49 protein-coding genes, 3 tRNA genes and 2 pseudogenes (1 of these 54 running past the window's edge) are annotated in these 56,495 nt (G+C 70.1%); 23 read left to right on the top strand and 31 right to left on the bottom strand.

The features are described 5' to 3' along the window. Together BMZ82_RS33280 and BMZ82_RS33285 are read left to right on the top strand one after the other, a co-directional pair. Positions 1 to 197: hypothetical protein (locus tag BMZ82_RS33280; protein WP_143098956.1), on the top strand; the 197-nt coding region annotated here is incomplete at its 5' end. 120 nt (positions 198 to 317) lie between these two features. Next, positions 318 to 1,946: a S53 family peptidase gene (locus tag BMZ82_RS33285; RefSeq protein WP_093781133.1), complete on the top strand. Its 1,629-nt coding sequence runs from the start codon at positions 318 to 320 to the stop codon at positions 1,944 to 1,946. Between the two features lie 247 nt (positions 1,947 to 2,193). Here the strand turns inward: BMZ82_RS33285 and BMZ82_RS33290 are convergent, their stop codons facing one another. Both BMZ82_RS33290 and BMZ82_RS33295 read right to left on the bottom strand, forming a co-directional pair. Further along, on the bottom strand, positions 2,194 to 3,789 hold the full coding sequence (locus BMZ82_RS33290; RefSeq protein WP_093781134.1) for a solute symporter family protein: 1,596 nt from the start codon (positions 3,787 to 3,789) through the stop codon (positions 2,194 to 2,196). Further along, positions 3,786 to 4,187, bottom strand: coding sequence for a DUF485 domain-containing protein (locus BMZ82_RS33295; protein ID WP_093781135.1), 402 nt, complete (start codon positions 4,185 to 4,187; stop codon positions 3,786 to 3,788). Before BMZ82_RS33295 ends, BMZ82_RS33290 begins: the two co-directional genes overlap by 4 nt. A gap of 745 nt (positions 4,188 to 4,932) precedes the next feature. On the opposite strand from BMZ82_RS33295, the gene BMZ82_RS33300 reads away from it, so the two are divergent. The 4 genes and pseudogenes from BMZ82_RS33300 to BMZ82_RS42255 all read left to right on the top strand — a co-directional run. Further along, positions 4,933 to 7,548 carry a sensor histidine kinase gene (locus BMZ82_RS33300; protein ID WP_143098957.1) on the top strand — a complete coding sequence of 872 codons (2,616 nt, stop codon included), beginning with the start codon at positions 4,933 to 4,935 and terminating at the stop codon, positions 7,546 to 7,548. Beyond that, positions 7,545 to 7,979 carry a roadblock/LC7 domain-containing protein gene (locus BMZ82_RS33305; RefSeq protein WP_093781137.1) on the top strand — a complete coding sequence of 145 codons (435 nt, stop codon included), beginning with the start codon at positions 7,545 to 7,547 and terminating at the stop codon, positions 7,977 to 7,979. The genes BMZ82_RS33300 and BMZ82_RS33305 overlap by 4 nt, the downstream gene beginning before the upstream one ends. Positions 7,980 to 7,995: 16 nt before the next feature. Continuing rightward, the gene (locus BMZ82_RS33310) at positions 7,996 to 8,598 is read left to right on the top strand and encodes a DUF742 domain-containing protein (RefSeq protein ID WP_093781138.1); all 603 of its coding nucleotides are present in this window, start codon (positions 7,996 to 7,998) and stop codon (positions 8,596 to 8,598) included. Positions 8,599 to 8,743: 145 nt separating this feature from the next. Further along, a pseudogene (locus tag BMZ82_RS42255) lies at positions 8,744 to 8,884 on the top strand (sugar ABC transporter substrate-binding protein); the annotation flags it as partial. A 421-nt stretch (positions 8,885 to 9,305) separates the two neighbouring features. On the opposite strand, the gene BMZ82_RS33320 reads toward BMZ82_RS42255, so the two are convergent. The 6 genes from BMZ82_RS33320 to BMZ82_RS33345 form a co-directional block, all read right to left on the bottom strand. After that, positions 9,306 to 9,632: a nuclear transport factor 2 family protein gene (locus BMZ82_RS33320; RefSeq protein ID WP_218159080.1), complete on the bottom strand. Its 327-nt coding sequence runs from the start codon at positions 9,630 to 9,632 to the stop codon at positions 9,306 to 9,308. 395 nt (positions 9,633 to 10,027) lie between these two features. Next, a complete protein-coding gene (locus BMZ82_RS33325) occupies positions 10,028 to 10,435 on the bottom strand; it encodes a PIN domain nuclease (RefSeq protein ID WP_093781140.1) in 408 nt (135 codons plus the stop codon). Beyond that, entirely contained in the window at positions 10,432 to 10,665 is a 234-nt protein-coding gene (locus BMZ82_RS33330; RefSeq protein WP_093781141.1) for a type II toxin-antitoxin system VapB family antitoxin, read from the bottom strand. Before BMZ82_RS33330 ends, BMZ82_RS33325 begins: the two co-directional genes overlap by 4 nt. Positions 10,666 to 10,994: 329 nt before the next feature. Next, a tRNA-Ile gene (locus tag BMZ82_RS33335) sits at positions 10,995 to 11,071 on the bottom strand. 168 nt (positions 11,072 to 11,239) lie between these two features. Further along, positions 11,240 to 11,312, bottom strand: a tRNA-Asn gene (locus BMZ82_RS33340). A gap of 6 nt (positions 11,313 to 11,318) precedes the next feature. Beyond that, positions 11,319 to 11,391, bottom strand: a tRNA-Asn gene (locus BMZ82_RS33345). A 156-nt stretch (positions 11,392 to 11,547) separates the two neighbouring features. On the opposite strand from BMZ82_RS33345, the gene BMZ82_RS33350 reads away from it, so the two are divergent. The 4 genes from BMZ82_RS33350 to BMZ82_RS33365 all read left to right on the top strand — a co-directional run bounded on the left by BMZ82_RS33350 (position 11,548) and on the right by BMZ82_RS33365 (position 17,330). Next, complete coding sequence (locus BMZ82_RS33350) at positions 11,548 to 11,853, top strand: YtxH domain-containing protein (RefSeq protein WP_143098958.1); 306 nt, start codon at positions 11,548 to 11,550, stop codon at positions 11,851 to 11,853. 149 nt (positions 11,854 to 12,002) lie between these two features. Then, positions 12,003 to 13,457 (top strand): FGGY family carbohydrate kinase, encoded by a 1,455-nt coding sequence (locus tag BMZ82_RS33355; RefSeq protein WP_093781143.1) that lies wholly within the window; start codon positions 12,003 to 12,005, stop codon positions 13,455 to 13,457. Between the two features lie 211 nt (positions 13,458 to 13,668). Next, a complete protein-coding gene (locus BMZ82_RS33360) occupies positions 13,669 to 15,402 on the top strand; it encodes an ABC transporter ATP-binding protein (RefSeq protein WP_093781144.1) in 1,734 nt (577 codons plus the stop codon). After that, positions 15,402 to 17,330: an ABC transporter ATP-binding protein gene (locus tag BMZ82_RS33365; protein ID WP_093781145.1), complete on the top strand. Its 1,929-nt coding sequence runs from the start codon at positions 15,402 to 15,404 to the stop codon at positions 17,328 to 17,330. The genes BMZ82_RS33360 and BMZ82_RS33365 overlap by 1 nt, the downstream gene beginning before the upstream one ends. A 67-nt stretch (positions 17,331 to 17,397) precedes the next feature. Here the strand turns inward: BMZ82_RS33365 and BMZ82_RS33370 are convergent, their stop codons facing one another. The 5 genes from BMZ82_RS33370 to BMZ82_RS33390 form a co-directional block, all read right to left on the bottom strand. Beyond that, the gene (locus BMZ82_RS33370; protein ID WP_093781146.1) at positions 17,398 to 18,552 is read right to left on the bottom strand and encodes an RNA polymerase sigma factor; all 1,155 of its coding nucleotides are present in this window, start codon (positions 18,550 to 18,552) and stop codon (positions 17,398 to 17,400) included. Positions 18,553 to 18,707: 155 nt separating this feature from the next. Continuing rightward, positions 18,708 to 20,603, bottom strand: coding sequence for a DNA primase (dnaG, locus tag BMZ82_RS33375; RefSeq protein ID WP_093781147.1), 1,896 nt, complete (start codon positions 20,601 to 20,603; stop codon positions 18,708 to 18,710). 40 nt (positions 20,604 to 20,643) lie between these two features. Further along, complete coding sequence (locus BMZ82_RS33380) at positions 20,644 to 21,909, bottom strand: NAD(P)/FAD-dependent oxidoreductase (RefSeq protein ID WP_093781148.1); 1,266 nt, start codon at positions 21,907 to 21,909, stop codon at positions 20,644 to 20,646. A gap of 136 nt (positions 21,910 to 22,045) precedes the next feature. After that, entirely contained in the window at positions 22,046 to 23,305 is a 1,260-nt protein-coding gene (locus BMZ82_RS33385) for a deoxyguanosinetriphosphate triphosphohydrolase (protein WP_093781149.1), read from the bottom strand. Positions 23,306 to 23,440: 135 nt separating this feature from the next. Next, positions 23,441 to 24,226, bottom strand: coding sequence for a sirohydrochlorin chelatase (locus BMZ82_RS33390; RefSeq protein ID WP_093781150.1), 786 nt, complete (start codon positions 24,224 to 24,226; stop codon positions 23,441 to 23,443). 172 nt (positions 24,227 to 24,398) lie between these two features. Here BMZ82_RS33390 and BMZ82_RS33395 point away from each other — a divergent pair. Then, positions 24,399 to 25,079, top strand: a pseudogene (locus tag BMZ82_RS33395) (vancomycin high temperature exclusion protein); the annotation flags it as partial. Between the two features lie 257 nt (positions 25,080 to 25,336). Here the strand turns inward: BMZ82_RS33395 and BMZ82_RS33400 are convergent. Both BMZ82_RS33400 and BMZ82_RS33405 read right to left on the bottom strand, forming a co-directional pair. Then, on the bottom strand, positions 25,337 to 26,041 hold the full coding sequence (locus BMZ82_RS33400; protein WP_093781151.1) for a DUF6215 domain-containing protein: 705 nt from the start codon (positions 26,039 to 26,041) through the stop codon (positions 25,337 to 25,339). A 120-nt stretch (positions 26,042 to 26,161) separates the two neighbouring features. Further along, on the bottom strand, positions 26,162 to 26,806 hold the full coding sequence (locus BMZ82_RS33405; RefSeq protein ID WP_093781152.1) for a hypothetical protein: 645 nt from the start codon (positions 26,804 to 26,806) through the stop codon (positions 26,162 to 26,164). 96 nt (positions 26,807 to 26,902) lie between these two features. On the opposite strand from BMZ82_RS33405, the gene BMZ82_RS33410 reads away from it, so the two are divergent. Next, positions 26,903 to 27,394 (top strand): DUF2975 domain-containing protein, encoded by a 492-nt coding sequence (locus tag BMZ82_RS33410; protein ID WP_093781153.1) that lies wholly within the window; start codon positions 26,903 to 26,905, stop codon positions 27,392 to 27,394. Then, the gene (locus tag BMZ82_RS33415) at positions 27,394 to 27,636 is read left to right on the top strand and encodes a helix-turn-helix domain-containing protein (RefSeq protein WP_093781154.1); all 243 of its coding nucleotides are present in this window, start codon (positions 27,394 to 27,396) and stop codon (positions 27,634 to 27,636) included. The genes BMZ82_RS33410 and BMZ82_RS33415 overlap by 1 nt, the downstream gene beginning before the upstream one ends. On the opposite strand, the gene BMZ82_RS33420 is transcribed toward BMZ82_RS33415, so the two are convergent. After that, positions 27,633 to 27,830, bottom strand: a complete 198-nt coding sequence (locus BMZ82_RS33420; RefSeq protein ID WP_093781155.1) for a DUF397 domain-containing protein — start codon at positions 27,828 to 27,830, stop codon at positions 27,633 to 27,635. The genes BMZ82_RS33415 and BMZ82_RS33420 overlap by 4 nt on opposite strands. 3 nt (positions 27,831 to 27,833) lie before the next feature. Then, positions 27,834 to 28,721, bottom strand: a complete 888-nt coding sequence (locus BMZ82_RS33425; protein WP_093781156.1) for a helix-turn-helix domain-containing protein — start codon at positions 28,719 to 28,721, stop codon at positions 27,834 to 27,836. A 161-nt stretch (positions 28,722 to 28,882) separates the two neighbouring features. Between BMZ82_RS33425 and BMZ82_RS33430 the strand changes: the two genes are divergently transcribed. Then, positions 28,883 to 29,350, top strand: coding sequence for an ATP-binding protein (locus BMZ82_RS33430; RefSeq protein ID WP_093781157.1), 468 nt, complete (start codon positions 28,883 to 28,885; stop codon positions 29,348 to 29,350). Positions 29,351 to 29,439: 89 nt separating this feature from the next. Here BMZ82_RS33430 and BMZ82_RS33435 read toward each other — a convergent pair whose 3' ends face one another. After that, positions 29,440 to 31,086, bottom strand: coding sequence for a M4 family metallopeptidase (locus BMZ82_RS33435; protein ID WP_093781158.1), 1,647 nt, complete (start codon positions 31,084 to 31,086; stop codon positions 29,440 to 29,442). Positions 31,087 to 31,349: 263 nt separating this feature from the next. Between BMZ82_RS33435 and BMZ82_RS33440 the strand changes: the two genes are divergently transcribed. From BMZ82_RS33440 to BMZ82_RS33450, 3 genes are all read left to right on the top strand, one after another. Then, complete coding sequence (locus tag BMZ82_RS33440; RefSeq protein ID WP_093781159.1) at positions 31,350 to 31,817, top strand: gamma-glutamylcyclotransferase family protein; 468 nt, start codon at positions 31,350 to 31,352, stop codon at positions 31,815 to 31,817. Positions 31,818 to 32,058: 241 nt separating this feature from the next. Continuing rightward, positions 32,059 to 32,592, top strand: a complete 534-nt coding sequence (locus tag BMZ82_RS33445) for a hypothetical protein (protein WP_093781160.1) — start codon at positions 32,059 to 32,061, stop codon at positions 32,590 to 32,592. Between the two features lie 165 nt (positions 32,593 to 32,757). Further along, the gene (locus BMZ82_RS33450) at positions 32,758 to 33,390 is read left to right on the top strand and encodes a class F sortase (protein ID WP_093781161.1); all 633 of its coding nucleotides are present in this window, start codon (positions 32,758 to 32,760) and stop codon (positions 33,388 to 33,390) included. Here BMZ82_RS33450 and cpt read toward each other — a convergent pair. Both cpt and BMZ82_RS33460 read right to left on the bottom strand, forming a co-directional pair. Continuing rightward, a complete protein-coding gene (cpt, locus tag BMZ82_RS33455) occupies positions 33,374 to 33,907 on the bottom strand; it encodes a chloramphenicol phosphotransferase CPT (protein WP_093781179.1) in 534 nt (177 codons plus the stop codon). The two genes, BMZ82_RS33450 and cpt, sit on opposite strands and share 17 nt — an antisense overlap. 43 nt (positions 33,908 to 33,950) lie before the next feature. Continuing rightward, the gene (locus tag BMZ82_RS33460) at positions 33,951 to 34,733 is read right to left on the bottom strand and encodes a sulfite exporter TauE/SafE family protein (protein ID WP_093781162.1); all 783 of its coding nucleotides are present in this window, start codon (positions 34,731 to 34,733) and stop codon (positions 33,951 to 33,953) included. A gap of 368 nt (positions 34,734 to 35,101) precedes the next feature. Here BMZ82_RS33460 and nirB point away from each other — a divergent pair, with 368 nt between their 5' ends. Both nirB and nirD read left to right on the top strand, forming a co-directional pair. After that, positions 35,102 to 37,747 (top strand): nitrite reductase large subunit NirB, encoded by a 2,646-nt coding sequence (gene nirB, locus BMZ82_RS33465; RefSeq protein ID WP_093781163.1) that lies wholly within the window; start codon positions 35,102 to 35,104, stop codon positions 37,745 to 37,747. Further along, positions 37,744 to 38,094, top strand: coding sequence for a nitrite reductase small subunit NirD (gene nirD, locus BMZ82_RS33470; protein ID WP_093781164.1), 351 nt, complete (start codon positions 37,744 to 37,746; stop codon positions 38,092 to 38,094). The genes nirB and nirD overlap by 4 nt, the downstream gene beginning before the upstream one ends. A 21-nt stretch (positions 38,095 to 38,115) precedes the next feature. Here the strand turns inward: nirD and BMZ82_RS33475 are convergent, their stop codons facing one another. Beyond that, the gene (locus BMZ82_RS33475; RefSeq protein ID WP_093781165.1) at positions 38,116 to 39,621 is read right to left on the bottom strand and encodes a sensor histidine kinase; all 1,506 of its coding nucleotides are present in this window, start codon (positions 39,619 to 39,621) and stop codon (positions 38,116 to 38,118) included. Further along, positions 39,618 to 40,634, bottom strand: a complete 1,017-nt coding sequence (locus tag BMZ82_RS42565; RefSeq protein WP_371271341.1) for a response regulator transcription factor — start codon at positions 40,632 to 40,634, stop codon at positions 39,618 to 39,620. The genes BMZ82_RS33475 and BMZ82_RS42565 overlap by 4 nt, the downstream gene beginning before the upstream one ends. Before the next feature lie 255 nt (positions 40,635 to 40,889). Here BMZ82_RS42565 and BMZ82_RS33485 point away from each other — a divergent pair, with 255 nt between their 5' ends. Then, positions 40,890 to 41,510, top strand: a complete 621-nt coding sequence (locus tag BMZ82_RS33485) for a carbonic anhydrase (RefSeq protein ID WP_093781166.1) — start codon at positions 40,890 to 40,892, stop codon at positions 41,508 to 41,510. Continuing rightward, the gene (locus BMZ82_RS33490; protein ID WP_256252253.1) at positions 41,507 to 43,555 is read left to right on the top strand and encodes a SulP family inorganic anion transporter; all 2,049 of its coding nucleotides are present in this window, start codon (positions 41,507 to 41,509) and stop codon (positions 43,553 to 43,555) included. The genes BMZ82_RS33485 and BMZ82_RS33490 overlap by 4 nt, the downstream gene beginning before the upstream one ends. 44 nt (positions 43,556 to 43,599) lie before the next feature. Here the strand turns inward: BMZ82_RS33490 and BMZ82_RS33495 are convergent, their stop codons facing one another. The 4 genes from BMZ82_RS33495 to BMZ82_RS33510 are packed head-to-tail and all read right to left on the bottom strand — an operon-like array spanning position 43,600 to position 46,534. Next, positions 43,600 to 44,556 (bottom strand): oxidoreductase, encoded by a 957-nt coding sequence (locus tag BMZ82_RS33495; RefSeq protein ID WP_093781168.1) that lies wholly within the window; start codon positions 44,554 to 44,556, stop codon positions 43,600 to 43,602. A 43-nt stretch (positions 44,557 to 44,599) separates the two neighbouring features. Beyond that, positions 44,600 to 45,022, bottom strand: coding sequence for an arsenate reductase ArsC (locus BMZ82_RS33500; protein WP_093781169.1), 423 nt, complete (start codon positions 45,020 to 45,022; stop codon positions 44,600 to 44,602). Further along, positions 45,015 to 46,136: an ACR3 family arsenite efflux transporter gene (gene arsB, locus BMZ82_RS33505; RefSeq protein ID WP_093781170.1), complete on the bottom strand. Its 1,122-nt coding sequence runs from the start codon at positions 46,134 to 46,136 to the stop codon at positions 45,015 to 45,017. Before arsB ends, BMZ82_RS33500 begins: the two co-directional genes overlap by 8 nt. Next, positions 46,133 to 46,534 carry an ArsR/SmtB family transcription factor gene (locus tag BMZ82_RS33510; RefSeq protein ID WP_093781171.1) on the bottom strand — a complete coding sequence of 134 codons (402 nt, stop codon included), beginning with the start codon at positions 46,532 to 46,534 and terminating at the stop codon, positions 46,133 to 46,135. Before BMZ82_RS33510 ends, arsB begins: the two co-directional genes overlap by 4 nt. An 81-nt stretch (positions 46,535 to 46,615) precedes the next feature. On the opposite strand from BMZ82_RS33510, the gene BMZ82_RS33515 reads away from it, so the two are divergent. After that, positions 46,616 to 47,095 carry an ArsI/CadI family heavy metal resistance metalloenzyme gene (locus tag BMZ82_RS33515; RefSeq protein ID WP_093781172.1) on the top strand — a complete coding sequence of 160 codons (480 nt, stop codon included), beginning with the start codon at positions 46,616 to 46,618 and terminating at the stop codon, positions 47,093 to 47,095. Between the two features lie 350 nt (positions 47,096 to 47,445). Here BMZ82_RS33515 and BMZ82_RS33520 read toward each other — a convergent pair whose 3' ends face one another. The 5 genes from BMZ82_RS33520 to BMZ82_RS33540 form a co-directional block, all read right to left on the bottom strand. After that, positions 47,446 to 49,737 carry an FtsX-like permease family protein gene (locus BMZ82_RS33520; protein WP_093781173.1) on the bottom strand — a complete coding sequence of 764 codons (2,292 nt, stop codon included), beginning with the start codon at positions 49,735 to 49,737 and terminating at the stop codon, positions 47,446 to 47,448. Further along, on the bottom strand, positions 49,734 to 50,402 hold the full coding sequence (locus BMZ82_RS33525; protein ID WP_256252254.1) for an ABC transporter ATP-binding protein: 669 nt from the start codon (positions 50,400 to 50,402) through the stop codon (positions 49,734 to 49,736). Before BMZ82_RS33525 ends, BMZ82_RS33520 begins: the two co-directional genes overlap by 4 nt. Before the next feature lie 84 nt (positions 50,403 to 50,486). After that, the gene (locus BMZ82_RS33530) at positions 50,487 to 50,906 is read right to left on the bottom strand and encodes a hypothetical protein (protein ID WP_093781175.1); all 420 of its coding nucleotides are present in this window, start codon (positions 50,904 to 50,906) and stop codon (positions 50,487 to 50,489) included. 258 nt (positions 50,907 to 51,164) lie between these two features. After that, positions 51,165 to 53,894 carry a pyruvate, phosphate dikinase gene (gene ppdK / locus BMZ82_RS33535; RefSeq protein ID WP_093781176.1) on the bottom strand — a complete coding sequence of 910 codons (2,730 nt, stop codon included), beginning with the start codon at positions 53,892 to 53,894 and terminating at the stop codon, positions 51,165 to 51,167. Positions 53,895 to 54,300: 406 nt separating this feature from the next. Continuing rightward, positions 54,301 to 55,509 carry an ROK family protein gene (locus BMZ82_RS33540; protein WP_093781177.1) on the bottom strand — a complete coding sequence of 403 codons (1,209 nt, stop codon included), beginning with the start codon at positions 55,507 to 55,509 and terminating at the stop codon, positions 54,301 to 54,303. A 120-nt stretch (positions 55,510 to 55,629) separates the two neighbouring features. Here BMZ82_RS33540 and BMZ82_RS33545 point away from each other — a divergent pair, with 120 nt between their 5' ends. Beyond that, positions 55,630 to 56,495: the 5' portion of an MGH1-like glycoside hydrolase domain-containing protein gene (locus BMZ82_RS33545; protein WP_371271342.1), read on the top strand. Its footprint extends 1,063 nt past the window's final position; only the first 866 of its 1,929 coding nucleotides appear in the window; it begins with the start codon at positions 55,630 to 55,632; the stop codon falls past the right edge of the window.

Below are 56,495 nucleotides of genomic sequence, written 5' to 3' on the forward strand. Positions count from 1 at the left end.
CGCTGTCGCGGGTCTACCGCAAGTTCGGGGTCCGCTCGCGCACCGCGCTCGCCCACGCGATGACGGTCGCCGTCCTCGCGGCCGGGGCGGCGGCGGTGGATTCCGGCGCGGACGACCAAGTCAAGCCCCCGACTCAGGCGGTGATGACGAGTCAGCCCGACCCCGGTCGAACTTCCCGTACCCGACAACGCCGTTGACGTGACATGCGCCGTTAACACGTAACGCAAGGGTTCCCCCGCTTATGCGGGTGGGGCCGGTGTTCCTACGGTGAAGCCGTTCCCCTTCCGGGACACCACCCCACTCTCCGGAGGACCTCAGTGAAGTCACGCCTGAAACTGGTCGGTCTGGTCGCCGTGCCGGCCCTGCTCGCCGCCGCCGTCCCCGCCGCCTACGCCGCCGGCACCGTTGAACCGCACTCGACTCGCGCGGCTGTCACCGGAGATGTCCTGAAGGGCCTCAAGCAGGACGCGACCCGCACCGGCAACGTCGCCGCCGGGAAGCGGATATCGGTGGCGATCAGCCTGACTCCCCGGAGCGACAAGGCGCTCGACACCTTCGTCGCCGAGGTCAGCAACCCGCGGTCGAGCTCCTACGGCCACTATCTGACGAAGCGCCAGTTCGCGGCGCGCTTCGGCCGGACCGACGCCGAGGTCAAGCAGCTCAAGGACTACCTGCACACGCAGGGGCTCACCGTCACCGCCGTCCACGCGGGAAACCTGGTGGTCGACGCCAGCGGCACCGCCGCCCAGTTGGAGAAGGCCTTCGGCGCCAAGCTGTCGACCTACAAGGACGCCGCGTCCGGGCGCTCCTTCTACGCCAACGAAGCCGCGCCGACCCTGCCGACCGCCATCGCCTCCCTCGTCAGCGACGTGGCGGGCCTCAACAACCGCGTCCAGCTGCACCACCAGGCGCCCTCCACGGTCACCCCCCACAACGGTCCGGGCGGCGGCTACACCCCGGCCCAGCTCAAGGGCGGCTACAACGTCTCCAGCACGTACACCGGCAGCGGCCAGAAGATCGCGCTGCTGGAGTTCGACGGCTTCCAGCAGTCCAACATCACCAAGTACGACAACAACTACGGCCTGGGCTCGCCCACCCCGACCGTGCAGAAGGTGAGCGGCGGCTCGGGCGCGCTCGGCGACGGCCAGGTCGAGGTCGAGCTGGACATCGAGGTCCTGCACGCGATCGCCCCCAAGGCGAACGTCACCGTCTTCGAGGGCCCCAACACCGACGCCGGCGAGGTCGACACCTACCAGGCCATCGTCGACAGCGGCATCCCGACCACGTCGATCAGCTGGGGCGCCGCCGAGAGCGCGCGCACCACCTCCGGCATGAACGCGGTGGACGCCGTCTTCAAGGCGGGCGCCGCCCAGGGCCTCGGCTTCTACGCGGCCTCCGGCGACGACGGCTCCGACGACGCCGGCGACGGCACCACCGCCGTCGACTACCCGGCCAGCGACCCGTACGTCACCGGCGTCGGCGGCACCAAGCTGACCGTCACCTCCTCCAACGCCTTCAGCAAGGAGGTGGCCTGGTCCGGGGGCGGCGGCGGCAAGTCCACCGTCTTCAAGATCCCCAGCTGGCAGACCGCGGTGCAGAAGAGCGCCGGCGGCGGCTTCCGCCAGGTGCCGGACGTCTCGGCCCACGCCAACCCCAGCCCCGGCCTCTCGATCTACTCACAGGGCAGCTGGTCCTCGGTCGGCGGCACCAGCGCCGCCGCGCCCGAATGGGCGGCGTTCGCCGCGCTGTACAACCAGCGGGCCGCGGCCGCCGGCGACGCCAACCTCGGCTTCGCCAACCCCGCCCTCTACGCGGCGAACGGCACCGGCTTCCACGACATCACCAGCGGCAGCAACGGCGCCTACTCCGCGGCCACCGGCTGGGACTTCACCACCGGCTGGGGCTCGTACAACGCCGCGACCCTCGCGACGAAGCTGCTCGGCTGACCTTCAGTCACCGAAGACCAACCGACAAGGCGCGGGCCGGGATCACTCCCGGCCCGCGCCTTCGGTCTGCTGGTCCGCCCGTCTGCCGGTCCGCGGGTCCGCCGGCGGCCGAAAGCGGCGGGCGACATGAGCGTCCTCGGCCGCCGCCAGGCGAAGCGGTCGACCTCAGGCAGCCGCGGTCCGGGCGGCCGCCCCTTGCCAACCCGCTTCGTCGACGTGCTCATCGGGCTTCCGCCCGAGGAGCACGTCAGAGCCGGGCACCGATTCCGGTCAGCGCCCGGACTTCCATCTCCGCTTGTTTGTCCGGATCCGCGGGACGCCTGCTGAACACGGTGCCGAGGTATCCGCACAGGAACGAGAGCGGAATGGACACGATGCCGGGATTTGTAAGCGGAAAGAGGTGGAAATCAACGCCGCTGATGATCGACGTCGGAGTACCCGAGACCGCCGGCGAGAAGACGATGAGCACGAGGCAGGACACCAGACCGCCATAGATGCTCCACAGCGTCCCCGAGGTGTTGAAGCGTTTCCAGTACAGCGTGTAGAGCATCGTCGGCAGGTTGGCGGACGCGGCGAGCGCCAGGGCCAGCGACACGAGGAAGGCGATGTTCTGTCCGTCGGCCACGATGCCGCCGATGATGGCCAGGAAACCGATCACGAGCGCTGTCAGGCGGGCGACCCGTATCTCGGACCGGGGATCGGCCTTACCCCGCCGGATCACGTTGGCGTAGACGTCATGGGCGAACGAGGCCGAAGCGGCCAGCGTCAGACCGGCCACGACCGCCAGGATCGTCGCGAAGGCCACCGCCGAGACGATTCCCAGGAGCACGACTCCACCGATACGGAACGCGAGCAGAGGCGCCGCGGAGTTCTCCCCGCCCGGGGCGTGAACAATCGCGTCGGAACCGACCAGGGCGGTGGCGCCGTAACCGACGACCAGGATTCCCAGATAGAACGTGAACATCGACCAGGAGCACCACACCACCGACCTGCGCGCCTCCTTGGCATCGGGCACGGTGTAGAAGCGCATCAGCACGTGCGGCAGGCTGGAGATGCCGAGGACCAGCGACAGGGCCAGCGAGACGAAGTCGAGTTGGCTCGTCGCGCTGTGGCCGTACGCGCTGCCCGGCTCAAGCAGTCGCTCGCCCAACGGGCTGTTCTGCGTGGCCTGGTGAAGGAGCGCCGAGAAGCTGAATCCGAACTTGCCGATGATGAACACGCTCATGAAGGTCACGCAGACCAGGAGCAGGCCGGCTTTGATGATCTGCACCCAGGTCGTGCCCTTCATGCCGCCCACCAGCACGTAAAGGAGCATGACGACGCCCACGCCGGTGATGAGGAGCGCCTGCCCGCCCCTGGTGTGCACGCCCAGCAGCAAGGCGATCACACCACCGGCGCCGGCCATCTGGGCGAGCATGTAGAAGAACGTGATCACCAGCGTGGCGTTGGCCGCCGCGGCCCGCACCGGGCGCTGCTTCATACGGAAGGCCATCACGTCACCGACGGTGAAACGCCCGGTGTTGCGCAGTCTCTCACCGATGAGCAGAAGGGCTACGAGCCAGGCGACGAGCCATCCGACGGAATAGAGGAATCCGTCGTAACCATGAACGGCTATCGCCCCGGAAATCCCCAGGAAGGAAGCCGCGGAGAGGAAGTCGCCGGACATCGCGATGCCGTTCTGCACACCGGTGAAGGCGCTGCCCGCGGCATAGTAGTCGGACGCCGTCTGGTTTTTGTTGGTGACCTTGTAAACGATGAACAGAGTGATTACGACGAATATCAGGAACACGCTCAGATTGAGCGTGGGGTTACCGGTCGCGCCAGCGGCGGTCTGCCATGTCATTTCGCGTCGACTCCCGCCAGTTCGCGGATCCTGTCCACTTCCGGATCAATCTCCTTCCGGGCGAAGCGCCGGTACGCCAGGACGATCGCCATCGTGGACGCGAACTGTGTCAGACCGAGGATGGTGCCCATGTTGATTTCGCCTGACACCTTGCGGCTCATGAATCCGTGGGCGTAGGCGGAAAGCAGGGTGAACGCCATGTACCAGAGGAAGAAGAGCGCGCTCATCGGAAAGACGAACAACCGAAGCCGTCTGCGCAGCCGGGCGAACTCCTGACTCTGCTGAATCGCACGGTAGTCGGGCTCGCCTTCGCCACGCGGATCGATGAACTCCTGTCCGGCAGACCGCTCGGACACGTCGAAGGCGGGCGACCCCACCGGTCTGGTCACTTTCCTCATTCCTGGACGTTCGGGCAGGCGGGCGCTCGGGTGCTGCCTCGGCGAGAGACGCGAAGGAGCGAGCCGTAGCCCCCTGAGCGGTGGAGTGTAGTGAGATGCCGCGCGCCGTCAAACAACGCCCCCGGCTCACGCGGCGAGCACCGAACCCCGCAGGGACTTCTTGACGTTCCCTGGAGAGCCGCTTGACCACTCGGCGTCCCGGGCGGTTGCAAGTTAACTGTGACTTGACTTTTCCAATTCCCGATGTTAGCCGAGCCGAACCATGGGCGTGCGACGTCGCCGACCGGGCCGCCGAGTGTGGAGAACGCGTGAGCAAAAGGATTGTTTCGTGGTTGGTGGAGTGGGGGCCGCGTTGTTGCCGTTCGCCCGGTTGTCCTAAGCTCCTCTGAGTTCCAAACAGCACTTGACCGGTAGCTACATGGCATGCGGCAATCGGATCGCATCCGGGAGCTGGGAGGTGGAACAATCACTGGGTTTCCTTGGGCACATCCGCGATGTCGCCGGGTCTGCCGGGAGCCCGTGGTCGAACCCTTCGTCAGCTTGCGAGATGCGCTTCTCCACCAACCGGGGCGTATGCCCGCTCCTGGGTTCGCGCACCGCGGCGTGAGCGCAGGCGGTCGCGCCATCCCTCCGGCACCACCCTGTGCTGCCGGGCGTCCCCATCCTGCTCAGGTGAAAACCCGGGAGAAAACAGCATCGTGATAGGTCCCTACGAGCAAGCTGTTCCGAGTACGGAGCTCATACCGTGACCGCGGCCAGACACGCGGCCGCGCGTCCAGTACGGCCATCGCTGTGGGCCTCGCTCGTGCAGTGGCGGAACTGGCGGCTGCTGGTGAAGCTGGCGGCGGTACTGGTCGTGCCCGCCCTGCTCGCCGTCGGCCTGGGCGTCGTGCAGATCCACGGCGACGTCACACGCGCGAACTCCTACGCGGACATGCAACGCCTGGTCAAGCTCCGTGGTGAGCTGCGGACTCTGCTGGAAGCCCTGCAGATGGAACGCACGATGTCCGTCGAGCGGCTGCTCGACGACGCTGCCGTTGATCCCTCCGATCTACGACAGCAGAAGCGTGGCGTCGACAGTGCCCAGGGCGCCGTCACCAGCACCAGGAAGCTGGAGGTCTCCCTGGCGGGCGTCGCGGCGGATCGCTATCGCAACGCCGTAGGCCTCCTGGCCCGCCTGCCTGCCCTGCGCGCGAAGGTGGCGTCCGGCAGCATCGGTTCCTCGACCGCGCTCGACGACTACGGCACGATCATCACGGGACTGCTCACGCTGGACCAGGCACTCGTCAGCAGGTTCGCCGCCCCTCAACTCACCAGGTCGGCGACCGCGTTGTACGACCTGGAGGCGGTCGAGGAGCAGATCCACCTCGAGCACGCGATTCTGCTCCAGGCAGCCGACCGGGGCCGTCCGATGACCACGACGCTCATCAAGGCGCTGCAGGAGGCCGACACGCGCCTGCGGGACAGGGTCAGTGACTTCCGGGCCGTGGCCACCGCCGCGGAGCTCAGCGACTACCAGCGGACGGTCACCGGCCCGGCCGTCACCCGGCGTGCGCACGTGGTGAGCGCCGTGCTGGCCGAGTCCCTCGCGTCGGACGCGCAGCGGAACGCCACAAGGTCACTGCCTGTCTCGGTCAAGAGCTGGAGCCGCGACTCGGAGACCACCGGAAAGCTCGTCGACAAGGCGGCGGACGGCTCCCTCCACACGTTGCGCACAACGTCGGCCACGATGCAGGACCGGACGAGCAGCCAAGCAGGCCTGGCGTCCGTCATCCTCTTCGCGGTGCTGCTGCTCGCCCTCGCCATCGGTCTCGGTATCGGCCGGCATCTGCTGCGGTCGCTGACCGTCCTGCGCTCGACGGCACTCGATGTGGCGGAGCACCGGCTGCCCGCCGCAGTCGTGAGCATGCGCGAGGGGCGGAACGCGGACGCCATGGTCGACGTCGTACCGGTCCACACCACGGAGGAGTTCGGTCAGCTCGCCAGGGCGTTCGACACGGTGCACTCTCAGGCCGTGCGCCTGGCGGCGGAGCAGGCCGCGCTGCGCGGTGACCTCAGGAGCACCCTGGTGAACCTCTCCCGGCGCAGCCAGAGCCTCGTGGACCGTCTGCTGCTGCTGATGGAACAGCTCGAACGGCACGAGGAGGACCCGGAGCAACTGGCCAGCCTCTTCACGCTCGATCACCTGGCGACGCGTATGCGGCGCAACAACGAGAACATGATGGTCCTGTGCGGCAGCACTCTGGTGCGCTCTTCCCACAGTGCGGCGATGGACACCGTGCTGAGGGGTGCCGTCTCCGAGATCGAGCACTACCAGCGCGTGCTCGTTCAGCCCAGCCCTCCCACCGAGGTGATCGGGTACGCGGCCGGCGCCCTGGGGCGGCTCATCGCCGAACTGCTCGACAACGCCACCGCGTTCTCCCCGCCGCACACCCAGGTGGTCGTGGGCGCTACCCGGCAGCCCGACGGCTCGCTGCTGATCGAGATCCAGGACGACGGAATCGGGATGAGCGAGAGCGACCTGGCCAGGGCCAACCGGCACGTGACGACGGACGCCGCCATGGACGCGCCCGCGTCCCGGCAGCTCGGCCTGTCCGTGGTCGGTCGTCTGGCCGGTCGGCACGGCATCGCCGTCAACCTGAGCTCGCGGCCAGGCGTCAGGGGACTGCGGGCCCGTGTTCTGGTACCGGCCAAGCTGGTCACGGCGCCGGCGCCGGCCCTCACAGGCCAACCGGGCGCCATCGCAGAACGCCCCGCTGCCGCGCTTCCGACCCGGACGCGCGGCGGCCGGACGGACGGCGGTGACACGGCATCGCGCCCTCCGCAGCTGCCGTTCGCCGTCGCTGCCGTGACCACAGGGCCCGTCCCGGCCGACACGGACGCGCCTCGGAAGCCCGCCGACTCCTCGTGGTTCCCCCTTGGCGCAACGGCAACGGCACTGGCACCGGCAGCCCCCGGCGCCGGGAACAGCGGGGCCACACCGGTGCCGCGCGCCACACCGGTGCCGCGCGCCGCGGCGGAGGAGCCCGCACCTGTCCCGCCGTCCTCGACCGAGGCACCCGGCGGCCCGGCGCCGACAGGCCGCCCGGCGCCCGCGCCTGCTGTCCGACGCCCGGCCGGGCGCGGTGCGCAGGAGCCTGACCAGCCGGCCGCCCTCACACAGGCCGGGTTGCCCAAAAGGGTGCCGCGTACACGATCCGCTCCGGCCTGGGCCGAGCGGTCCGCCACCGGAGACGGGCCAGCCGCGAGCCCGAACGCCAGCCGCGCCCACAGCTTCCTCAGCAGCTACCAGTCGGGCATCCGTCGGGCGCAGCCCGATCAGACGCCCAATCCATCGGAGACGGGCAGGAACAACCCATGACATCACCCCACTCCCCGGAGGTGAGCCAGTTCGGATGGCTGGTCACCAACTTCACGGAGCGAGTTCCCCATGTGGCGCACGCCGTGGTGATCTCGGCCGACGGACTGCTGCTCACCGCGTCGGACCAGTTGGCAGACGATCGCGCCGAGCAGCTCTCCACCATCGCGGCGGGTGCCATCAGCCTGATCCAGGCTGCCGCCCGCTGTATGGAAACCGGGAACGTGCTGCGTACGGTGATCCAGATGGAGCACGGCAACATGCTGATGATGTCGATCCGAGACGGTTCGTGTCTGGTCGCCCTGGCGGCTCCGGACTGCGAAATCGGCCAGATCGCCTATGAGATGACCGTGCTCGTCGACCAGGTCGGCGAGATGCTGACTCCGGAACTCCGTACCGAGTTGCAGCAATTCCAGCAGACTGCGGCCCGATAACCCGGACGAGGAGAACATGAGCACCGGTGAAGGCCCGTCCGGCCCTCGAAGAGATCAGGAAGCGAAGGACGAACAGACCTTCGCCGACGTGCTCAACGCGTTCAGTTTCGGCAACGGACGGCGGAGGAGGAAGACCTCCGGCACTCGTGGCACGGCGCAGGACACGGCGTACGGCGAGAGCGACGAAGCCTCGCCGCCGCCTGCCGCCGAGCGGTACGGGCCGGCTTCCCAGGTGGACCACCAGTCGGCCGTCTGGGAACCCGGGAACGTGGACCCAGCAGCACCGGCCTCATTCGTCCGCGCCTACGTATTGACGGGCGGCCGGACCAGGTCGCACCACCATTTCGAGGTCGAGACCCTGGTCACAGCCGTCGATCCGGGCGGCGTTCCCGGCGCAGCCACGCAGTGGGACCGCGCGGTGCTGGATCTGTGCCGGGAACCGAGGTCGGTGGCCGAGGTGGCCGCGCTCGTCGCGGTGCCGCTGGGCGTGGCCAAGGTCCTCCTCGGTGACATGGCCGATCGCGGGATGGTCATCGTCCACGAAGCGGCGACCGAGGCCGGCGACGCCCCGCCCCAGGCACTGATGGAGAGGGTGCTGATCGGACTGCGTCAGCTCTGACGGCCCGTCCTCGCCGTAAACCACGTCCGCCGCCGTGGCGCCGGGCGTGTGCGGTGCCCTCAAGCCACCGCGCTTCGAAACCCGCCGACCTGGGGTTCCGTCAGGATCGGCGGGCTTCTCGGCACCATCGGGCCGCCCACGACCACCGGCGGCCCTGGGCGCGTACACCGCGCTGAAGGCCAGGGGCCGGGAGAAGGACGTCCTGATCGTCTCCGTCGACGGCGGCCGCACCGGCACCCAGGCTGTCAAAAACGGCGAGATCGCCGCGACTTCGCAGCAACGACCAGGCAGATCGCGGCGAGGAGCAGGGAGAGCCGGCCCAGGTCGTCGCCCACGTCGGCCCGTAGAGTCCGGGGATCGGGTGGCCGTACGGCCTTGAAGTACTCCGGGTGGTCGGCGCGTAGCGCGGCCGCCCGCCTCGTGGGCGACCCGGCGGACCGCTCCGAGCCCGGTCGACACCAGCATCTTCGCGCCGCCCGACTCCGGTACGCCCCGGACGCGTTCCGCCTTGGTGGGACGCCGCCGCCCTCGAGATCCTCGCCGACGGCGGTCGCACCAAATCGAAATGCCGTACCTCCCAACTGCCGCCTCCGCGTCCTGGGTGAAGCGTACGTTCGTCACCGTCAGCGGATGCGTGGCCCGGTGATCGCGCGGGCCGTACCGTTGAACGTCTGCACATCGGCGCACTGCAGCCAGGCCGACGATGACTACTGCGGAACCTCGCCGAAGATCAGGCGGTGCCCGCGTGCTGTGTCCATGTACTCGCGGACCCGGTGGATCAGCCCGTCCCGGAGCTCGAAGACGAAGCAGTAGTCGCTGGCGTAGTGGCTGCCGTTGGCCAGAGTCGCGGTCATGGTCTCCGCCACGACCACCCGCTCGCCGTCGGCGTAGAAGCCGTGAAAGGTGACGGTGACGTCCTGCACGAAGAAGCGGGGAAAGTCCTCGGCGAGGAAGTGCACGATCGCCTTCCGGCCGACCAGGTGGCTGGGACCCTCCAGCGCGACGGCAGTGGCGCTCCCGGGGGCGCCAGCCACTCGGCGTCCTCCGTGAAGACCGCGGAGATCCGGTCAGCGTCGTGGCTGGCGAACGCCTTCCAGGCGTTCTCACGATGGCGCGGCTCTGCTGTGACATGCCCGCGACCTTGGGTGGGCCCAAGGCGAACGGGCTGGCGGTTCTCCGACATCATCCCCTGCGCGGCCGGTCAGGGCCTTCCGAGGGACAGGCGAGGCAAGCGCCGCGGATTTCCGTCTGGCGTCGGTGACGACCTGACCGGAGGCCGGCCCGGACAAATCCTGGTTCCGCGTCTCGGCACAGACCATAGAGGCCCCCTACAGGCGATACGACGAGGCCCCGAAGCAAGACTGAACCGCCCCGGAGACATCGATCACCGAGGTCAGAAAGCCGACAGACGTGTTCCTGCCTCCGGAGATCAGGCTCGTGCGTCTCGCTGCTGGACTTCCTTGAGGACTCCGGCCACCGTCGCGAAATCATTGTCCACATGGAGAACGGTGTGCCCATGGTGTACAGCTGTCGCACACACCAACAGATCGATCACTCCAGCCGCCCGATGCTGGCCCCGCTGGGTCAGTTTGTACTGGGCTGTGTCGACCCAACGCCAGGCGTTCTTCGGAACCGGAGAGAGCAAGCAGAGCGCGTCCAGTTCCTCTGCGAGCTCATCCCGATGGGACGGGCTGGTTGCCGAGTAGAGAAATTCGGCACGTGTCGGCTCGCAGAGGTGGAACACCCCAGCGGCAATGTGCCCCTCCCAGGGACGCACCGCACCTGGGGTGCGAAACAGGTGCCACAGCGCCGAGGTGTCCACCAGATACGTGATCACTCGAAGGCCTCGCGTCGCGCACGCTTCTCCGCGCCATGCGCCGCCGCGGCCTGCTCGAACTCACCACGTGCACCCCGCGCGGCCAACTTCTCCGCAGCCTCCAGCCGCTTGATCCGCGCCACGTAGTCCCGAAGGGCCACGTTGACAGTCTCTTTCTTCGTCGTGACGCCCATGAGCCGCATGGCCTCGGCCAGCGCCTCGTCGTCAAGATCAATCTGCGTGACGGACATCGGACCCCTCCATCCACGATGTATGCACCCACAATACATCACCAACATTGGACGCGGCCATCGATCACAAACAGACCACGCGAGGGAAGTGCGCCGCATGTCGGGGCGCACCCATGGGCCACTTCCCGCTACGGGACGAGCCGGCAGAGATCGGCCGGACGTCGACACGAACTACCCCATAGAGGCCATGCCCGACTTAACCGGAATCAGCGTCCAGAATTTGTCCAGACGATCATGAAATCATGATCACCACGGGGTCGCCAGGACCCTCACACTCTCGCCCCGACCAGGGAAGTTCCTGGTCAGAAGGTTTCTTCCCGCGTAGCGCGTGGTGGGGCGGGTGGGACTCGAACCCACGGCCGACGGATTATGAGTCCGCTGCTCTAACCGGCTGAGCTACCGCCCCATAGCGGCGTGTCGCGTACATGTGTGCGCGCCGTCTGCCGCAGCATAGCCGCTCATACGATCTCACGCTTCGGCTGGTCGACCTTGCACGACCATGAGGACCGTGCCCTGGCCTGCGCGGTTCCCGCCGACATGAAAAAGGACCCCCAGGGGGCCCTCGTTCACGCTGCTCTCCCGACTGGACTCGAACCAGTAACCTGCCGGTTAACAGCCGGCTGCTCTGCCAATTGAGCTACAGGAGATCGAAGCTCCCCCGACTGGACTCGAACCAGTAACCTGCCGGTTAACAGCCGGCTGCTCTGCCAATTGAGCTACAGGGGAATGCCTCGTTGCATCGAACGCACCTACCTGGGTATTCGCCAGAAGGTGGTTGCTCGCTGCGACACATACATTAGCGCAAGCTGGGGGGTGCTCCGCCAATCGGTTCCCCGGCGCCGCCGTCGGACCGGGGACGTACACGAGGGAAGGGTGGCCGTCATGCGCTACAAGCTCACGTTCGCCGTCGGGCTGGCCGTGGGGTACGTACTGGGCACGCGTGCCGGACGCGAGCGGTACGAGCAGTTGAAGAAGTCCGCGCGGCAGGTCGCCCAGAACCCGGCCGTGCGCAACACCGCCGAGACCGCCGCCCAGCAGGGCCGTCAGTACGCGGGCAAGGCGTATCACGCGGTCAGCGAGAAGGTCGGGGAGCGGATGCCCGAGTCGATGGCCGGCCGGGTGCGCTCACTGAAGGAGCGCAGCGCCCACAACGGTCGGGGCGACGAGTGGGGTACCAGTAACACGTAAGCGCCCTGGCCGTCCCTCGCTGTCTTCCCCTGTATCACGCTGCCTCACCCTGTCTCACCAGGCACAACGTGTCCGTAGGCCGTCGGGCGCGGACACCTCGGCGGTCCGCACGGCCGCATTCGAGCAAAGCGTGCGGCAGAATTTTCGCCATGGGGATAGTCGCCGGGTTGGACAGTTCGCCCGATTTCACTCGTATCGTCGTCTGCGACGCGGATACCGGAGCCGTGCTCCGGCAGGGTTATGCGCCGCATCCGATGGAAGGCGCCGAGAGCGGTGGGCGGCCCTCCGATGTCGATCCGCAGGCCTGGCTGCTGTCCCTGGGCGAGGCCGCGGGCGGCGGGCTGCTCGAAGGTGTGCAGGCCATCGGGGTGTCCTCGCAGCAGAACGCGGTCGTGCCGCTGGACTCGCAGGGCAACACCGTGCGCCCGGCGATGGTCGGCGGCGACAAGCGGGCGCAGGTCGCGGCGGCCGATCTGCTCGACGCGCTCGGCGGGCGCGAGGCGTGGGCGCAGGCGGTCGGCTCCGTGCCGCAGGCGGCCCAGCCGGTGACCAAGCTGCGCTGGCTGGCGAAGAGCGAGCCGGAGGCCGCCGCGCGGACCGCCGTCCTGCTCCAGGCGCACGACTGGCTGGTGTGGCAGCTCCTGGGGCGGCCGGTCCGCCGGACCACCGACCGGGGCGGGGCCTCCGGGACCGGGTACTGGTCGGCCGCCACCGGCGGGTACCGGGCCGACCTCGTGGAGCTGGCGCTCGGTCGCCAGGCGATGCTGCCGGAGGTCATCGGGCCGTCCGACGCGGCCGGTACGACGCCGGAGGGGCTGCTGATCTCCGCCGGCACCGGCGAGACCATGGCGGCGGCGCTGGGGCTCGGGATCGGGCTCGGCGACGCGGTCGTGTCGCTGGGCGCGTCCGGGTCGGTGATGGCCGTGCACCCCGAGGCGCTCGTCGACCAGAGCGGGATGATCACCTCCCTGGCGGACGCGACCGGCATGCACCTGCCCGTCGTCACCACCCTGAACGCCGTACGGACCCTGCGGGGCGCTGCCGAGCTGGTCGGGGCGGCCGATCTGGAGGCGCTGTCGGACCTGGCGATGAAGTCGACGCCGGGGTCGCACGGGCTGGTCATGCTGCCCTACCTGGAGGGTGAGCGGACGCCGAACCTGCCGCACACCGCTGGAACGCTGGCGGGGCTGCGGCGCGAGTCGATGAAGCCCGAGCACTTCGCGCGGGCCGCGTTCGAGGGCATGCTGTGCGGGCTCGCGGACGCGCTGGACGTGCTGCGCGGCCGGGGTGTGGACGTGCGGCGGATCTTCCTGCTGGGGGCGGCGGCCGAGCTGCCGGCCGTGCAGGCGGCGGCGCCCGCGCTGTTCGGGGCGCAGGTCGTCGTACCGCAGCCGGCGGACTACGCGGCGATCGGGGCGGCCCGGCAGGCGGCGTGGGCGCTCGGGGTGTCGCAGGGCACCCTCGACCCGCGCAATCCGCCCGCCTGGCAGGGGCCGGCGGCGCAGGTCCTGGACCCGGGCGACGAGCTGGCGGTGGGGCAGGCGGTGCGGCAGCAGTTCGTGTCGGTGCGGGAGCAGACGCATCCGGGGGCGTTTCGGGCGTAGGGCCCGATCCCGATCAAGTACCCGTCGGACGTTCGTACGTCACCGGGACGACCCCCTAGGGGGCCGTACGGGCGGGGCTGCTACCCCTGTAAGGCCGGAAAAGCACTGCCCTTGGGTTAATCATTGGGGTAACGCGGGCGGAGTGTTCGACGATAGGGGCCAGGGGCAACCAAATACCCGTGCCCCGCCCGCCGACCCCGAGAGACGTAGCGTGCTCATACGACTGCTGAGGACCTACCTCAGGCCCTACCGAAAACCCATCACCCTGCTGGTGCTGCTGCAGTTGCTGCAGACCTGCGCCTCCCTCTACCTGCCCACGCTCAACGCCCACATCATCGACAAGGGCGTCGTCGAGGGGGACACCGGTTACATCCTGTCCTTCGGCGGCGTGATGATCGGCGTCTCGCTGGCGCAGGTCGTGTGCAACATCGGCGCCGTGTACTACGGCGCCCGGACCGCTTCCGCGGTCGGCCGGGACCTGCGGGCGGCCGTCTTCGACCGGGTGCAGTCCTTCTCCGCCCGCGAGGTCGGCCATTTCGGCGCGCCCTCGCTGATCACCCGGACGACGAACGACGTCCAGCAGATCCAGATGCTCGCCCTGATGACGTTCACGCTGATGGTGTCGGCGCCCATCATGTGCGTGGGCGGCATCGTGCTGGCGCTCGGTCTGGACGTGCCGCTGTCCTCCGTGCTGGTCGCCGTGGTGCCGGTGCTGGGCATCTGCGTGACGGTGATCGTGCTGCGGCTGCGGCCGCTGTTCCGGTCCATGCAGGTGAAGCTGGACACCGTGAACCGGGTGCTGCGCGAGCAGATCACCGGCAACCGGGTGATCCGCGCCTTCGTCCGCGACGAGTACGAGCAGCAGCGGTTCCGGCAGGCCAACAGCGACCTCACGAACATCTCGCTGAAGGCCGGCAACCAGCTCGCGCTGATGTTCCCGGTGGTCATGACGACGGTGAACCTGTCGTCGATCGCGGTGGTCTGGTTCGGCGCCCACCGGATCGACGACGGCCAGATGCAGATCGGCGATCTGACCGCGTTCCTCGCCTATCTCATGCAGATCGTCATGTCCGTCATGATGGCCACCTTCATGTTCATGATGGTGCCGCGCGCCGAGGTGTGCGCCGAGCGCGTCCAGGAGGTGCTGGGCACGTCGTCGTCCGTGGTGCCGCCGCTCGCGCCGGTCACCGAGCTGCGGCGGCACGGGCATCTGGAGATCCGGGGGGCCGGGTTCCGGTATCCCGGCGCCGAGGAGCCCGTCCTGAAGGCCGTGGAGTTGGTGGCGCTGCCCGGTGAGACGACCGCGGTGATCGGCTCGACCGGCAGCGGCAAGTCCACGCTGCTCGGGCTGGTGCCCCGGCTGTTCGACGCCACCGAGGGCGAGGTGCTCGTCGACGGGGTGGCCGTCGCGGACGTCGATCCGGTGCTGCTGGCGAAGACCGTCGGGCTGGTGCCGCAGAAGCCGTACCTGTTCGCGGGCACGGTCGCCACCAACCTGCGCTACGGCAATCCGGACGCCACCGACGAGGAGCTGTGGCACGCGCTGGAGGTGGCGCAGGCCAAGGAGTTCGTGAGCGGGCTGGAGAACGGGCTGGACTCCCCGATCGCGCAGGGCGGGACGAACGTCTCCGGCGGTCAGCGGCAGCGGCTCGCGATCGCCCGGACGCTCGTGCAGCGGCCGGAGATCTACCTCTTCGACGACTCCTTCTCCGCCCTCGACTACGCCACCGACGCGGCGCTGCGGGCGGCGCTGGCGCGGGAGACCGCCGAGGCGACCGTCGTGATCGTCGCGCAGCGGGTGGCGACCATCCGCGACGCCGACCGGATCATCGTCCTCGACGCGGGCCGGGTCGTCGGCACGGGCACGCACGGCGCGCTGATGGCGGACAACGAGACCTATCGGGAGATCGTGCTCTCCCAGCTCACGGAAGCGGAGGCAGCCTGATGGCCGGGTCCATGGGGCGCATGATGGCCGGCGCCGGTCCCGAGAGCCGCACGCTGGACTTCAAGGTGTCCGGCCGGCGGCTGCTCGCCCACTTCAAGCCGGAACGGCTCACGCTCGTCGCGATGCTGGTCTGCACGGTGCTCAGCGTCGGCCTCAACGTGGTCGGGCCGAAGATCCTCGGCCAGGCCACCGACCTGGTGTTCGCGGGCATCGTCGGCCGGGAGATGCCGGCCGGGGCGAGCAAGCAGCAGGTGCTCGACTCGATGCGGGCGCGCGGCGAGGGCAGTGTCGCCGACATGCTCCGCAGTACGGACTTCACGCCGGGCCAGGGCATCGACTTCGGCCAGGTCGCCCGGGTCCTGGTGTTCGCGCTCGTCGTGTTCCTCGTCTCCGGTCTGCTGATGGCGGTGGGGACGCGGCTGGTCAACCGGGCCGTCAACCGGACGATGTTCCGGATGCGCGAGGACGTGCAGACGAAGCTGTCGCGGCTGCCGCTGTCGTACTTCGACAAGCGGCAGCGCGGCGAGGTGCTGTCGCGGGCGACGAACGACATCGACAACATCGGGCAGACGCTCCAGCAGTCGATGGGCCAGCTCGTCAACTCGCTGCTGACGATCGTCGGCGTGCTGGCGATGATGTTCTGGGTGTCGTGGCTCCTCGCGCTGGTCGCGCTGGTGACGGTGCCGCTGTCGGCGGTCGTCGCGACGCGGGTCGGCAAGCGGTCGCAGCCGCACTTCGTGCAGCAGTGGCGCACCACCGGCAAGCTGAACGCCCACATCGAGGAGATGTACACCGGTCACACGCTGGTGAAGGTGTTCGGCCGCCAGGAGGAGTCGGCGGAGCAGTTCGCCGAGCAGAACGACGCGCTGTACGAGGCCGGGTTCAAGGCGCAGTTCAACAGCGGGGTCATGCAGCCGCTGATGATGTTCGTGTCGAACCTCAACTACGTGCTGGTGGCGGTCGTCGGCGGGCTGCGCGTCGCGTCGGGCTCGCTGTCCATCGGTGACGTGCAGGCGTTCATCCAGTACTCGCGCCAGTTCTCGATGCCGCTGACGCAGGTCGCGTCGATGGCGAACCTGGTGCAGTCGGGCGTCGCCTCGGCGGAACGAGTCTTCGAACTCCTGGACGCCGAGGAGCAGGAGGCGGATCCGGTGGCGGCGAAGCGGCCGGCGGAGCTGCGCGGGCTGGTGGCGCTGGAGGGCGTGTCCTTCCGGTACGACCCGCAGAAGCCGCTGATCGAGGACCTGTCGCTGACGGTGGAGCCCGGCCACACGGTCGCCATCGTCGGCCCGACGGGCGCCGGCAAGACGACCCTGGTGAACCTCCTCATGCGGTTCTACGACGTCTCCGGCGGGCGCATCACCCTCGACGGCGTCGACATCGCCACGATGACCCGCGACGACCTGCGCGCCGGCATCGGCATGGTCCTCCAGGACACCTGGCTGTTCGGCGGCACCATCGCGGAGAACATCGCGTACGGGGCGGCGCGGGAGGTCACCCGGGGCGAGATCGAGGAGGCGGCGCGGGCCGCGCACGCCGACCGGTTTGTGCGGACCCTTCCCGACGGCTACGACACCGTGATCGACGACGAGGGCAGCGGGGTCAGCGCCGGTGAGAAGCAGTTGATCACCATCGCGCGGGCGTTCCTGTCCGACCCGGTGATCCTGGTGCTCGACGAGGCCACCAGCTCCGTCGACACCCGCACCGAGGTGCTGATCCAGAAGGCGATGGCGAAACTGGCCCACGGGCGTACGTCGTTCGTGATCGCGCACCGCCTGTCGACCATCCGGGACGCCGACACGATCCTGGTGATGGAGAACGGCTCGATCGTCGAACAGGGCGCCCACGCCGAGCTGTTGGCGGCCGACGGGGCGTATGCGCGGCTGTACAAGGCGCAGTTCGCGGAGGCGGTGGCGGAAGTCGACTGAGGCTGTGGTCCTTTGGGGCCGTGGGGCCGCTCACGTTCGCGTGAGCGGCCCCCTTTCCGCCCGGCCCTCAGTCCAGGTAGCCCCTCAGTTGGTCCGCGAAGGCGTGGTCGCGGAGTTTGTTGAGGGTCTTGGACTCGATCTGCCGGATCCGCTCGCGGGTCACGCCGAAGATGCGGCCGATCTCCTCCAGGGTGCGCGGGCGGCCGTCGGCGAGGCCGTAGCGGAGTTGGACGACCTTCCGCTCGCGTTCGCCGAGCGTGGAGAGCACGGCCTCCAGGTGTTCGCGCAGCAGCAGGAAGGCCGCCGACTCGACGGGGCTGGCCGCGTCGCCGTCCTCGATGAGGTCGCCGAGGGCCACGTCGTCCTCCTCGCCCACCGGGGCGTGCAGGGAGACCGGCTCCTGGGCCAGGCGCAGGACCTCGCCGACGCGTTCGGGCGGCAGGTCCAGTTGGGCGGCGACCTCTTCGGGGGTCGGTTCGTAGCCGCGCTCCTGGAGCATGCGGCGCTGGACGCGCACGACCCGGTTGATGAGTTCGACGACGTGGACCGGGACGCGGATGGTGCGGGCCTGGTCGGCCAGCGCCCGGGACATGGCCTGCCGGATCCACCAGGTGGCGTACGTGGAGAACTTGTAGCCGCGGGCGTAGTCGAACTTCTCGACCGCCCGGATCAGGCCGAGGTTGCCCTCCTGGACCAGGTCGAGCATGGTGAGCCCGCGCCCGATGTACCGCTTGGCGACGGAGACCACGAGCCGCAGGTTGGCCTCGATCAGCCGGCGCTTGGCCATCCGACCCATGACGACCAACCGGTCGAGATCCAGGGCGAGTTGACTGTCCGGGTCGGGGGCGCCGCCGAGTTTCTCCTCGGCGAACAGGCCCGCCTCCACGCACCGGGCGAGCTCGACCTCCTCGGCCGCGGTGAGCAGCGGGATGCGGCCTATCTCGCGCAGGTACTGGCGGAACAGGTCCGAGGAGGGGCTGCTGTTGTCGGCGACGCGGGCGCGGGGCGGGGCGAGGACGGGTTCGGGTTCGGGTTCCGGGTCGTCGTCCAGCGCCTCTGCGGGCTCCGGCTCCGCCTCCGCGTCCGTCTCCGGGTGGTGGGCGGCACGGTGTTGCGGCGGGACCGCGGCCAGGACGTCGGTATCGGCGTCCGGTTCCGTGTCGTCGGTCGTGCGGTCGGTCTGCGTCGGAGTTTGCGTCAGAGTCTGGGTCTGGGTCTGCACGGGCGACCTCCAGGATGATCGCTGCTGAGGTGAGCGGCAGCGGTGCTCCGTGGGCCGCTCCGAGGACTCAGGCACCGGAACCAGTGTGGAGTACGACACATCCCTGCCACGAGGGGCGTGCGGTGACTTTTTGAGTCCGGGCTGTGACGGCGTGTTCAGAGGGCCGAGGCGCCGTGGGTCTGGAGGGCCTGGTCGTACTGCTGGAGGACCCACAGTTCGTTCTGCACGGCGGCGAAGCGGGCCTGGTCGCCGGCCGCGCCGAGGCGGGCCAGTTGGGAGTTGACGTCGCGGATCCGGCGTTCCACGGCGCGGCGGCGGACGGTCACCAACTGGAGCCCCGCGTAGATCTCGTCGACCGTCTTGCGCATGATCGCCTCGACGGCCAGCTCCGTGACCATGGCGCGGACCGTGTCGTCCGGCGCGGTCTCGCGGACCCGCACCAGGTAGTCCTGCGGGTCCTGGACGCCCCACTCGGCGCCGCCCGCGTCCAGGATCGTCTGGCGTACGGCGGCGTAGGGGGCGGCGGTGAACTCGTCGACGCCGTACGCGTCGAAGGCCGGGGCCACCAACTCGGGGCGTTGCAGGGCGAGTTTCAGCAGTTCGCGTTCGGTCGCGTAGACGGGGTTGCGCAGGGTGAGGGCGGGACCGGCGCCGCCGGGGCGGGGGGCGGCCTCGTACTGCTGGGGGGTGCGGTTGCCGCCGGGGGCCGGGGCCTTGCCGCCGCCGCGCCGGTGCAGGTGGCCGACGCGGTCCACGACGAACTCCGGGTCCAGGATGCCGACCAGGCCTGCGAGTTCCACGGCCATCTCGCGCCGCGCGGTGCGCTCCTTGATGCGGGCGGCGACGGGGGCCGCCTCGTCCAGGGCCGCCGCGCGGCCGCCGGGGGTCTCCAGGTCGTAGCGCTGCACGATCTGCTGGAGCGCGAACTTGAACAACGGGGTGTGCGGCTGGACCAGTTCGGCGACGGCGTCGTCGCCCTTCGCCAGGCGCAGTTCGCACGGGTCCATGTTGTCGGGGGCGATCGCGATGTACGTCGAGGCGGCGAACTTCTGGTCGTCCTCGAACGCCCGCAGCGCGGCTTTCTGGCCCGCCGCGTCGCCGTCGAAGGTGAAGATGACGCGCGAGGTGCCGTTGTCCATCAGCAGGCGGCGCAGCACCTTGATGTGGTCGACGCCGAAGGCCGTGCCGCAGGTCGCGATCGCCGTCGTCACGCCGGCGAGGTGGCAGGCCATGACGTCGGTGTAGCCCTCGACGACGACAGCCCGGCTGGCCTTGGCGATGTGCGGCTTGGCGAGGTCGATGCCGTACAGCACCTGGGACTTCTTGTAGATCGGCGTGTCGGGCGTGTTGAGGTACTTGGGGCCGTTGTCGGCCTCGTAGAGCTTGCGGGCGCCGAATCCGACGACGTCACCGCCGATGTCGCGGATGGGCCACATCAGACGGCCCCGGAAGCGGTCGATGGGGCCGCGCCGGCCCTCCTGCGCGAGGCCCGACAGGAACAGCTCCTTGTCGGTGAAGCCCTTGCCGCGCAGGAAGCGGGTGAGGTGGTCCCAGCCCTGCGGGCTGTAGCCGACGCCGAAGTGGACGGCGGCGGCCTGGTCGAAGCCGCGCTCGGCGAGGAAGATCCGGCCGGTGTCGGCCTCGGGGCCGGTGGCGAGCTGTTCCGCGTACCACTCGGCGGCGATCTTGTGGGCCTCGACCAGGCGGATGCGTTCGCCGCGCTGGTGGGAGGGGTTGTAGCCGCCCTCCTCGTAGCGCAGGGTGATGCCGGCCTGGGCGGCGAGGCGCTCGACGACCTCGGAGAAGGTGAGGTGGTCGACCTTCATCACGAACGTGATGGTGTCGCCGCCCTCCTGGCAGCCGAAGCAGTGGAAGAGCCCCTTGCTCGGGCTGACCTGGAAGGACGGCGACTTCTCGTCGTGGAACGGGCACAGCCCCTTGAGGTTGCCGCCGCCCGCGTTGCGCAGTTGGAGGTACTCGGACACCACGGCGTCGATCGGGACCGCGTCCCGTACCGCCTTCACGTCCTCGTCGTTGATCCGTCCTGCCACGCCGTGATTCTACGGGGCGGGACCAGCGCCCCCGGAGCGCCTAGGGGACCAGGTCGGCCAGCGGGACGTGCGGGTCCGCCAACGCCTCCGTGTTCACGGGGGTTCGTGACGTGATCAGCTTCTGGATCGGCGCTGTGACGTCCCACACGTTCACGTTCATCCCGGCCAGGACGTGGCCCTCCTTGAGCCAGAACGCGATGAACTCCCGCTTGCCCGCGTCGCCCCGGATCACCACCTCGTCGTACGTCCCCGGCGGGGCCCAGCCGCTGTACTCCATGCCCAGGTCGTACTGGTCGGAGAAGAAGTAGGGCACGCGGGCGTAGGCCGTCTTCTGGCCGAGCATCGCGCGGGCGGCGGCCGGTCCGCCGTGCAGCGCGTTCGCCCAGTGCTCCACGCGCAGCCGGGTGTCGAAGAGGCCGTGCGGGAAGGACGCGACGTCGCCGGCGGCGTGGATGTCGGGGTCGGAGGTGCGCAGCCGGTGGTCCACGGCGATGCCCCCGCCGTGGGCACGCTCGGCCAGCGCCAGCCCGGCCGCCTCCGCGAGGGCGGTGCGCGGGGCCGCGCCGATCGCCGCGAGGACGTCGTGCGCCGGGTGTTCCTCGCCGTCGTCGGTGCGGGCGGCGAGGACCATGCCGTCCTGGCCGACGATCTCGGTGAGCCGGGCGCCGAAGTGGAAGCGGACGCCGTGCTCGCGGTGCAGGTCGGCGAAGATGCCGCCCAGTTCCGGGCCGAGCACGCCGTGCAGCGGGGTGGGCTCCGGTTCGACGACGGTGACCTCGGCGCCGTACTCCCGGGCCGCCGCCGCGACCTCCAGGCCGATCCAGCCGCCGCCGGCGATCACGATGTGGCCGTTGTCGCGGCCGAGGGCGGCCAGGACGCCCTTGAGGCGCTCGGCGTGCGAGAGGCGGCGCAGGTGGTGCACGCCCGCCAGGTCGGTGCCGGGGATGTCCAGGCGGCGCGGTTCGGCGCCGGTGGCCAGGAGCAGTTTGTCGTAGTGGACGAGGGTGCCGTCGTCGCCGAAGCGGACCGTCTTGGCGGTGCGGTCGATCGCGTCGACGGTCTGGCCGAGGTGCAGTTCGATGTCGTGCTGCGCGTACCAGGCGGGCTCGTGCACGAAGACGCTCTCGCGGGGCTCCTTGCCGAGCAGGTAGCCCTTGGAGAGCGGCGGGCGCTCGTAGGGGTGGTCGCGCTCGTCGCAGATCAGTATCACGCGGCCGGTGAAGCCCTCCGCCCGCAGCGTCTCGGCCGCCTTCGCGCCGGCCAGGCCTCCTCCGACGATGACAAATGTCTGATCCGCGTCGACCACGTGATGCCTCCTCGTAAGCGGTTCGCCACATGCGAGCGTCCCGCACGCGGGGGGATGGGGGAAGGGGGACGTGCCCGATCAGCGCGTGCCGGGCCGGGTTCCGGCCCGTTTGGGTGCACACGGCGGGCACGACCGGTCAGCGTCCCGGGCGTGTCGTCAGGCGGGTGTGCAGGGAGCGGGCCGAGGCGTCGGTGAGGGAGGCGATCTGGTCGACGACGACGCGTTTGCGGGCGCGGTCGTCCGGGGCCCGGTCGAACAGGGCGCGGAACTGGGGGTCGAGGCCGTCGGGGGCGCGGGTCGTGAGGGCCTCGGCGAGCTCGCTGATGACGACACGCTGGTCGGCGCGCAGGAGTTCCTGCTCGGCGCGCTGCATGACGTACCGGTCGGCGACCGCCTTGAGGACGGCGCACTCCATGCGCGCCTCGTGCGGTACGACGAGTTCGGCGTCGTAACGGGTCAGGCGGCCCGTGCCGTAGTGGGCGCGGGTGGCGGCCTCGGCGGCGAGGCAGAAGCGCCCGATGAGCTGGCTGGTGGCGTCCTTCAGGCCGGCCTGGGCGACCGCCGTGCCGTCGTAGCCGTGCGGCCACCACTCCTGGTCGAGGAGGCGGTCGAGGGCGGCGGCGAGTTCGGCGGGATCGGTGTCGGCGGGGACGTAGCGGCCGATGGCGACCCGGAAGACCTCCGCGCGTTCCGGTTCGGCGTGCAGGCAGTTGGGGTCGATGTGGCCCGCGTGCAGGCCGTCCTCCACGTCGTGCACCGAGTACGCGACGTCGTCGGCCCAGTCCATGACCTGCGCCTCGAAGCAGGTACGGGTGCCGGGGGCCTCCTTGCGGACCCAGTCGAAGACGGGCCTGTCGTCCTCGTAGACGCCGAACTTGCCGGACGCCGGGTCGGTGGGGTGCGCGCCCCGGGGCCAGGGGTACTTGGTGGCGGCGTCGAGAGTGGCCCGGGTGAGGTTGAGGCCGACGGAGCCCTCGTCGGTGAAGCGCTTGGGCTCGATACGGGTGAGCAGGCGCAGGGACTGAGCGTTGCCCTCGAAGCCGCCGCAGTCCCGCGCGAAGTCGTTCAGGGCCTGTTCGCCGTTGTGGCCGAAGGGGGGGTGGCCCAGGTCGTGGGAGAGGCAGGCGGCCTCGACGAGGTCGGGGTCGCAGCCGAGGGCGGCGCCCAGTTCGCGGCCTACCTGGGCGCACTCCAGGGAGTGGGTGAGGCGGGTGCGGGGCGTGGCGTCCCAGACCTGGCTGCGTTCGCCAGGGGTGACTACCTGGGTTTTGCCCGCGAGTCTTCTTAGCGCCGAGGAGTGGAGGATGCGGGCGCGGTCTCGTTGGAAAGCGGTGCGGCCTGGGCGCTTGTCGGGTTCCGCCGCCCAGCGTTCGGTTGACGGCATGTCGTAGGGCATGTCTCGACAGTAGGTGGCCGTAGTGACAATTGGCGCCTGGTCGTCTGCTGGGTTCTGTGGTCGGGCCCGTGCGGGTCGCTTGTGGTTGCTCGCGCCCACGCGGCGGAGCCGCAAATCGATACAGCCCCGCGCCCCTTAGGCGGCGTTGGCCCTTGAGCCCTTTTCAAGTGACTCGTCGTAGCGGTGTAGCAAGAGGTTGGTCATCGCTTCGTGGGTGCCCAGGGGGGCCGATGCGATCCAGGGGGCCGCCTGCGCGCACTCTGTTGCGAAGCGGCCTGGGGCTGTGAAGCAGGAGGCTATGGCTACGCGGGTGCGGCCTCTTGCCGCCAGGGTGCGGAGGGCCGTCGGGATGGTCGGGGTGGCTGTGGAGGCGTAGGCGGGGAGGACCGGGACGCCCAGGCGCTGGGCGAGGAGGTGGGCGGTGTGGCGGGTGTCGGTGGCCGAGTCCGGGTCGCGGGAGCCGGCCGCCGCGAGGATCACCGCGCTCGTCCGGCGCTCCGCCGCAGTCAGGTCCGTGCGCCAGCCCGCCTCGACGAGACGGGCGTGCAGGGCGTCCACGAGCAGGGGGTGCGGGCCGAGCGGGGCCGCCACGCGCGCGCGTACCCGTGCCTGCGCCGCCATGTCGGGGATGTCCCGCTTGACGTGGTAGCCCCGGGCCAGCAGCAGGGGGACCAGGACGGCGTCCGGTGTGGCGCGGGCGTCGAGGTCGGCGAGGGTGTCCGTCAGCAGCGGCTCGTTGAGCTCGATGTGGCCGAGGTGGACCGGCAGGCCGGGGCGCTGCTCGCGGACGCGGTCCAGGAGCGCGCGGACGGTGCTCAGGGCGCGCGGGTCGCGGCTGCCGTGGGCGACGACGACCAGCGCGGGCGGGCCGGGACGCCCGCGGCGGCGGCCGTCGAGCTGAACGGGGCTTGGCTGGCTCATGTACCCATCCTGACGGCACGAGGTTGCTGTGCCGTTGCCTGACCGTCACGAGTCTTTTCCGGGGGTTCACCTCGGGTGGGGCGGCGGTGTGAGATGTGGTGCGGGGTGAACCGGATCGGTGTTCGGCGCGTCTTGCGAGGCCGGAGGGGTTGTCGATCCGGGGGGACACCGTATGAACATCCGTCTGGCCGTCCGTCGGCCACGGCTGCCGCGCACCCGTGCGGGGCGGCGTCGGCTGGTGCAGGGCGTGATGGCGGGGTGCGTGCTGGCGCTGCTGCCGGCCACCTGGCTGTACGTGTCCACGGCCGACCGGCTCGGTACGACGGCCGACGCGCCGCGCACCGACGTCGCCGTCGTGTTCGGCGCCGGTCTGTGGGACGGCGAGCCGTCGCCGTATCTCGCGCACCGGCTGGACGCGGCGGCCACGCTGTACCGGGCGGGCCGGGTCAAGGTCGTGCTCGTGACCGGCGACAACAGCCGCGAGGACTACGACGAGCCCGACGCGATGCGTACGTACCTCACGGAGCACGGGGTGCCCGACACGCGGATCGTCAGCGACTACGCCGGTTTCGACACCTGGGACTCCTGCGTCCGCGCCAAGAAGATCTTCGGCGTCGACCGGGCCGTACTGATCAGCCAGGGCTTCCACATCCGGCGCGCTGTCGCCCTGTGCCAGGCGGCGGGGGTCGACTCGTACGGCGTCGGCGTCGCCGCGAAACATGACGTGACCTGGTACTACGGCGGTGCCCGGGAGGTCGTCGCGGCCGGGAAGGCGGCCCTGGACGCGGTGTTCGAGCCGCAGCCCCGGTTCCTGGGGCCGAAGGAACCGGGCGTGACGCGGGCGCTGGGCGGCGGGAACCGGCAGGCAGGAGCTACGGCAGGCGTAGGGCGGTCTTCACCCAGTACCTTCAGTTCGTCCTCGGCTACTCCCCCGTCAAGGCGGGCCTCGCCTTCCTGCCGCTGGCCGTCGCCGCGCTCGTCGGCAACGGGGTCGGGGTGAAGCCGGCGGCGGCGACAAGGCGGGGCGGCCCGTGACCGACAGTTCGGTGGAGGAACCGGCACGGGTCGCCTGACCTGGCCCGACCGGCCGTGACGCGCCCGGCCCGGTCCTCAGCCGGCGGTCGTCCAGCCGGGGATCGCCGGGAGCACCTGCTCGGCGACGCGGAGCAGGGCCGCGTCGTCGGGCGGCACGTCGTCCTGACGCCAGATGGCGAGTTCGTAGGAGCCGCCGCCGTCCTTGGTGTCCGGGGCGACCATCAGGCTGCGGGCGACGCCGCCGGGGCCGGTCTCGGACTTGCCGCCGCCGAGGTTGAACTGGATGGCGATCGTCCGGCTCGAGTAGAGCACCGCCGGGTGGCCCAGGATCGTCTTCTTCGTCGCGTCGGTCATCACGTCCTCCAGCCCGGCGACCGGGAGGTCGTCGTAGGACCGCGAGAGCTGCACGGTGTACGTGTCCAGTTGGACGTTCCCCTCGGGGGTGGGGGTATCGGTGCCGCCCTTCAGCCCGACCGTCCCGTCGCTGGCGTAGGCGGTCAGCGCGTGTTCCTGCGGTGTGCCGAGGAGGGTCGGCAGGTCCGCGCGGTTCAGCGCCGTGCACAGTTGCGTCCCGGAGACGCGGTGCGCGGCCCGCGCGGCCTGGTCGGCCTTCTTGTCCGCCGCGTCGGGCGAGCAGGTCGCCGGTTCGGCGGCGGCCTTGGCCTCGTTCTTGCCCACCACGTACAGCCCGCCCCCGAGCGCCCCGACCACGACCACCGCCGCGATGGCCTGAGCCCACGCGTTCGGACCCTTCTCGGGCGCGCCAACTACCTCTGCCATCAACCCTGTTACCCCCGGTACCCCCTGCTCGCGCCGGATGCGCGCGGGGGGAGCGTAACGGGTGATCCAGCCACGGGGAAGCGAGATTCTCCACCACGGGATTCCCGACCGCGGGCTTCCTCACCAGTAGGTCGCATCCAATACGCGCGCGCAGTGCGGATCCGCGTAGTCCGCCGCCATCTGCTCGCCCTCCCCTTCGAGCAGTGAGGGGAGTGCCGCGGTCAGCGCGGTGAGCGCGCCGGTCGTCCGGACGTCGGCGGCGGTCACGCCGGGCAGGCCCGCGACCCGGAAATAGAGCCGCACCCGGTCCTGATCCAGGAAGAGGAAACCGTGCAGGAGAGGGTCGCCCCAGGTCTCGTCGTACGGACGGACGAGGGTCCGCACCAGCCGCAGCCCACGGTCGGCGGCCGTCTCCGGGGCACGGTCCACGACCGCCGGGTCTACGAGGACGAGCGGCATCCCCATCACCGTGCCGACCGCCCCCGACGGCGGACCGCACAGGGTGCGCAGCATGCCGATGACGTCGTACGCGGTCACGCCCTCCTCGCCGACGACGAGCGGGAACTCGTAGAGCGTCAGCTCGCGTGCGGATACGGCGGTCACCGGCCCGACGGCGACCCGTACGGCGTCGGCGTCGCCGGGGGCGGGCAGCACCCCGCGCAGGTACGTCGTCCCGGCGAGCGGGGCGTGGAGGTGCTGGAGCAGGAGGGGGATCAGGTCAGCCTGGTCGTGGGCGGTGTCGTCGCGTTCGGCGTCGTCGTCCATGGGGTCATTGTCGGCCAGGCCTATGCCTACGCCTATGCTTCATCTATCGATATTCGATAGATTGCCATCGTAACTCGATGGATGGAAGGATGAGCCATGGGAAAGCTGGCAGTGGGTGCGTTGCGCGCCGTGCTCGGGGTGGTGCTCGTCGGCACCGTGTTCGTACAGGCGCTGATGCTGTGGACGTTGGTCAGCGGGAACGACCCGGAGGACGGGTCGATGCCGCTGACCGCGCTGCGCGTGGTCACGATCGTGGGCCTGGTGTCGGTCCAGGTCGCCCTGGTGTGCGTAGGGCGGCTGGTGGGCATGGTGCGACGCGGGACCGTGTTCTCCTCCGCCGCCTTCCGGTACGTGGACGGGGTGATCGGCGCGATCGTGGCGGCGGCCCTCGTGTGGTTCACGGTCACGGCCATCAACGCGCCGGGCCAACGCGACGACCCGGGCGTCACCCTCATCATGGGCGGGATCGGCGTGGCCATCCTCGGGGTCGCGCTCATCGTGCTCGTCCTGCGGATGCTGCTCACCCAGGCCGTCGCCCGCGACGTCGAAGCGGCGCGGATGCAGGCCGAGTTGAACGAGGTCATCTGATGCCGATCGCCGTCGACATCGACGTGATGCTGGCCCGCCGGAAGATGTCCGTGGGCGAACTCGCGGACCGCGTCGGGATCACCCCCGCCAACCTCGCGGTACTCAAGAACGGCCGCGCCAAGGCAGTGCGCTTCGCCACGCTCGCCGCGCTCTGCGAGGTACTCGAGTGCCAGCCGGGCGACCTGCTGCGCTGGGAGGCGGAGGACGCGGTGGACGAGGAGGTGGCGCATGCGCCGGCCTAGCCGCGAGTCACCGGGCCTTCGCTCACGAGCGCGGCGCGGAAGGCCAGCCAGGCGCGGGGGGTGACACGGAGGTTGGGGCCGGCGGGGTGCTTGGAGTCACGTATGGCGATGGTGGTGGGGATGTTCGTGGCGACTTCGACGCACTCAGCCACCTTGTCGCTAAATGTGGACTTGCGGTACTCGAAGTTGGGCACGGCTCAGAGATCCTTGCGGAGGGCATGGAGGAACGAGACGGTGTCCCGCTCGCTCAACGAGAGTCTGGCGATTGTCTCGAACAGCTCATCGTAGGACGCAGCCCCCTCCCCGCCTTCAACCCAGGTCTGCGTGAACAGAGTCTCCGAGTAGACAACGTCCATGGCTCCAGGCTCAGCGAATGAGATGACGTTGAACGGACCGTTCAGGCCCTGGTGCGGTCCGCCACCGAACGGAAAGACCCGAAGAGTGACGTTCGGCACCTCAGCCATCTTCACAAGGTGGTCAATCTGCGCGCGAGCGATTTCCGATCCGCCGGGGAAGTTCCGCACCACGGCTTCGTAGATCACGGCCCGCAGCGTCAACGGCGGAGTGTCGCTCAGCCGCCGCTGCCGTTCGAGCCTCGCGGCAACGAACTCCGCATCGGGGTCCTTACGTTGGTTGAGTCCCGTAGCACCTGCGGGAAAGTCCCTCAACGCCATTGTGTATTCGGGAGTTTGCAGCAGACCAGGTACGAAGCCGGGCTGCCATGCCTTGATGGCCGTCGCCGCATTCTCCAGCGTGACGTATTCGTGCATGACGCCCAGCGTCGTGTAGTCGTCCCACCAGCCTTTTGCCTTGCGACGCTCCCGGTCGATTCTTGCCAGTTCCAGGAGTCTGCCGACCACACCGGGGTCGTGAACGCCGTACAGCTCGCACAACGCACGGATGTCCGGGTCGCGCATGGGGACCCAACCGCCCTCCATCTTGGCGACCTTCGTCGTGGAGGCGGTGAGGGCCTTGGCGGCGTGGGTCTGCGTCAGGCCGGCCGTGGTGCGCAACTTGACGAGTTCGCCACCGAGTCGGCGGCCCAGGACGGTGGACGTGCTATGGCCCTGCTGGTTTGCGGTCACGCTCGTGCTCCTCGTGGCATTGATGCGGCGTCAGTCTGACCTGCCGAGGAAGAGCCGTGCAAACCGTTCGGGGGAATTCCTCCGAGAGTAGGTTGCACTGGAGGCGTGCCCCCCTCTACCGTCGGTGACGCACCGATCACAGAGCAGTGGAGGTGAGCGGCATGGCCGCCCCCGATGAGTCCGAGCCCCTCGCGTACGACCGTCTCGACTACACCCCGCTCCCCAGGAGCGTGAGCCTGGCCCGGCGCAGAGCCCACCGGCTTCTCACCGAGTGGGGGCATCCCGAACTCGCCGCCGACACCGCCCTGTTGGTCTCCGAGCTGGGCGGCAACGCCGTGCTCCACGGGTGCCTTCGCGATCGGCTCTTCCGAGTGGAACTCGCCCTCACCGAGCGCTCGTTGCGGATCGCCGTGTCCGACCCGAAGGGTGAACTGCGGCCGTACCCGCGGGAAGCGACCGCCGACGACCTGTTCGGGCGGGGGCTGCTGATCGTCGGGCAGGTCGCCGACCGGTGGGGCATCCGCGAGCTGACCGTCGGCAAGGCGGTGTGGTGCGAGCTGGACCGCCGTGACGGTGTCGAAGCCGTGCGGGTCGACGGCGGTCGGGTCGAGCGGCGTGGCGTGGCGTGAGCTGTCACGCCGTACCCGTTAACGCAACGGCGGCCTCGGTCCCGGGGTTCGGGATCGAGGCCGCCGCGTCAATCGCCCGCGAGACGCGGTCAGTTCACGTTGACCGCGGTCCAGGCTGCCGCTACCGCGTTGTACTCGGTGGTGCCGGTGCCGTAGAGGTCGCGGGCCGCGTTGAGGGTTGCCGTTCTGGCTGCCGCGTAGTTGGTGGACGAGGTCATGTAGACCGTCAGCGCCCGGTACCAGATCGCGCCCAGCTTGTCGCGGCCGATGCCGGTGAGCGTGGAGCCGTTGTACGTCGGGGAGTTGTACGTGACGCCGTTGATGGTCTTCGTGCCGCTGCCCTCCGCGAGGAGGTACGCGAAGTGGTTGGCCACGCCTGAGGAGTAGTGGACGTCGAGGTTGCCGACCGAACTGCTCCAGTAGTCGGCCGAGTTGGCGTCCTTGCTCGGCTTGTCCATGTAGCGCAGGGCGTCCCGGCCGAAGCCGGAGCGGACTATCTCCTCGCCGATGAGGTAGTCGCCGGGGTCGGAGGCGTTGCCCGCGTAGAACTCCACCAGGGTGCCGAAGATGTCGGACGTCGCCTCGTTCAGGCCGCCGGACTCCCCCGAGTAGGTGAGCGCGGCCGTCTTCGACGTGACGCCGTGGGACATCTCGTGGCCGGCGACGTCCAGGCCCACCAGCGGGCCGAGTTGGGTGCCGTCACCGTCGCCGTACGTCATGCAGAAGCAACTGTCGTCCCAGAAGGCGTTGGCGTAGTTGTTGCCGTAGTGGACGCGGTTGTAGGAGCCCTTGCCGTCGTTGCCGATGCCGTTGCGGCCGTGGACGTTCTTGTAGTAGTCCCAGGTCGTGTCGGTGCCGTACTGGGCGTCCACGGCGGCCGTCGAGCGGTCCGAACTCGCCCCCGTTCCCCAGTGGTTGTCGGCGTCCGTGAAGAGGGTCGCGGGGGCGCGGCTGATGCAGATGCCGAAGATGCACAGGTCGGTCTTGTTGGCCGCGTCACCGGTGTAGGTGTTGCCGCGCGTCGGATCCTTGAGCTGGTACGTCGATCCCGAGAGGGTCGTCTCCAACGGGACCGTGCCGCCGTACAGGGACTTGCCGTCGCCCGTCGCGGTCTCGATGGTGTCCCAGGCGTCGATCTGGGCGCCGGTGCGGGCATCGGTCAGGACCGCGCGGGCGACCGGGTTGCCGAGCGAGTCCAGGGCGACGACGTTCGTCCGCCAGGCCAGTCTCGGGGCGCCGTGCAGGGCGTCGACCACCAGTTGCGGCTTGGCCTTCACCTGCTTCAGGGGCTCGCCCAGGTTGGCCGCGCGCAGGGCGTTGACGGCCGCGTCGGCGGCCTTCGGGGCGGCGAGGGCCGGGGTGATGGTCGGCAGCGAGATCGCCGCCCGCGTCGCCCGGTCCGCGTTGCGGTACGTGCCGTCGGGGGCCAGGTGCACGACGAAGTCGCCGCCCAGGACGGGTAGTTGGCGGTACGTACGGTCGTAGCGGACGTGCTGCGCGCCGTCCTTGTCGACGACCACGTCCCGCACGGAGGTGCCCTGTACGGAGGTCAGGCCCAGGGCCGTCGCATGGTCGGCGAGAGCCGTCGCCGCGTGTTCCAGGGCGGTGGCGCGGGTCGGTCGATCGGCCGCGTCGGCGACCGGGGAGAGCACGGCGGCCAGAAGCGTGGCCGTGGTGGCGGCTATGCCGGCGGTGGCGAGACGGGAACCTCGGACGTGCTGCCGTATCCGACTCATCAGTGTCTGAAGTCTCCTCGGGAAGGCGCCGCGGGGGGCGCGTGTGGGGGTGGAGGCGAGGCGAGGCGAGATGAGATGAGGTGCGGTGAGGTGAGGTGAGGTGAGGTGGAGCGCGATGGAGCGCGGTGCGGTGGCGCTGGCTTCGTCCTGACCCCTGGCATTTAAGTGGGCATGACATGTCGTGTCCATAGCGCCTCCACAGGTTCCGTGCGGGGCAGGTGCGGGGGCCCGTGCCGGGTCGGCGAGGGGAGAGAATCGTTTCCGTGACCGGACCCGAACTCCCCTTCTTCGTCTACGGCACCCTCCGCCCCGGCGAGGTCAACCACGACCGCTTCCTGCACGGCCGCACCCTCCGCGAGGAGCCGGCCCGCCTGACGGGCGCGGTGCTGTACCACGGGCCGGGCTATCCCTACGCGGTCGAGGTGCCGGGCACCACCGACAGCGGCAGTGCCAGTGGCATCGGCGTCGGCATCGACACCGGTGTCGCGGGGGATCTCGTGACGGCCGTTCCGTCGGAGTACACGCGCCTGCTCGCCTCGCTCGACCGGCTGGAGGAGTACCGGCCGGGCGACCCGCGCAACCTCTACGAGCGGGTCGAGCGGGCGGTGTTCCCTGCGGACCGCTCCGCGCCCGTGCGCGCCTGGGTCTACGTCGCCGCGCCCGCCGTCGCCGTCCGGCTGCGGGCCCGGGGGAAACTGGTCGAGGGCGGGGACTGGCTCGCGCGGCGGTGACCGTCGCCTCGGTCCGGCGGACCGGCGGTCACCCGTTCACACCCCCTGCGGGCCGTTTTCCGTACCGTGCCGCCACCACGGCGATGACCTGCTGAAACACCGTCACGGACGGACCTGCCGGGCCGGCATCTGACACCCGTTCATCCCATTCCTGACGTCGCATCAGGAAGCGCGCTCGCGCCACTGCGACTTACCTCGGAGCAGAAGGGCAGGGAATCTCGAAGAGCTCGAAGGAGCATCCATGCGACGTACCGTCCGGCTGCTGACCGGTACCGCGCTCGCCGTCGTCGCCGCGGCCGGGGTCGCCGTACCGGCCGCCCACGCGGCGGCCGGTGCCCGGGGCGGGAGCCTGGCGGTGTACCCCGCCACGGCGGTGCCGGGCGGGCACGTGTCGGTGAACACGGCGGCGTGCGGGGACGGCGGGGCGGCGACGGGCGACGCGGGGGCGGTGGGCGCCGGTCGTTTCGCGCTCGCGCCCAGCGCGCACGAGGGTGAGGCGATCGGGCAGTTCCTGGTGCCGCCGAGCGCGCAGCCGGGGACGTACGAGATCGTCGCGGAGTGTGCCGGAGACGGGCGGCGGATCACCGGGGACATGGTGATCACGCTGGCCTCGGACCGGCAGCCGGTGCTTCCGCGAGGAAGTGTGAAGACGGGGGTCGGCGGCGCACTGGGCCCCGACCCCGTACAGACCGCGGCCGGTGTGGCGGCTCTCGCCGTCGCCGCCGCGGGCGGTACCTGGCTCCTGCATCGCCGGGCGAGAGGCGACGGGTTCTGACGGACACCCTCCGCTGTCCGTCAGCCGGTACCGCATGTCCCCGCCCCCTCCGGGTCCGACGCCCCTCGCGACCCGGAGGGGGCACGGGGTCCCCATTAGTGGAGTTCACGTAGTGGAGTTCACGGAGTTCATGGAGTTCATGGAGTTCACGGAGAGGGTTTCGGCATGCGCAAGGTCGGCAACAGCGCCATAGCGGCCGTCACCGTGGTCGCCCTCGGCTGCGGCGCGTGGCTGCTGCACAGCGGCGCCGAGACGCATCCCCCGCCGCAGCCGTCCGCGGCCCAGGCCCACTCGGGCGGCGGCGGCGCGTCGACCGGGTCGGGCCGGTCCGCGCCGGCGCTGCCGCCCTCCCCGCCCGACCGCGTCCGCATCCCCGCGATCCACGTCGACGCCCCCCTTACGGGCCTCGCCCTCACCTCCGCCGGCAGCCTGGACGTCCCGCCCGCCGAGAAGGAGAATCTCGCCGGCTGGTACGAGGCCGGGACCACCCCAGGTGAGACGGGCACCGCGATCGTCGCAGGCCACGTCGACAACGCCGACGGCCCCGCCGTCTTCTACGACCTGGGGGCCCTGCGCAAGGGCAGCGCCATCGAGGTGGACCGGCGCGACGGAAGCGTCGCCGTGTTCACCGTCGACGCCGTCGAGGTCTACCAGGCGCGCGCCTTCCCCGACGCGAAGGTGTACGGGGCGGCGGGCCGGCCCGAGCTGCGGGTGATCACCTGCGGTGGGGGTTTCTCACGGTCGACCGGTTACGAGGGGAACGTCGTCGTCTTCGCGCACCTCACCGGGAGCCGCTGACCACCGACCTGGCGATGGCCCGCGCGCACTCCAGCGCCTCGGTGTGCGTGGTGTCGACCTCCAGGTCGTAGACCACGCCCCGGTGCACCGGCTCCGCCTGCCGCTCGGCCATCCCCCGCACCCGGTCGCCGCGGCCGATCTCCCGGCCCGCCGCCACCGACGCCTCGCACCGGACGCCGACCCAGCGCACGTCCAGCCCGTCCAGTACCTTGCGCCACCGGTCCTGACTGGCACCGCCGCCGAGGAAGACGTCGTCGATGATCACCCGGGCCCCGGCGTGCGCCATCGCGGCGATGCCCGTCGCCCACGCCGCCTCCAGCGTCGTGAACTCCTCGCCGACGCTCACCTCGCCGTCCGCCCCGAACTCGATCCCCGCGCCCGAGCCGGGCATCGCCTCGATCAGCGAGTCGACCCCGAAGGCCAGCCAGGGCTGCGGCAGGACCGCCTGAAGACACCGCACGATCCCGGACTTGCCGGAACTGGAACCGCCGTTCAGCACGATCACCTGAGTCGTCACGCCGGTCACCCTAGGGGAGCACCCGTAGACGGCCCACTCGTTTTCAGGCGACCCACTGCTCGTAGGCCAGGTTCGCCACCAGCGCGAAGACGACCGTCAGCAGGACGACCCGGACGAACCCGCTGCCCTTCTTCAGGGCCGTGCGCGCGCCCAGCGTGCCGCCCACGAGGTTGAAGACGGCCAGCAGCGCCGCCAGCTTCCACAGCACGGCCCCCTGCCAGGCGAAGGTGGCGAGCGCGCCCGCGTTGGTGCAGCAGTTGACGATCTTGGCGGTGGCCGAGGCGGTGACCAGGTCGAGGTGGAGGACGGCGGTGAGGGCGAGGACCAGGAAGGTGCCCGTGCCGGGGCCGATGAGACCGTCGTAGAAGCCGATGCCGAGGCCGGCGAGGCCGATCGCGGCGAGGATCTGGCGGCGGGTGGCCGGGCCGGGGGCGGGCGCGGTGCCGAAGGCGGGGCGCAGGATCACGAAGGCCGCCACGCACACCAGCACCACCATGATCACCGGCTTCAGCACCTCGGTGCTCATCCCGGCGGCGAAGAAGGCTCCGCCGGACGACCCGGCCAGCGCCGCCAGCCCGATCCGCACCGCGAGCCGTACGTCCACGGGCGCTCGGCGCGCGTAGGTCACGGCCGCGCCCGAGGTCCCGACGATGGCGACGGCCTTGTTGGTGCCGAGCGCGGTCGCCGCCGGGGTCCCGGCCGGGAGTCCGAGCAGCATCGCGGGCAGGAGCAGCAGGCCGCCCCCGCCGACCACCGCGTCGATCCAGCCGGCCGCGAGCGCGGCGAGGCAGAGCAGCACGAGGGTGGCCAGGGGTATGTCGGGCATGGTCAGGAACCCTATGCGACGCCGGTCAGGGCCTGTACGGCGGCGGTCGGGGGTTGCGCGACGGCAGTCAGGGCCTGTGGAGCAGCGGTACTGGGGGACCTCCCGCAGGGGACCTCCCGCAGGGGACCACCCGCAGGGGGGACCTCCCGCAGGGGGCAACCCTCACACCCGCCGCCCGTCCCCGCTGAGGGCAAGGTTCCTCGCGGGAAACAGCGGTGATGCGGCTGGGTAACGTCCGCGCCGCACGCTCCTCGACATGACCTCGAATGCGCGTGCGGCGGAGATCGCGGACGACACGCTCGTCCTGGTCGACGAACTCGGCCCTTGCTCCCCTTGCTCCCCCTGCTCCTCACAACGGAGGCTCCTGAATGACCGCCACTGAGGGGGCCACCCCGGCCGCTCCCACGATCGTGCTCGTCGGCCATGGCATGGTCGGCCAACGCTTCCTCGAGGCGCTCGCCGAGCGCGGTCTGACCGCCACGCACCGGGTGGTCGTGCTGTGCGAGGAGCCGCGTCCGGCATACGACCGCGTCGCCCTCACCTCGTACTTCTCGGGCCGCACCGCCGAGGAACTCTCCCTGACCGACCCGGAGTTCATCGCCGCGCACGGCATCGAGCTGCACATCGGCGACCCGGCCGAGACCGTCGACCGCGAGGCCCGGAAGGTGACGTCGCGCTCCGGTCTGGTCGTCGGCTACGACGTCCTCGTCCTGGCCACCGGCTCCTACCCGTTCGTGCCGCCGGTCCCCCACAAGGACGCCGAGGGCTGTTTCGTCTACCGCACGATCGACGACCTCCTCGCCATCGAGGCGTACGCCGCCTCGCGGGCCACGACGGGCGCGGTGGTCGGCGGCGGGCTGCTCGGCCTGGAGGCGGCGGGCGCGCTGAAGGGGCTCGGACTCACCAGCCACATCGTGGAGTTCGCGCCGCGACTGATGCCGGTACAGGTCGACGAGGGCGGCGGCGCGGCCCTGCTGCGGACCATCGAGGACATGGGGCTGAGCGTCCACACCGGTGTGGGCACGCAGGAGATCGTCGTCGACGAGTCCGGCGCGGTCACCGGCATGAAACTGTCCGACGGCTCCGAACTCGCCACGGATCTCGTGGTGTTCAGCGCCGGTGTCCGCCCCCGCGACCAACTCGCCCGTGACTGCGGCCTGTCGGTGGGCGAGCGCGGCGGCGTCGCGGTCGACGAGCAGTGCCGTACCGTCTCCGACCCGCACGTCTTCGCGATCGGCGAGTGCGCGCTCGCGGCGGACGGCCGGGTGTACGGCCTGGTCGCCCCCGGCTACGAGCAGGCCGAGACGGTGGCCGCCGCCATCGCCGCCCCCCTCGCCGCCGACGAGGGCGAACCGTTGTCGTTCACCGGGGCCGACCTCTCCACCAAGCTGAAGCTGCTCGGCGTGGACGTGGCGTCCTTCGGCGACGCGCACGGCGCGACCCCGGACTGCCTGGACGTCGTCTACTCCGACGCCCGCTCGGGCCTGTACAAGAAGCTGGTCATCGGCCGCGACGGCACCCTGCTCGGCGGCATCCTGGTCGGCGACGCCGACGCCTACGGCACCCTGCGCGCGTTCACCGGGTCCGTGCCGCCCGTCGCCCCCGAGTCGCTGGTCCTGCCGGCCGGCGCCGGGGACGCCGTACAGCTCGGGCCGTCCGCGCTGCCGGACGAGGCGATCGTCTGCTCCTGCCACAACGTGTCGAAGGGCACGATCCGCGGCGCGGTGACGGAGCACTCCTGCACGACCGTGCCCGAGGTCAAGAAGTGCACCAAGGCCGGTACCGGCTGCGGGAGTTGCGTCAAGGTGCTCGGCCAGCTCGTCACCGCCGAGCTGGAGGCGAGCGGCGTCGAGGTCGACAAGGGCCTGTGCGGCTGCTTCGCGCAGACCCGCGAGGAGCTCTACGAGATCGTCCTCGCCCTGCGCGTCAACACCTACCAGGATCTCCTCGACCGTTACGGCCGCGACGGCGCCCGGGGCGGCGACGGCTGCGACGTCTGCAAGCCCGCGGTCGCCTCGATCATCGCCTCCCTCGCCCCGACGATCGGCGCGAGCGGCTACGTCCTGGACGGCGAGCAGGCGGCCCTCCAGGAGACCAACGACCACTTCCTCGCCAACCTCCAGAAGAACGGCTCCTATTCGGTCGTCCCGCGCATCCCCGGCGGTGAGATCACCCCCGAGGGCCTCATCGTGATCGGTGAGATCGCCCGCGACTTCGGCCTCTACACGAAGATCACCGGCGGCCAGCGGATCGACATGTTCGGCGCGCGCGTCGAGCAACTCCCGCTGATCTGGACCCGGTTGGTCGACGCCGGCTTCGAGTCCGGCCACGCCTACGGCAAGTCGCTGCGCACGGTGAAGTCCTGCGTCGGCCAGACCTGGTGCCGCTACGGCGTCCAGGACTCCGTCCGCATGGCGATCGACCTGGAGCTGCGCTACCGGGGGCTGCGGTCCCCGCACAAGCTCAAGTCCGCTGTCTCCGGCTGCGCCCGCGAGTGCGCCGAAGCCCAGTCGAAGGACTTCGGCATCATCGCCACCGCCAGCGGCTGGAACCTGTACGTCGGCGGCAACGGCGGGGCCACCCCGCGCCACGCCGACCTGCTCGCGCAGGACCTCTCCGACGCCGAACTGGTGCGCCTCATCGACCGGTTCCTGATGTTCTACATCCGCACCGCCGACCGTCTGGAGCGCACCTCGACCTGGCTGGAGCGGATCCCGGGCGGCCTGGACCACGTACGCGACGTCGTCGTGGCGGACTCCCTCGGCATCTGCGAGGAGCTGGAGTCCCTGATGACGGACCACGTGGCGCACTACGCCGACGAGTGGGCCACCACCATCAACGACCCCGAGAAACTGGCCCGGTTCGTGTCCTTCGTGAACGCGCCGGACACCCCCGACCCGGTCGTCGGCTTCGTCCCCGAGCGCGACCAGATCAAGCCCGACCTGCCGCTGCTGACCATCGGCACGCGTCCCATGGACGCCATGGCCGCCCTTGAAGGGAGCACCCAGCGATGACCCTGGCACCCGAGACCACCGACCTCAAGGTCCAACTGCGGCTGGAGGAGAGCTGGTTGCCGGTCTGCGACCTCGCCCATCTGCTCCCCGGCCGGGGTGTGGCCGCCCTGCTGCCCGACGGCCGTCAGGTCGCCCTGTTCCGCGACCGGGCGGGCGAGCTGTACGCCGTCGACAACCGCGACCCGTTCGGCGGTGCGGCCGTCCTCTCCCGCGGCCTGACCGGCAGCCACGAGGGCCGCCCCTTCGTCGCCTCCCCGCTCCTCAAGCAGCGGTTCGACCTGCGGAGCGGGGAGTGCCTGGACGACGAGACGGTGCGCATCGCGACGTACGAGGTGCGCGCCGCCTGACGGTCCGCCCTCGTTGCATCGTCATCGTCGTCCGGTCGCCGTGGTCTGGAGTGGTCTGGCCGGGGACCGTGGTGCGGGCACGCCGGTTCGGGCCGGTACCGCCGGGAGGCGGACCACCGCGTCGAGGCCGCCGCGCGGGGCGGGTTGCAGGACCACCTCGCCGCCGCTCGCGTGCGCGAGGCGCTGCACCAGCGCGAGTCCCAGGCCGGTGCCGCCCTTGGGGGCGTCCGGGGCGCGCCAGAAGCGGTCGAAGGCGCGGCGGCGCTGCTCCTCGGTCATGCCGGGACCCTCGTCCATGACGTGCAGTTCGACCCATGCCGGGCTCGCCGGGCGGTGCGGGTGGCGGTGCGGGAAGCGGCGCTCGTGGGGGGTGCGGGGGGTGTGGTGGCGCGGGTCGATCGAGACCGTGGAGCCGGGGGGCGCCACGCGCAGGGCGTTGGAGAGCAGGTTGTCGAGGATCTGCTCCACCGCCCCGGGCAGCGCCAGCACCTCGCCCGTGTAGTCCCCGGCCAGCGCCAGCCAGACGCCGTACTGCTGGTACAACGGGGTCCAGGCACGGTGGCGTTCGGCGCACACCGCGCCCAGGTCGACCGTCTCGCGTTCGGCGGCGCTCTCGTCGAGCCGGGCCATCGCGAGCAGCCCCTCGACCATCCGGGCCAGCCGGTCGGTCTCGGTGAGCGCGGCGGTGAGCGAGCCGCGCGCGTGCAGGGCGATGTCGTTCTCCAGGTTCTCCAGCCGCAGCCGCAACGCCGCGAGGGGCGTCTTGAGTTGGTGCGACGCCTCGCCGGCGAAGGCCCGTTGGGAGGCCAGCAGGTGTTCCAGGCGGGCGGCGGTGCGGTTGAAGGTCGCGGCGAGACTGCGGACCTCCGGCGGCCCGTTGGTGATCGCGACCGGGGTGGCGGTGCCGCCGACAGCCAACTCGTGGGTGGCGTGCTCCAGTTCACGGATGGGGCGGCCGGTCCAGCGGGCGATGACGAAGCCGAGGGCGGCGACCGCGGTGAGCGTGGCGAACCCGCCCAGCGCCAGCAACAGCCAGACGTGGTGCACCCGTTCATGGACCATCCGGGTCGGCACGGTGATGCGTACGGCGCCCTGTTCCTGGACGCCGTGCCGGACCGGGGTGGCCACCGCGAGGTACTGCACGCCGCCGATGGTGGAGGTGCGCACGTCGGCCGTGGCGGTGCCCTGGAGTGCGGTGGCGAGGCCGGGTGAGGCGGCGAGCGTGCGCACCTCGTCCTCGGTCAGGGGGTGCGAGGAGGCGAGCAGCGCGCCCGCGCGGTCCACGATCAGCACCTTGCCGCCGATGCGCGCGGCGCAGTGCGCGGCCCGCTCGGGCAGGTCCTGCGCCGCCCGCCCGGCCGAGATGGACAGCGAGGCGAACGCCGACACCGCCTCCGCCTCGTCCTTCGCCGCGTTGATCACCCGCTCCCGCTCACCCCGCGAGTACACGAAGCCGAGCGGGATCTCCAGGCAGAGCAGCACCAGGGCGGCGAGCGTGAGGTAGCTGAGCAGCAGCCGACGGGTCATCGGTAGGCCGCCGTGTGGTGGGGCTGGTCGAAGTTGTGCGTCTGGTCGAAGTCGCGGGTCTGGCCGAACTGGTGGCTTCGGGTGAAGTCGTGGTCCTGGGTGAAGTCGTGCGTCTGCTGGGGGTAGGACCGCGGAGGCTCGTACGAGGACGGCGACGGGGACGGCTCGTAGGGCGATGGTGTCGTCTCGTAGGGCGATGGTGTCGTCTCGTAGACGGGCGGCGCGGGGGACTGCGGCGGCGGGCCCGGTGAGGTGGTGTGCACGGCCAGCCGGAAGCCCACTCCGCGCAGGGTCTGGATCCATGCCGGGTTGCCCAACTTGCGGCGCAGGGTGGCCACATGGACGTCGAGAGTCTTCGTCGGACCCTGGTAGTGCGGGTCCCACACCCGGTCGAGGATCTGCTGCCGCGAGTAAACGGCCCCCGGGTCCTCGGTGAGCAGCGCGAGCAGCTCGAACTCCTTGGGCGTCAGCGTCACCGTCTCCGGCCCGACCCAGACCTGCCGGGTCCGCCGGTCGACGACGAGGGGGCCGGCGGCACCGGAGGAGGCAGGTGCGGGAGCGGGGGCTGGAACGGGAGCGGGGGCGGAAGCCACCGGGGTCGGGGGCGCGGGGTCGTAGTAGGGAGCAGCTCCCCCGAACTCCCGCTCCGACAAGCCCCGTTGGGTCCGCCGGGTCACCGCGCGCACCCGGGCCACCAGTTCGCGCATGCTGAAGGGTTTCGCCAAGTAGTCGTCGGCGCCCAGCTCCAGGCCCAGGACGCGGTCGGCTTCCTCGCCGCGTGCGCTGAGGATGATGATGGGGACGTCGGAGGTCTGCCGGATGCCCCGGCAGACGTCGATGCCGTCGATGTCGGGCAACCCCAGGTCCAGCAGGACGACATCGCCGTACGGACCCCTCAACCCCTCGTTGCCCGTGCTGACGTGATGCACCGTCAGTCCGAAGTTACCGAGGCCCTCGATGAGCGGTTCGGCGATCGTCCGGTCGTCCTCGATGAGCAGGACTCGTACACCCATGCGTTCCCGTCTCTCCCGCTGAACCGAATTCGCGTGTTCCGTGGATCCGTTGTCCCGTCACGCTACAAGAACGGTCAGGAAAACACCCCACACGTCTCGGACAATGTGAGCAGCGGCTCAACTCCGGACGAAAACTGTCCCATTCTTGTCGGCGGTTTAGTGTTCCTCTAACCTTCGCCTGGCAAAGGCTCCTCTACGGTGATGGAGAACTGGTCGGACCCCCACGCCGGCCAGCTCTGAACTGGGAGGATCCACGTGAAGGCATTGCTGGACCGCGCCCGCTCGTTCAAGCGGCGGGTCGATTTCGAAAGCGGCGAATACCGGCGTCTGGCCGAGGGCCAATATCCCGAGGCATTGTTCATCACCTGCTCGGACTCACGGGTGATACCCGCCCTGATCACGGGCGCACGGCCCGGTGAGATATTCGAGCTGCGGAACGCGGGCAATATCGTTCCGCCGCACGGCCGACAGGGCGCCTCGGGCGAGGCCGCCACCATCGAGTACGCACTGGAGGTGCTCGGCGTTCAGGACATCGTGGTGTGCGGCCACTCGTACTGCGGGGCGATGGGCGCCATCAAGTCCGGCGACGACCTGTCCGCCCTGCCCGGCGTGGACGCCTGGCTGCAACTGGCCCGCCCGAGGCTGGCGCCCGTCCTGAACGGCCATGCCGAGGACGGTCACGTCGAGGACCCGTCGATGCCGGACGTCGCCCAGCTCAACGTCGTCAACCAGCTTGCGGTGCTGCGGAGTTACCCGGTGACGCGGCGACGTCTCGACGCGGGCGAGCTGCGACTGCACGGCTGGTACTACGAGGTGGACACCGGCCAGGTGCACGAGCTGGACGAGGACGGTCTGTTCCGGGTGCACGCGGCATGAGCGGCGCACACGCCACCAGGATGCGAGGCTCCCGGGCCCGCGACCCGCGATTCCAGCCCCCTGCCGACCGGCCGAGGAACCCGGCGAACCCCCAACGGGGCGGCGGCCAGGGCGACTTGAGGGAACGGACAGGAGGACCGGGAGGCCAGGGAGGACCCGGAGGAAAGGGTGGCAAGGGCGGGGCTGGAGGGAAGGGAGGAGCGGGCGGCAAGGGGCCGAAGGTAGATCTGGCCACCGAGATCACCGCGTCGCTCGTCGTCTTCCTGGTCGCGCTCCCGCTCTGCATCGGCGTGGCCGTCGCCTCCGGTGTCTCCGCCGAACTGGGCATCATCTCCGGTGTCATCGGCGGTCTGGTGGTGGGTGCGGCACGCGGCAGCACGCTCCAGGTGAGCGGTCCGGCCGCCGGTCTCGCCGCGCTGGTCGCGGAGACCGTGCTCGAGTACGGCGTGGCCATGCTCGGCGTGATCGTGCTCTTCTCCGGCCTCCTCCAGATCGTCCTCGGCCTGGTGAAACTGGGCCGGTTCTTCCAGGCGATCTCGCTGGCCGTCGTCCAGGGCATGCTCGCGGGCATCGGTCTGCCGCTGATGTTCAGTCAGGCGTACCCGGCGATGGACGCGAAAGCGCCCGGCACCCCGCTGGAGAACATGGCCGGCATCCCCGGCCTGCTCGCGAGCACGTTCGCCGACCCGCAGGCGCTGATCGCGGCCGGTCTGGGCGTCGTCACGGTCGTCCTGAGCTTCCTGTGGAAGAAGGCGCCTGGGCCGGTCAAGAAGGTGCCCGCGGCGCTGGTCGCGGTGGGCATCGGCATCGCGGTGGCCGCGCTCCCCGGCGTGGACGTCAAGACGCTCCAGGTCGGCAACCTGCTGGCCTCGGTCAACGTACCCGGCGCGAAGGAGTTCGCGGGCCTGGCGGACGCCGGGATCATCACCGCGATCCTCACGTTCACGGTGATCGCCTCGGCGGAGTCCCTGTTCACGGCCGCCGCGGTAGACCGTATGCACGACGGGCCGCGCACCCGCTACAACCCCGAACTGATCGCCCAGGGCGCGGGCAACACCCTCGCCGGGCTGCTCGGCGCGCTGCCCATCACGGCGGTGGTGGCGCGGAGTTCGGCGAACGTCCAGGCGGGCGCCAAGACCCGGCTCTCCCGCACCCTGCACGGCCTGTGGCTGCTGGCGTTCGCGATCCTGCTCCCCCAGGTGCTGGCCCTGATCCCGATCTCGGTCCTCGCGGGCGTGCTCGTGCACAGCGGCTGGAAGCTTTTCGCGCCCGAGGAGTTCCCGAAGATGTGGCGGCAGGACCGCGGCGAGTTCGCGGTCATGACGATCACCACGCTGGTCATCGTGGCGACGGCGCTCCTGGAGGGCGTACTGATCGGCCTCGCGGCGGGCATCCTGCTGGCCGCGGTGCGCATGTCGCAGACGGTCATCCGGCAGCACATCGAGGACGACACCGCGAAGGTGGTGATGGCCGGCAACGCGACCTTCCTGCGGCTGCCCCAGGTCATCGAGGCCCTGGAGTCCGCCGCCGAAGCCGGCAAACCCCGCATCCGGCTCGACCTCACCGGCGTCACCCACCTCGACCACGCCTGCCGCAGCCAGGTGGAGGAGTTCACCGCCCAGCAACGCGGCAAGGGCCTACGGGTGGAACTCCTGCTACCGGGCCCGGCAAAACACCTGCCTACCGGCACCGGGCCCTCTATTGACGAGGACACGTTCCCGTCGGCCGACCGCCCGACGCCCAGGCAGAAGCCGATACCGGTGCAGGTTCCGACGCCGATGCCGATGCAGTCCGACCCGCTGCCCCGCCACGCGCCCGTAGCAGCCCCCGGCCCCACCGCCGAGTGGTTCTACCTGGACACGACACCGATGCCGGAGGACTTCGCGCAGAGGTACGCGGAGGAATACGCGGGCGGGTACACGGACGGCTACGCGGACGAGTACGCCCCGCAGTACACGCAGGGCTACGGGCAGGGCTACGCGCAGGACTATGGACAGGGCCAGGGCCAGACGTACGGCCAGGGCCAGGGCTACGCGTCCTACTGAGGCGGCGACAAGACGGTAGGGCGGGGCGGAATGGAATGGGCGGCTCAGGCCTTGAGGACGTCGGCGTAGGACACGCCGGTGAGCCGCTCGGAGTCGGCCCACAACCGCTCCCCCGCCCGGTCGTCGAGGGTCCAGGGCGCCCGCCGCGACGGTGCGGGCGCCCCGCGCCAGTTCGCGAGGGACGGTCCGGTAAACGAGTCCGGCCGGACCCCGGGCGCGGTCGCCGCGTACAGGGCGGGCAGCGCGCCCGCCTCGGCGGACTGGGCGATCACCCGGTTGCCGAGCGCCATCAGCCGCTCGGCGACCCGGCGACCCGCAGCGCGCGGCCCGGCCGTCTGGAGGTTGGTCGCCGCGTACCCCGGGTGCGCGGCCGCCGCCACGACACCGGACCCGGCCGCCGCGAGCCGCCGCGCGAGCTCGTGCGTGAAGAGCAGGTTGGCGGTCTTGGAACGGCCGTACGCAGTCCAACGACGGTACTGCCGCTCGGAGTTGAGATCGCTCGGATCGATGGTGCCGACCAGGTGGGCCATGCTGGACACGGTCACGACCCGTACCCCGGACGACCGTTCCACAGGCGCTCGTTGGTCCGCCGCGAGCAGCGCGGGCAGCAGCAGCCCGGTGAGGGCGAAGTGCCCGAGATGGTTCACCCCGAACTGCGTCTCGAACCCGTCGACGGTGGTGCCGTACGGCATCGCCATCACCCCCGCGTTGTTGACGAGCAGGTCGAGCCCCTCGTACGGCAGCGAGTCCGCGAACTCCCGTACGGAGGCGAGGTCCCCGAGATCGAGCCGCCCCAACTCGACGTCCGCGCCCGGCACTTCACCACGCAGCCGCGCTACGGCGTCCCGCCCCCGCGCCTCACTCCGGCACCCGAGCACGACCCGCGCCCCCTTCCGCGCCAGCTCCCGCGCCGTGACATACCCGAGCCCACTGTTGGCCCCGGTGACGACGGCGGTACGCCCCCTCTGATCAGGGATGCCGTCCACACTCCAGCCGGCCATACCCGCACTCCTTCCGCTGCCCCCGCTCCCCCCAGGGGGCAGCCTACGGCGCGCGCCGAGGCTGGATATCGAGGTCTTCCAGAAGGCCACGGATGCGCCGTCGGATCTCGTCACGAATGGGACGTACGGCATCGACGCCCTGACCTGCCGGGTCATCGAGCTTCCAGTCCAAATACGTCTTCCCCGGGAAGACGGGGCAGGTGTCGCCGCAGCCCATGGTGATCACCACGTCGGACGCTCGCACCGCTTCCACGGTCAGCACCTTCGGCGTCTCGGCGGACATGTCGATGCCGACCTCCGACATCGCCTCGACGGCGGCCGGGTTCACAGCGTCGGCCGGTACGGACCCGGCGGAGCGGACCTCGACCCGGCCCTCGGAGAGGTGGGTGAGGAATGCGGCCGCCATCTGCGAGCGCCCGGCGTTGTGGACGCACACGAACAGCACGGACGGCTTGGACTCAGACACGGGCGGAACCTTCCGGGGAGACGGCAGGTCCGGCCGTCGGTGCGGGCTGAGGGAAGAACCGACGGGCGGCCAGGGCGACGTAGACCAGGCCGATCAGGACCGGCACCTCGATGAGCGGGCCGACGACCCCGGCGAGGGCTTGGCCGGAGGTGGCGCCGAAGGTGGCGATGGCGACGGCGATGGCGAGTTCGAAGTTGTTGCCCGCCGCGGTGAACGCCAGCGTCGTCGCCTTCGGGTAGTCCAGTCCGACCGCACGGCCGGCGGCCATCGACCCGGCCCACATCACGGCGAAATACACCAGCAGAGGCAGCGCGATCCGTGCGACATCAAGGGGCTTGGAGGTGATGGCGTCGCCTTGGAGGGCGAACAGGACGACGATCGTGAACAGCAGCCCGTAGAGGGCGAACGGTCCGATGCGCGGGATCAGCTTCGTCTCGTACCAGGTGCGGCCCCGGGCCTTCTCGCCCAAGCGGCGGGTGAGAAACCCGGTCAGCAGCGGGATGCCGAGGAAGATCAGCACGGAGCGGGCGATCTCCCACACCGAGACGTTCAGCGCGGTCTGTTCCAGACCGAGCCGGCCGGGCAGCACGGACAGGTAGAACCAGCCGAGCGCGGCGAAGGCGACCACCTGGAACACGGAGTTCAGGGCGACCAGGACGGCGGCGGCTTCGCGGTCGCCGCAGGCGAGGTCGTTCCAGATGACGACCATGGCGATGCAGCGGGCGAGACCGACGATGATCAGGCCGGTTCGGTACTCGGGCAGGTCGGGCAGGAAGACCCAGGCGAGGGCGAACATCAGGGCCGGGCCGGCGATCCAGTTGAGGACCAGGGACGGGATGAGCAGGCGGCGGTCGCGGGTGACGGTGCCCAGGCGGTCGTAGCGGACCTTGGCGAGGACCGGGTACATCATCACGAGCAGGCCGAGCGCGATCGGCAGCGAGACGCCGGTGACGGTCACCTTCGCCAGCGCGTCCCCGAGCCCCGGTACGAGGCGGCCCAGCCCGAGGCCGGCGGCCATCGCGATCAGAATCCACACGGCGAGGAAGCGGTCCAGGAACGGCAGCCGTCCGGCAACCGGCGCCGTGGCCGCCGCGGTGGCGGCTTCCGGGCTCACGAGGCGGCTCCGGCGGGCGTGATCTCGGGCAGCGGTTGTCCGGCGGGGCGGGTGAGAATCGCGGCCAGCCGATCGGTCGTCTGCGGAAGCAAGCGGTAGTACACCCACGTTCCGCGCCGCTCGGAGTCGATGAGTCCGGCCTGCTTCAGCAGTTTCAGGTGGTGGGAGATCGTCGGCTGCGACAGCTCGAAGGCCGGGGTGAGGTCGCAGACGCAGACCTCGCCGCCCGCTCGGGAAGCGATCATCGACAGCAGCCGCAGCCGTACCGGATCGCCCAGCGCCTTGAACACCTTCGCCAGATCGGCGGCCTGGTCCTCGTCCAGCGGGGCGGTCAGCAACGCGGGACAGCACTCGCCGGCACCGGGTTGGCCGAGCACCGCCAGCTCTTGTTTCGACATGCCTCTATGTTGACGTTCTTCGATCCAGGACGCAAGCTTGTATCGACAGACATCAATACAAAGCGATGGAGGAGAACCGTCATGTCCCGTGTTCAGCTCGCACTCAATGTCGCCGACCTCGACGCCTCGGTGACCTTCTACTCCAAGCTGTTCGGCGTCGAGCCCACCAAGCGGCGCGCTGGCTACGCCAACTTCGCGATCACCGAGCCGCCGCTCAAGCTCGTCCTCATCGAGGGTGAGCCCGGTCAGGACACCCGTCTGGACCACCTCGGCGTCGAAGTCGACTCCACGGAGACGGTCACCGCCGCCACCGACCGCCTCAAGGAGGCGGGGCTCGCCACGTTCGAGGAGAACGACACCTCCTGCTGCTACGCCCTCCAGGACAAGGTGTGGGTCCACGGCCCCGGCCGCGAGCCCTGGGAGGTCTACGTCGTCAAGGCCGACGCCGACCAGATGGGCAAGAGCCCCGCGCCCGGCGGCGGCCACGCCTGCTGCACCGACACTCCGGCGGCGTCGTCCGAGCCTGCGCCGACGGCAACGGCCTGCGGCTGCGGAAGCTGACCGGTTCTCTCCACGCCCCTCGCGCGCCGCCGCCTCCTCCGTCTTCTCCTGAGGTCAGGTGAAGCGGGTCGGCTCCGGTGGCAAGAGCCTCGCCCAGGACACGGTCAACGCGGACACGGTCCAGGCTGACTCCGTTCATGATGAGCCGCCGCCTGGGGAAACCGTGCCGTTCGGGCACGGGACACTCCGCACACCTCCTCGAATCCTACGGCCACTGACTCCCACAAGAACACCCCACCCACACCAACCACCTCCTGACCAACTGGCTGAACTCCCTGAAGCCTTAACCAAAAAGGGACGGCATCCCCCACCCGGAACACCGCCCCTTCCCACAACCCCGCCGCCCGTCGTCAGTCCCGCCGAATCAACTCGGGGTCGATACGCCGCCCGACCAACGGCAGGGATCCGAAGGCGGCGACCGCCACGACCCCGAGAGCGCAGGCCAACAGCAACGGCACACCGGCCCCGTCCCAGAAGACGTCGCCGCCGCCGGTGACGAGATAGCTGGATTCGGCCGCCTTCCCGGCGACGACCGCCAACACCAGGCCCACCGCCAGCGGCAGTACAACCTGCGCCACCTGCACAGCCCGCAAGGTACGAGGCCGCGCACCGAGCAGAGAAAGAGCGGTCACCTGCGGTCGGCGTTCGACCGCACGGTCGGTGGCAGCCACAAGGTAAGCGGCTACGCCGATGATGAGGCCGAGGACCATCCCCATGGCGAGGATCGTCTTGACGACGGTGATCTGCTGGAGGGCGGTGACGACTACGCCGGGCGTCTGAACCTTGGCGATCGGATCGATGCCTCCGATGTCGTCGAGGACGGCACGAACGGTCTGAGGTGCCGAGCTGCTGACCAGGGTGAGATCGGCCCCCTCGGGCCGGAAGCCGTCAGGCAGGAAAGACGGCGGGACCACGACGTTGCCACTACTCAATGTCGAGAGTCCTGATTCATCGCCGAAGATCACCTGTTGCTTCGGCACTCGAACCGTCAGCACGCGCTCCGCGCCTCTCTCATTCCTGAGATGGAAAGGGAAGATCGCACCAGGTTTGCTGTCCTCGTCGTATGTCTCCCGAGGATTCACGACTCGAAAAGGCCGCCCATCCGCGCACCGTCCGATTTCAGGCACCATCCCACGGAGTTGACTGCACGTGGCGATCACGGCGCGGATCACCGGTGGAAACTCGGCTTTCCGATCCTTCCACGAGCTCGCCACCATGCCATGGCCACGTACACCCGGCACCGTCTCGAACGCCCGCTGCCGATCTTGGGTGACGCCGTCAAGGGACAGCATGTACGACTGCACAGGTGACGTGTTCTTGGAGACTTGGTCCAGCTCGATGAGCACGCCTTGCACGAGTGACGCCGCGTAGACGAGCAGCACCAGACCGGTCGCGACGCGCAGGGCCCCGCCTGCTTCCATCTCGTTGCGCCTCATCGCCAGGCCGAGAGACAGCGAACTGGTGCGTGCCGCCCTGCGGGACAGACTCCGCGAGAGGATCGGGAGAGACAGCACGAGCCCGACGCCCACCAGCACGACGGCGAGCGGCATCAGGATCGACGAGATCGAGGTGTCTCGGGGCGCGTGCCCCGTCGCGCCGGCCACGCAGTACCCGGCGACGATGCCCAGTCCTGGAAGGAGGGGCAGCAGCCCCCACTTCGCCGGTGGTTTCTCCACCGCGCTGCGCCTCACAGCCAGGGGGTTCGCGGCGGCCTTCCTGGCTCCGACCGCTCCCGCGAACCAGGCGAGCGCCGGACAACCGATCAGGCAGACGAGGGTGTCGGACAAGGACAGCGATCCGTCAGACGGATACCACCGGAACCCGGGAAGACCGACACGGGAGATGAGTTGGTTGGCCACCGCGTAGACGCCGAGGCCGAGCACCGCTCCGAGCAGTGCCGCAGCGACCGTCTCAGCCGCGTTGACGCGCTGAACGCCCTTCTTGCTCAACCCGACCAGACGCAGTGCGGCGAGCCGTCGGGCCCGCGCCGCGGCCGACAGCCGCGCGCACACGGACAGATAGACGGCCAGCGGAAGCAGGACGACGCCGCACAGCGTGAACCGCACGATGTCCAGTGTCGAGGGCTCCACCGTTTCGTGGCTTGTATAGGGCCACCCGTAGGACGTCACGGGGTCCCCGCCCTTCAACTGGCCCCGGGTGACGCCGATGTACGCGTACAGCTCATCGGGATGAGCGAGCCCTTGAGGACTGATGAGTCCCCGTTCCCGTCCCGGCACGAGCTGGGCCAGGCCCGGTTCCTTCTTGAGCTCTTCGTGCAGCCGTGGCGACACGAACATCTCGCCGGGAGCGGGCAGTTCACTCAGACCGGGTGGCGGGTCGATCGCGAAGGAGCCTGGCGAGTGGAAGACGCGGGTCATGGGGCGGGACCCGTACGGGTCCGTCAGACTGAGCTCGTGGGGTGCTTTGTCGGCACCGATACAGAGTTGACGTTCGCCGACGGAGCATTCGCCCTCACGCGCCGCCTTACGTCCGTCCTGCGCTGCCAGGATCCCGGGAATCGCTAGCACCATGGCCAGGCAGCAGACGCCGACGGCACTACCTCCGGCCATCAGGAAGAAACGCACGCGGTTGCCACGCCCACTGCCCACCAACAGCCGCAGTCCCAGCAGGAGTTCCGTCATGTCGTCTCCCGCGCCACGGCCGAGAGGACTCCGTCGCACATCCCGAACTGGCTGTCGGCCCGGGAGGCCACCTGAGCATCGTGCGTGACGAGCACCACGGCCGTCCCCTGAGAACGCGCAAGGGTCAGGAACTCATCCAGCACAGCGGTGGCGTTGGCGCTGTCCAGCGATCCCGTCGGCTCATCGGCGAACACCACGGCCGGCCGATGCACCAACGCCCGTGCCACCGCGACGCGTTGGCTCTGCCCTCCGGACACCTGCGAAGGCCGGCGCTGTCGCAGGTCGGCGAGACCCAACCGACCGAGAACCTCCCCGGCGGCGGTCAGCGCCTCCGCCTTGCGCTGCCCGGCCAGCCGCAACGGCAGCGCGGTGTTCTCCTCCACGGTCAACTCCGGTAGCAGTTCGCCGTACTGGAAGACGAACCCGAAACGCTCACGGCGCAGCGCGCTGAGCTCCTCGTCGTCGAGTTCACCGAGGACGCGCCCCTCGAACCGGATTTCACCGCGTGCCACCGGCAGGACCCCGGCAAGGCAATACAGCAACGAGGACTTGCCGGAACCGCTCTGCCCGGTGATCGCCGCGACTTCACCGCGGCGCAGGCTGATGTCGGCGTTCCTGACGGCGGGCGTCTGACCGTAAAAAAGGTCGACACCCGTGGCGGACAAGACTTCTGACGTGTTGATGATGCTTCCCCTATGACGAGAGGGAGCCCAGATGCGGGCATCTGGGCTGTGGAGTGCAGAAGGCTTCTAGCTACCGTTCGAATAGCTTTTGGTGACCGAGCAGTTGTCCGGGTGCAGACTGCCGCGGTTTCGGCATGCCCTGATATCGGCTTGGTTGGTGTAGCGCTGGGCGCCATCCCAATTCGAGTGATGCAGGTGGACGGTCTTCCCCTGCTTGCCGTTGTAGCGCACCCAACTGTGCCCCTCGACACGTACCAGCACGTAGACGTTGTGGCCGTCTTCCGCGTCAGCGTCCTTCAGTTTGCCTTTCCACTCGAAGGCACCGTGGTTCTGGCCTGCGGGATTGAAGCGGTACTCGCCACCCCTGAAGCGAACACCCGACGAGTTCAGCTCCGGCATGCCATGCCAGTCGACCGTGCCAACTGCCGTACCCGCGCCCACGAGAAACGCCCCCGCTGCCAGCACTCCGACCCATACCTTGCGCATTGCGCACCTCTCTGACGGCCAGGCAGCCCCCTCGGCCACCACTGGCAACAGAAAGTAGTCGATCGGACACGTGCTGAAACCTTCAGTCGTCCACCCGCCATCACATCAGGTGATCGAAATCCAGACACAAGAGGACGGCACCCCCGCACAGGGTGCCGTCCTCCATGGTGGCCGGAGTCGCCGCCGATCGGTGAGGGTCGGGGACCGGTGGCGGCTCCGGGGTTCAGTGGGCCGTGAGGGGCTGGTTGCCCCTTGGGCTCAGCGGTGGTCGCTGCCTGTTGAGTCGGTTGCCGCGCGGCCCGCTTCCAGGCGGGCCACCGGGATGCGGAACGGGGAGCAGGAGACGTAGTCGAGGCCTACCTCGTGGAAGAAGTGGACCGACTCCGGGTCGCCGCCGTGTTCGCCGCAGACGCCGAGTTTGAGGTCGGGGCGGGTTCGACGGCCCGCCTCCGCCGCGGACTTGACCAGCGAGCCGACGCCGTCGCGGTCGATGGTCTCGAACGGGGAGACGCCGAAGATGCCCTTCTCCAGGTAGGCGGTGAAGAAGCTGGCCTCGACGTCGTCGCGGCTGAAGCCCCACACCGTCTGGGTCAGGTCGTTCGTGCCGAAGGAGAAGAACTCCGCGGCCTCGGCGATCTGCCCCGCCGTGAGGGCCGCGCGCGGGAGTTCGATCATCGTGCCGATCGCCAGCTTCAGTTCGACGCCCGTCGCCGCCTCCACCTCCGCGACGACCTGGTCGGCCTCCTCTCGGACGATCTCCAGCTCCTGGACGGTGCCGACCAGCGGGATCATGATCTCGGCGCGCGGGTCGCCCTTGGCGTTCTTGCGCTCCGCCGCCGCCTCGGCGATCGCGCGGACCTGCATCGTGAACAGGCCCGGGATGACGAGGCCGAGGCGTACGCCGCGCAGGCCCAGCATCGGGTTCTGCTCGTGCAGCCGGTGCACTGCCTGGAGCAGGCGCAGGTCGTTCTCGTGGGACTCCTGGCGGGACTCCGCGAGCGCGACCCGTACCGAGAGTTCGGTGATGTCGGGCAGGAACTCGTGCAGCGGCGGGTCCAGGAGGCGGACGGTGACCGGGAGGCCGTCCATCGCCTCGAAGAGTTCGATGAAGTCCTTCTTCTGGAGAGGCAGGAGCTGCTTCAGGGACTCCTCGCGCTCCGTCTCCGTGTCCGCCAGGATCAGCCGCTCCACCAGCTCGCGCCGGTCGCCGAGGAACATGTGCTCGGTGCGGCACAGGCCGATGCCCTGGGCCCCGAAGCGCCGGGCGCGCAGCGCGTCCTCGGCGTTGTCGGCGTTCGCGCGCACCCGCAGCCGCCGCTTGCGGTCCGCGAAGGCCATGATGCGGTGGACGGCCTCGACCAGTTCGTCGGCGTCGTCCGCACCGGCGTGCATCCGGCCCTCGAAGTACTCCACCACCGGGGACGGCACGACCGGGACCTCGCCCAGGTACACCTTGCCGCTCGACCCGTCGATGGAGATGACGTCGCCCTCCTCCACCACATGGCCGCCCGGGACCGTCATCCGGCGGCGCTTGGTGTCGACCTCGAGCTCCTCCGCGCCGCAGACGCACGTCTTGCCCATGCCGCGTGCGACCACGGCCGCGTGGGAGGTCTTGCCGCCGCGCGAGGTGAGGATGCCCTCGGCCGCGATCATGCCGTCGAGGTCGTCGGGGTTGGTCTCGCGGCGCACGAGGATGACCTTCTCGCCGGAGCGCGACCACTTCACGGCCGTGTAGGAGTCGAACACCGCCTTGCCGACCGCCGCGCCCGGCGAGGCCGCGATGCCCCGGCCGACCTTCTCCACCTTCGCGTGCTCGTCGAAGCGCGGGAACATCAACTGGGCGAGCTGGGCGCCGGTGACGCGCTGTAGCGCCTCCGTCTCGTCGATGAGGCCCTGGTCGACGAGTTGGGTGGCGATCCGGAAGGCCGCGCCCGCCGTGCGCTTGCCCACGCGGGTCTGGAGCATCCACAACTGGCCGCGCTCGATGGTGAATTCGATGTCGCAGAGGTCCTTGTAGTGGTTCTCCAGCGTCTCCATGATGCCGAGCAACTGGTCGTACGACTTCTTGTCGATCTGTTCCAGTTCGGCGAGCGGGACGGTGTTGCGGATGCCGGCGACGACGTCCTCGCCCTGGGCGTTCTGGAGGTAGTCGCCGTAGACGCCCTGGTGGCCGGAGGCGGGGTCGCGGGTGAAGGCGACGCCCGTGCCGGAGTCCGGGCCGAGGTTGCCGAAGACCATCGAGCAGACGTTGACGGCCGTGCCCAGGTCGCCGGGGATGCGCTCCTGGCGGCGGTAGAGCTTGGCGCGGTCGGTGTTCCAGGACTCGAAGACGGCCTTGACGGCGAGGTCCATCTGCTCGCGCGGGTCCTGCGGGAAGTCGCGGCCGGCCTCGGTCTTGACGATCTTCTTGAAGCGGGTGACGAGCTTCTTCAGGTCCGCCGCCTCCAGCTCGGTGTCGACGTGGACCTTCTTCGCCGTCTTCGCCGCTTCGAGGGCGTCCTCGAAGAGCTCGCCGCCGACGCCCAGGACCGTCTTGCCGAACATCTGGATCAGGCGGCGGTAGGAGTCCCACGCGAAGCGGTCGTCGCCGGACTGCCTGGCCAGGCCCTGGACGGACTTGTCGGACAGCCCGATGTTCAGGACGGTGTCCATCATGCCCGGCATGGAGAACTTCGCGCCCGAGCGTACGGAGACCAGGAGCGGGTCGTCCGACTGGCCGAGCTTCTTGCCCATGCGCTGCTCCAGCGCGTCGAGGTGCGCACTCACCTCGTCACGCAGTGCCGCCGGCTCCTCGCCGCTGTCGAGGTAGCCCTTGCAGGCCTCGGTGGTGATCGTGAAACCGGGCGGGACGGGAAGGCCCAGGTTGGTCATCTCGGCGAGGTTCGCACCCTTGCCGCCGAGGAGGTCCTTGAGGTCCTTGTTGCCCTCGGTGAAGTCGTAAACGAACTTCACCACGTGGGAATCCTGGGGATCTTTGTTTTCCGACACGGGTCTCGACTCCTCGAGGACGCGGTGGCTGCCCTGACGGCCAGGAACATACCCAGATCGAAGGCTCCTGGGTACGTCCACTTGCGCGTCATGTGCCTGTAACCAGCCGTCCGCCAGCGGATTGAAAGTCAAGGCTTGGCAAGTCCAGAGCAGCGAATGTTTTCACTTCTTGAACGCAAGCACCCCTTCCGCCACCTCATCGCCGCTCACATGAGCAATGAGGGCTACGTTTGATTTCGGTCGATGAACGATCAAGGGGTGGCACCCAGTGCCACTCTTTGGAGAAGTGCAATCGATCGCGGGTGCGCTCATCTGAGCAATACCCCCCTCGGGGGTGGCGAGAATCACGCCGCCACACGGCCCCGGATGTCACCATGCGGACGCCCTCGCCCACCACGAGCGTGCCTCACACCCCCAGTGCCAGCAACCGCTCCTCGACCCGCTCCGGCGCGTACAGGTGCTCCACGACCATCGCGCCCGCCCCCACCAGCGCCGCCCGCTCCCCCAGCCGCGAGGTCACGACGTCCAGATGGGCCGTGGAGCGGGGCAGCGCCCGCTGGTAGAGCAGCTCGCGCACGCCGGTGAGGAAGGCGGTGCCGGCCAGATCCCCGGCGATCATCAGGACCCCGGGGTTCAGCAGCGTCACGACCGTCGCCAGGACGTCCCCGACCCGGCGCCCCGCTTCCCGGGCCAGCGCCGCCGCCCCGGGGTGCCCGGCGGCGAGCAGCTCGCGCACGTCCGAGCCCGAGGACGCCGGTACGCCCGACTCCGCGAGCCGTCGCGCCACGGCGCCACCGCTGGCGACGGCGGCGAGACAGCCGTACGAGCCGCAGCGGCACAGCGCCTCCGCGCCCACCCGGATGTGCCCGATGTCGCCTGCGCCGCCGTCGACGCCCCGGAAGACCGAGCCGTCGACCACGACCCCGGCGCCGATGCCGGTGGACACCTTGACCAGCACGAACGCCGAGCAGTCGGGGTGTCCGGTGCGCTGTTCGCCGTACGCCATGAGGTTCGCGTCGTTGTCGACGAGGACGGGCACCGTCCGGGCGCTGGCGCCCTCGCCGGTGCGCTCGGCGAAGGCCCTGGCCAGGCGGCTTCGTATGTCGTAGCCGTCCCAGCCGGGCATGATCGGCGGCTGGACGACCCGGCCGGTCTCGCTGTCGACGGGGCCGGGGACGGCGAGTCCGATGCCGCAGACCTCGTCCGCCCGGTGGCCCGCCTTCTCCAGCAACTCGGCGAACCAGCCGCCGAGTTCGCCGAGTACGGCGTCCGGGCCGTCCTCGATGACGAGCGTGCCGCCGTGCTCGGCGAGGATCTCGCCGGTCAGCGTCAGTACGGCGGCGCGGGCGTGGCGGGTGTCGAGGTCGGCGGCCAGGACGACGGCGTGGGCGTCGTCGAACTCCAGGGTGATGGACGGACGGCCGCCGAGGGGCGAGTCCACCGGACCGCCCGCGCCCTCGCGCAGCCAGCCGGCCCGGAACAGGCGGTCGAGGCGCTGGCCGACGGTGGCGCGGGAGAGGCCGGTGGCCTGTTGGAGGGCGCCGCGCGTGGTCGCCCGCCCGCTGCGCACCAGTTCGAGAAGATCGCCGGCACGAGCCTGGCCGCGTCCGGTCATGCGCACCCCCTTGTGTTTATCAAGCCTGCATTACATATTGAGTTTTGCGTGTTAAATAGACGTAACCCTACGGTAGCCACTGCCGAACCAGTCGGCCTTGTCGTCTTCGGGGAGCCCCGAGTGGATCGCACCGCCCAGCTCATCGCCCGCCCGGCGGAGTACGCCGTTGCATACGATCCGACGGCTCCGCCGGGGCCGTCGCAGGTCAGGACACCGCATCTCGGGGCGCTGCACGCGGGCGCGGTGGCGGTGCTGGAGGGCAACTGGACGGGCACGTCGACGGTCCCCTCCCGCCGTCTGTACCCGCACCAGTGGTCCTGGGACTCGGCGTTCATCGCGATCGGGCTGCGGCACGTGTCGCCGCAGCGGGCGCAGACGGAGTTGGAAACACTGCTGGCCGCCCAGTGGGACGACGGGCGGGTCCCGCACATCGTCTTCAACCCCTCCGTGCCGCTCGACGCGTACTTCCCGAGCCCCGACTTCTGGCGCTCCTCGACCGCGGGGCGCGCTGCGGGCGCCCCGCGCACCGTACAGACCTCTGGCATCGTGCAGCCACCGGTGCACGCGCTCGCGGCCTGGCTGGTGCACCGCGCCGACCCGGGGCTCTCGCGGGCGCGCGGCTTCCTGGCCCGGGTCTACCCGCGGCTGGCCGCCTGGCACCGCTATCTGCTGCACCGGCGGGACCTGGGCGGCGGCGGGCTGGTGTCGGTCGTCCACCCCTGGGAGCAGGGGATGGACAACGCGCCGTCCTGGGACGCGCCGCTCGCCCGGGTCACCCCGGCCCCGACCCGCTCCTTCCGGCGCGCCGACCTCGACCACGGGGCCGCGGAGGACCGTCCGACGGACCTGGACTACGGGCGGTACGTACGACTGGCGACGGAGTACCGGGACGGCGGCTACGCCGACGGCGGCGAGGGCGGGGGCCGGGAGTTCGCCGTCGAGGACCCCTCCTTCAACGCGCTGCTCATCGCCTCCGAGCACGCCCT

It is taken from the genome of Streptomyces sp. yr375, assembly GCF_900110755.1.
Taxonomy (GTDB): domain Bacteria; phylum Actinomycetota; class Actinomycetes; order Streptomycetales; family Streptomycetaceae; genus Streptomyces.

What these genes read in the sequence shown, in the direction of transcription:
- BMZ82_RS33460 (WP_093781162.1), bottom strand. Translation starts at nt 34,733, where the DNA reads ATGCCCGACATACCCCTGGCCACCCTCGTGCTGCTCTGCCTCGCCGCG.
- BMZ82_RS33295 (WP_093781135.1), bottom strand. Translation starts at nt 4,187, where the DNA reads ATGAGGAAAGTGACCAGACCGGTGGGGTCGCCCGCCTTCGACGTGTCC.
- BMZ82_RS33405 (WP_093781152.1), bottom strand. Translation starts at nt 26,806, where the DNA reads ATGGACGACGACGCCGAACGCGACGACACCGCCCACGACCAGGCTGAC.
- nirD (WP_093781164.1), top strand. Translation starts at nt 37,744, where the DNA reads ATGACCCTGGCACCCGAGACCACCGACCTCAAGGTCCAACTGCGGCTG.
- BMZ82_RS33475 (WP_093781165.1), bottom strand. Translation starts at nt 39,621, where the DNA reads ATGACCCGTCGGCTGCTGCTCAGCTACCTCACGCTCGCCGCCCTGGTG.
- BMZ82_RS33540 (WP_093781177.1), bottom strand. Translation starts at nt 55,509, where the DNA reads ATGACCGGACGCGGCCAGGCTCGTGCCGGCGATCTTCTCGAACTGGTG.
- BMZ82_RS33365 (WP_093781145.1), top strand. Translation starts at nt 15,402, where the DNA reads ATGGCCGGGTCCATGGGGCGCATGATGGCCGGCGCCGGTCCCGAGAGC.
- BMZ82_RS33330 (WP_093781141.1), bottom strand. Translation starts at nt 10,665, where the DNA reads ATGTCCGTCACGCAGATTGATCTTGACGACGAGGCGCTGGCCGAGGCC.
- BMZ82_RS33390 (WP_093781150.1), bottom strand. Translation starts at nt 24,226, where the DNA reads ATGAGCCAGCCAAGCCCCGTTCAGCTCGACGGCCGCCGCCGCGGGCGT.
- BMZ82_RS42565 (WP_371271341.1), bottom strand. Translation starts at nt 40,634, where the DNA reads ATGGGTGTACGAGTCCTGCTCATCGAGGACGACCGGACGATCGCCGAA.
- BMZ82_RS33510 (WP_093781171.1), bottom strand. Translation starts at nt 46,534, where the DNA reads ATGTCGAAACAAGAGCTGGCGGTGCTCGGCCAACCCGGTGCCGGCGAG.
- BMZ82_RS33530 (WP_093781175.1), bottom strand. Translation starts at nt 50,906, where the DNA reads ATGCGCAAGGTATGGGTCGGAGTGCTGGCAGCGGGGGCGTTTCTCGTG.
- BMZ82_RS33310 (WP_093781138.1), top strand. Translation starts at nt 7,996, where the DNA reads ATGAGCACCGGTGAAGGCCCGTCCGGCCCTCGAAGAGATCAGGAAGCG.
- BMZ82_RS33410 (WP_093781153.1), top strand. Translation starts at nt 26,903, where the DNA reads ATGGGAAAGCTGGCAGTGGGTGCGTTGCGCGCCGTGCTCGGGGTGGTG.
- BMZ82_RS33385 (WP_093781149.1), bottom strand. Translation starts at nt 23,305, where the DNA reads ATGCCCTACGACATGCCGTCAACCGAACGCTGGGCGGCGGAACCCGAC.
- BMZ82_RS33290 (WP_093781134.1), bottom strand. Translation starts at nt 3,789, where the DNA reads ATGACATGGCAGACCGCCGCTGGCGCGACCGGTAACCCCACGCTCAAT.
- BMZ82_RS33435 (WP_093781158.1), bottom strand. Translation starts at nt 31,086, where the DNA reads ATGAGTCGGATACGGCAGCACGTCCGAGGTTCCCGTCTCGCCACCGCC.
- BMZ82_RS33445 (WP_093781160.1), top strand. Translation starts at nt 32,059, where the DNA reads ATGCGACGTACCGTCCGGCTGCTGACCGGTACCGCGCTCGCCGTCGTC.
- nirB (WP_093781163.1), top strand. Translation starts at nt 35,102, where the DNA reads ATGACCGCCACTGAGGGGGCCACCCCGGCCGCTCCCACGATCGTGCTC.
- BMZ82_RS33430 (WP_093781157.1), top strand. Translation starts at nt 28,883, where the DNA reads ATGGCCGCCCCCGATGAGTCCGAGCCCCTCGCGTACGACCGTCTCGAC.
- BMZ82_RS33515 (WP_093781172.1), top strand. Translation starts at nt 46,616, where the DNA reads ATGTCCCGTGTTCAGCTCGCACTCAATGTCGCCGACCTCGACGCCTCG.
- BMZ82_RS33400 (WP_093781151.1), bottom strand. Translation starts at nt 26,041, where the DNA reads ATGGCAGAGGTAGTTGGCGCGCCCGAGAAGGGTCCGAACGCGTGGGCT.
- BMZ82_RS33520 (WP_093781173.1), bottom strand. Translation starts at nt 49,737, where the DNA reads ATGACGGAACTCCTGCTGGGACTGCGGCTGTTGGTGGGCAGTGGGCGT.
- BMZ82_RS33450 (WP_093781161.1), top strand. Translation starts at nt 32,758, where the DNA reads ATGCGCAAGGTCGGCAACAGCGCCATAGCGGCCGTCACCGTGGTCGCC.
- BMZ82_RS33495 (WP_093781168.1), bottom strand. Translation starts at nt 44,556, where the DNA reads ATGGCCGGCTGGAGTGTGGACGGCATCCCTGATCAGAGGGGGCGTACC.
- BMZ82_RS33415 (WP_093781154.1), top strand. Translation starts at nt 27,394, where the DNA reads ATGCCGATCGCCGTCGACATCGACGTGATGCTGGCCCGCCGGAAGATG.
- BMZ82_RS33490 (WP_256252253.1), top strand. Translation starts at nt 41,507, where the DNA reads ATGAGCGGCGCACACGCCACCAGGATGCGAGGCTCCCGGGCCCGCGAC.
- BMZ82_RS33350 (WP_143098958.1), top strand. Translation starts at nt 11,548, where the DNA reads ATGCGCTACAAGCTCACGTTCGCCGTCGGGCTGGCCGTGGGGTACGTA.
- BMZ82_RS33355 (WP_093781143.1), top strand. Translation starts at nt 12,003, where the DNA reads ATGGGGATAGTCGCCGGGTTGGACAGTTCGCCCGATTTCACTCGTATC.
- BMZ82_RS33305 (WP_093781137.1), top strand. Translation starts at nt 7,545, where the DNA reads ATGACATCACCCCACTCCCCGGAGGTGAGCCAGTTCGGATGGCTGGTC.